This window comes from Rossellomorea sp. LjRoot5 (assembly GCF_964253455.1).
Taxonomy (GTDB): domain Bacteria; phylum Bacillota; class Bacilli; order Bacillales; family Bacillaceae_B; genus Rossellomorea.
Window position 1 is genome coordinate 2124527 of record NZ_CAXUQN020000001.1, and the last position, 57671, is coordinate 2182197.

The following is a 57671-nucleotide window of genomic DNA, read 5'->3' on the forward strand; positions in this document are numbered from 1 at the left end:
TTGAGCCGTTTTATGAAAGAGCATGGAATCCGGAAGAGTGTGATCAATGGGAATGCCTTAAACGTCTTGTGGATGAGCACAATCCTGATACGATTGCACTGAATTATTCTTCGACATTTGCCGCAGCGGATGGTTTGAGTCATTCCTGTTATCAGCAGCTAAGCATGCTGTTAGACGAGCACTCTCATAAATTTGTATCTGCTCAACATGTCATTGTGGATTGGCTATCGATTAGAACCACCAAGGAATTAGTGGCATACCCTGCGATAGCCGAGCTTGGCAGGATGATTGCGGAAGAAGCGTTATCCCGGAGAGTGATTCATCCTGGAATCACCACTACAGAAGATGTTGTTGACTGGATACGCCAACGGGTGTTGGACGCAGGTATGGAAACCTCCTTTTATCCTACGGTGGATTTGCAAAGAAAGGGTTCTGTGATGGATCGATTAGAGGGAGAGATTATTCGTTTTGGAGATATCGTGCATTTGGATTTTGGTATTCGATATCTGGGCCTCGCAACGGATACCCAGCAGCTTGCATATGTCCTTCATCCAGGTGAGGAGGAAGCTCCTGAGGGACTTCAATCTGCATTACAAACCGCTTTAAGGTTCGAGGATATCATAACCGGGGAAATGAAAGTCGGAAGAACGGGGAATGAAGTGTTTCACAGAGCGATGAAAAAGGCAAGAGAGGAAGAAATCGAGGCGATGCTGTATTCTCATCCATTAGGGAATCATTGTCATGAGGCCGGTGCCATAATCGGCCTATACGATCAACAAAATGATATCCCCATCAAAGGCGATCTGCCCCTCACAGCCAATACATGTTATGCACTGGAATTTAACATACAACAATATATTCCTGAGTGGGATCAAGTCATCCCCATATATCTGGAGGAGCCGGTTGCTTTCATCCAGCATCGACTGGAGTATATGGCAAAAAGGCAAATCGCGTATTATCTGATCTAATCATTTTCCCTTACTGGATATAAGACTGATTACACGCAATGATTATGATCAGTCTTATATGCCCCTGCCTAATAATGATTATAATAAAAGGCTCTTTTCGTAAACTTTGTTGTTAGTAAGGTAGCGAGTAGTGGTTGATTTCCGCTTGAATAGAAAAATGCTGTCTCATTCGTTTTTTACTGGTAAGCTCTGTCACGCTATCTCATTTAGATGGGGAGGGGAACGGCGCAGACTCCCTCGGGAAAACGGACGAGCCAAGACCCCGCAGCGAATGCGAGGAGGCTTGGCCGTTCGTCCGCCGGAAAGCGAAGCTGTTCCCCTCACAATCTATCCATACACTCATAGACAGAGCCTCAGTAGTTCTTATGTTAGAATACAACATTCTTTACGAAAAAAGCTTTTAAAAAAAATGTGATTCACCTCTTGACTTAATACCTAGTAGGGTATATTATAGTGGATGTAGCAAGAAAACAACAAGCCAACAGGAGGTGTCTTGATGGAATACAATGCACAAATTATGAATCGAATAAAACGTGTGGAAGGGCAGCTCCGTGGGGTTGTAAGAATGATGGAGCAAGGGGAAGATTGTAAAGACGTCATCACGCAGCTTTCCGCAGCTAAAACAGCTCTTGATCGATCCGTAGGTTTAATTGTTAGTATGAATCTTGTTGAGTGCGTCAGGGACTCACATGAAACAGGAGAAAGTACAGAAGAACTTGTGAAAGAGGCAGTGAATTTATTAGTGAAAAGTCGATAACTAAAAGGTTGACATCTTTTTTTATATCATATAATATACCCATATGGGTATTAGAACAAAAGGAGGAAACACACATGAACGCAGATAAAGTATTAGATGCAAAGGGACTTGCTTGTCCAATGCCAATCGTGAAAACCCGAAAGGCTATTAAAGAAATTGAATCCGGTCAAATCCTGGAGGTTCAAACAACGGATAAAGGTGCAAAAAGTGACCTTACAGCATGGGCTAAATCGACAGGACATGAATTACTCGATTCGAAAGAAGAAAATGATGTATTTACATTTTGGATAAAAAAAGGCTAAATTTTTTTAAAGGGGAAATATTCCCCTTGTAATAAATAGGAGGGAACACAATGTCAGAGAGAAAAACAACCAATATCATTCTATTTAGCGGAGATTACGATAAAGCGATGGCAGCCTATATCATTGCCAACGGTGCTGCTGCATATGATCATGAAGTAACGATCTTCCATACGTTTTGGGGATTGAATGCTTTGAGAAAAGAAGAAATGGTACCCGTTAAAAAAGGGTTCATGGAAAAAATGTTTGGGAAAATGATGCCTCGTGGAGCTGATAAAATGGGGTTATCAAACATGAACTTTATGGGCATGGGTCCAAAAATGATCAAAGGTGTCATGAAAAAGCATAATGCCATGCCGCTGCCTGATTTAATCGACATGGCTAGAGAGCAGGAAATCAAATTGGTTGCGTGTACCATGACCATGGATCTGTTGGGGTTACACAAAGATGAATTATTAGAAGAAATCGAATACGCTGGAGTAGCAGCTTATTTAGCAGATGCCGAGAATGGAAATGTAAATCTATTCATCTAAATTTTTTTGAAAATAAATATACCCTATGAGGTAATTGGAGGTTTTTATATGAACAGTATTGAATCAAACTTCGTATTAGATGCAAAGGGACTTGCTTGTCCTATGCCAATCGTAAAAACAAAGAAAGCAATGAATGGTCTGGAAGCAGGGCAGGTGATTGAAATTCAAGCGACAGACAAGGGATCCAAGGCAGATCTTCAAGCATGGGCAAAGAGTTCTGGACATGATTATCTAGGCACCATCGAAGAAGGGGACGTCCTTAAGCATTTCGTCCGAAAATCAAGTGGTGAAGAGACAGTTGAGCGTAAACATGAGGCTGTTATCGACAACACCACATTAGCAGGCAAATTAAGCGATGAAAATGTGATCGTTCTGGATGTCCGTGAAAAAGCGGAATATGCCTTCAATCATATTCCGGGTGCTGTTTCGATTCCTCTTGGGGAACTTGAAACCCGTATGAATGAATTGAATAAAGACAAAGAAGTTTATGTTGTATGCCGTACAGGAAACAGAAGTGACATGGCGGCTCAATTATTAAATGAAAAAGGGTTTACGAATGTAATCAATGTGGTTCCAGGTATGAGCGATTGGTCTGGAGACTCAGAGTCGGATATTAAATAAATCATTTTCAGGAGGGATAAATAATGGCGGTGAAACCAATGAATTCAAAAGAAGTAGCACAAAAAGTAATGAAAAAGGAAGAATTATTCATCTTAGACGTTCGTAATGTGGATGCATTTGAAGATTGGAAAATCGAAGGTGAAAACGTCGATTACTTGAATATTCCTTATTTCGACCTTTTAGACGGGGTGGAAGAAATCTTGGATAAGCTACCTGAAGATAAAGATATTCTTGTCGTCTGTGCTAAAGAAGGCTCTTCCATCATGGTTGCAGAAATGCTTTCAGATGAGGGGAAGGACGTTTCTTATCTGGAGGGTGGTATGAAGGCTTGGAGTGAACATTTAGAGCCGGTTAAGGTAGGGGACTTATCGAATGGTGGAGAGCTTTATCAATTTGTGCGTCTGGGTAAAGGCTGTCTGTCCTATATGGTCGTATCAAATGGTGAAGCCGCGATCGTGGACGCCACCCGTATGGCCGATGTGTTCATCGACTTCGCTGAAGAAAAGAATGTAAAGGTCACAAATGTATTCGATACTCACTTACATGCGGATCATATTTCAGGTGGCCGGACCATTGCAGAAAGAACGGGAGCAACGTATTGGTTACCATCTAAAGATGCTGAAGAGGTTACATTTGAATATGCGGCACTGGAAGATGGAAATAAAGTCCAGGTTGGGAACACAACCATCGATATCAATGCTTTATACTCACCAGGGCATACAATCGGTTCTACATCATTCGTAATTGATGAGAAATATCTATTATCAGGTGACATTTTATTTATTGATAGTATCGGACGCCCTGATCTTGCCGGAAAAGCAGAAGATTGGGTAGGGGACTTGAGAGAGAGTCTGTACAAACGCTACAAAGATCTTTCCATGGATCTGACCGTTTTACCCGCTCACTTTATGATTATTGATGAATTAAATGAAGACGGTTCTGTAGGTGAGAAACTTGGCACATTATATGCCAAGAATCATGGACTGAACATTGAGAGCGAAGATGAATTCAGAAGTCTTGTTTCTGAAAATCTGCCTCCACAACCGAATGCTTATCAGGAAATACGTGAAACCAATATGGGAAAAGTGACGCCAGATGAAGAAAAGCAGCGTGAGATGGAAATCGGACCAAATCGCTGTGCTGTTCGATAATATACGGTAATTATATAAATCATTTCAATGGGAACTTGCATTGGCGGTTCCCATTTTACTAGAAGAGGAGGGCTCGCAATGGACTTAGCATTTATCATAACGATTTTTCTGATTGGCTTTGTCGGTTCTTATATTTCAGGAATGGTTGGAATCGGAGGAAGTATCATTAAATATCCAATGCTCTTATATATACCGCCTTTGTTGGGAGTAGCTACATTTTCCGCTCATGAGGTTTCGGGCATCAGTGCTGTTCAAGTGTTCTTTGCAACGCTTGGCGGAGTATGGGCCTACCGGAAAGGGGGCTACCTGAATAAATCACTCATTACCTATATGGGTGTAAGCATCTTAATTGGTAGTTTCATTGGTGGATATGGCTCGAAATTCATGAGTGAAGCGGGAATCAACATAGTGTATGGTATTCTTGCTCTCATTGCAGCCATCATGATGTTCATTCCTAAAAAAGGGATAGATGATGTGAAGCTGGAAGATGTATCTTTTAATAAATGGCTCGCTGCCATACTTGCCCTCATCGTGGGTGTAGGTGCAGGTATTGTTGGTGCAGCAGGTGCCTTTCTATTAGTTCCGATCATGCTTGTCGTGCTGAAAATACCGACCAGAATGACGATTGCTTCCTCTCTTGCCATTACGTTGATTTCTTCCATCGGCTCAACTGTTGGAAAAATCACGACCGGGCAAGTGGATTACCTGCCAGCCTTGATCATGGTAGTAGCAAGTCTGATTGCCTCTCCACTCGGAGCGATGGCAGGAAAGAAAATGAATACCAAGATTCTTCAAATGATTTTAGCGATATTAATTCTGGGAACAGCGATTAAAATATGGATTGATATCTTATAATAAGCTGCTTAGCACTATGAATCATGACCCTTCTCCCATTAAGAAGGATTGTGGTACATAGAGCTAAGCATTTTTTTGTGGTAGTGTATCAAGTAGGCCTTGTAACTTTCTAAGGTCTCTTTCGTCTAATGAATAGATAGAAATAAGACTCTAGATGGATGAACATATCCATGGGGACCAGTACAATATATAAATGGATGTGTTAAGATTTATCCATCATGAAAATAAGGGAGAATACACATGAAAAAGCTTATAGGAATCATCTTACTATGTTCATTAATGGTTAGCGGACTTCAACCGGCATCGGCCGCAGATAATGATAAAGCAAGCATTAATGAAAAATTCGGACTGCCCATCGTTGTATATGGAGAAACACTCTCCAGCCAGCAAAAAAAAGAGGTTCAAAAACAATTGGGTATGGATGAGGGAACTGAAGTGGAGGAGTTTACGGCCACGGGTGAAGACCTAGTGAAATATATTGACGGAGAAAACAGGAACGCCCGCATGTTTTCTTCAGCCATGATCACTCGTAAGGAAAAGGGTGAAGGATTGAAGGTGAATATTGTGACACCTGAGAACATTACGGAAGTTACCAGTTCCATGTATTCCAATGCGCTTTTAACAGCAGGTGTTGAAAATGCAGTAGTGGATGTTGCCTCTCCGGTAAAGGTTAGCGGTCATTCTGCATTAGTGGGTATTTATAAAGCGTATGATGTGAGTGGAGAGAAGCTTGATACCGTTCGAATGGAAGTGGCCAATGAGGAGTTATCCGTTGCAACCGAACTGGCGAAAGAATCGGGCATTGATAAGGAAGAAGTCAGTAAACTGTTAACCGAGATCAAGAAGGAAATTGCCGAACAAGATCCTGCGACAAAAGAGGAAGTCGAGAAGATCGTTGAAGAAAAGCTTCAATCTTTGAACATTGAATTAAGTCCAGAGGATCGTCAGTTATTGATTGATCTATTTGAAAAAATGAGATCCCTTGATATTAATTTTGACAATGTCCAACAACAGCTGGATGATTTAACGAAGGATATTCAAACGACGATTAAGGATATTGTGAACGATGAAGGGTTCGGACAGAAAGTGTCGGATTTCTTCACCGGGTTAATAGAGGCTATTAAAAATTTCTTTAAATCCATCAAAAATTTATTAGGATAAGCCAATAATAAAAGACTGAGTCACTCTGACTCAGTCTTTTATAATTCAAGTAATGGAAACATTAGATAAACAGTCGTTCCATTGCCTTCTTCACTCTCAATGGAAAAGGAACCTTTATGCTTGTGCATGATTTCCTTGGCGATGGATATACCGAGCCCATATCCGCCGGTGTTTCTTGTCCTCGACAGATCAGATCTGAAGAATCGTTCTCCTATTTGTGATAGTGAGTCTCCCGGGATTCCAATCCCATCATCCTTTATCTTCACTACGGCCATACCATCTTTCTCATAGGAGTGGATGGAGATAGAGGTTCTTTCCGGGGAATATTTCAGGGCATTGTCCAGAATATTGTAAAATACCTGCATCACCCGGTTTGGATCCCCGTTAATGATGGATTCCTCATTTAAAGTATGTTTAATTTCTATATGCTTCAATTCTGCTTGAGGGCGGATCAAGGTTAAAGAGTCCATAATGAATTGGGAGAGCACCATCGGTTCAATATCCAATGAGAAAGCAGCATCTTCCAACTTATTCAATTCAAGTAGCTCTGTAATTAATTTCTGCATCCGGACAGACTCTTTTTGAATCAGGTGTAAGCTTTTTTCTATTTCCTCCGGGTTTGTTTGAACCCGGTCAGTCAACGCTTTTGCATAACCACCGATGTACGTGAGGGGGGTCCTTAGTTCATGGGCGACATTGGAAAGGAATTGCCTTTTTCGATCCTCCTGGTGTTGTAGACTATCAACCATACTGTTGAATGTCAGTGCCAGTTCAGCCATTTCATCTTTAGTGGTGACCTCCAGACGCTCCGTAAAGTTTCCGTTGGCCACTTGATTAGAGAACCTTTGCATTTCCCTGACAGGCTTGAACAAGGAGTCCAATGAAGACTGAATGATCAAGAATAGCACGAAATAAAACATCACCCCTGCCAGTATTAAGATGGGGATGCCTTTGCTGAAGACTTCTGTCATTTCAGCAAGAGGGATATAAATGAACAAATATCCCTTTAACTTATCTTCATTCATAAGAGGAAAGACGGCTCCTATCACTTTCCGTTTGAACTCGTCGACATATCCTTCTTTCATCACATGATTGCCGCTTGCGAGTTCTTTAATGTCTTTACTATTGATGAGGGGCTGTTGATCAATTAGAAAAGGGAAGCTCTTTCCTAGTTGATCAAGGTTTTCAACCACCGATACTTCATAGGGTGAGATGACGTTATACCAAAGAATCTTGTCTTTGATATTTCCGCTAACATCCCCATAATGATAGTGGGCTGCGGTCCTCTGCCCCTGGTAAAGAAGAGAATCCTTCACGGTACCTATATAAAGGTCTTTGTAGAGGTAATGAATGAAAAGAAAGGAAAAGACAATCGTTAAAAATAAGCTGCTTAACAACAGGATTGAAACTTTTTTACTGAGAGTAAGGTTTATGTTTTTCAAAGAGATCCCTCGAATTTATAACCAAGTCCCCAGACCGTTTCAATCATCTGCCCGTAATGTTTTAATTTCAGCCGTAATGTTTTTATATGGGTATCAACCGTCCGGTCACTTCCCTCGTAGTCTCTTCCCCATACTTGATCGAGAAGCTGATCCCTTTTATACACTCGTCCTTGATTCCGTGCGAGAAATAAGAAAAGTTCATATTCCTTTAAAGTCAACCGGGGAGTAAGATCACCTACAGACACGGTCCTGGATGCTAAATTAAATGAAACCGGCCCAAACCTTTCGACCATGGAACGTGTCTGTACGCCATATGATCTTCTTAGAATGGTTTCAATGCGTGCCACAAGTTCATCAGCGTTGAAGGGTTTAACCATATAATCATCGCTACCAAGTTTAAGACCCTTTACCTTGTCCAGGTCATCCCCCTTGGCAGATAGGAAAATGAAGGGGATTTGACTGTTCTCCCTTACTTCTTCAAGTAATCGGAAACCATCCATGAACGGCATCATAATATCCACGATCATCAGATCGACATGTGTTTTATTCAATTGATCAAGAGCAGCCAAACCGTTTTCGGCTTCTATACAGAAATAATTCTCCTTGTTTAAATACAATGTGATCAGCTGTCTCATTTCCGGTTCATCATCTACTATCAGTACATTCCATTTTTTCATCATCTTCACACCCTGCCTTATGACGTAGAAATTGCATCAAATTTCATTATAGATAAAAATAGTGAATTATTTGTGAGATTTTAGGTTTTTTCGATTTGTATGTTTTCCATCATTTTAACATGGAAAACAGAGAGGTTGAACTTTTGCCGCTTTGTCCTATACTTTTACGAAAACAGGGACATTCGCCCTTCCCCTTTTTCCTTTTCATAATAGGCTAATAAAGAGGAGTGACGAACATGTATGAGAGGAGTACCATATACAGAAAGAATTTAATACCCTTTTTTAATTCAGGCTCTTTCCCTAACCTTGGGAACGGAGGGGATTATCTTAATGGAGCACAGGGATATGGTCCTGTGGGAGCTCAAAACACACCCTATATTCAAGGACCTTATGCCACACCGCAAGTTTACGGTCCACAGGGCTATCCGCCACCAGGATACCCGCAGGCAGGCTTTGGTCCTGGCGCCTATGGTCCGGCAGGTGGTTATGGGTATGGTATAAACCCCATCGGAGCAGGATTGATTGGACTGGGCTTAGGCTTTCTCGGGGGTCAGCTCGTGAACACCCCGTTTAAAGGTCCACATAAACGCTACTATTATTATTTGTAAAGTGATCAAACCGACTCATCTTATTGAGCCGGTTTTTTAATGTTGTCGTTTCAAGTTTACAACGTAAAATAACATGTGATATCTTTCTTGACAATATACCTACAGGGGTATAACATAGACATAGAAAGTAATTGGACAATCTTATCAAGAAATGAGGTGCTTATGTTGGGATTTTTCGGATTAATCATGTTAGTTATACTTATTTATGTGTATGTATTGATCAAGAAACCAGGTAAAAATATCAAGCAAATGTCTGCAAGTGAATTGAAAACGACTTTAGGAGATAAGAAGAGGCAATTCATTGATGTCCGTTCGCCAGGGGAATTCAATCACGGTCATATTAAACAATTTAAAAATATGCCGTTACAATCGTTACATCAAACTGCTGACACTCTAAACAAAGACAAAGAAATCATTGTCATTTGTCAAAGTGGTATGAGAAGTGCAAATGCATGCAAAATTCTTAAAAAGAAAGGATTCACCTCTGTAACGAACGTTAAGGGGGGAATGAATTCCTGGTCCCGTTAGTTTGATGAAAACCATTTATGAAAGTGAGGAATTTTATATGAAAACGATCCTGAGCAATGAAGTAAACCGGAGATTATCGGCTGGGGAACACGTTAATATCATCGATGTACGTGAGCCGGCTGAAGTGATGAATGGGAAAATCCCTACGAGTACCAATATTCCTTTAGGACTGCTGGAATTTCGTATGAATGAATTGGATAAGAAAAAAGATTACATCATAGTCTGTCAATCAGGAGGCAGAAGCAGCCGTGCCGTTAAGTTTCTTGCTTATCATGGCTATGAGGTCACCAACATGGAAGGCGGCATGCTTGCCTGGGAAGGTAAAGTTGAGTAAGCCTCTTTCTCGATTCCTTATATTACGATTTTCTCGAAATTGAATACCCCTACAGGTTTAAAGGTTGGATTTTAGGATAATGTAAATACGAAGAGAAAATAATAAATATAAGGGAGGAAATATGGTATGACAACTTCAGTAAAAAATTTGACAGCAGGGGATCTTACCCAAAAAATCATGAATGGAGACAGAATGTTCATTCTGGATGTTCGTCCCAAAGACGCATTTGACGATTGGAAAGTGGAAGGGAAAAACGTTACGATCATCAATAAACCCTTTTCAGAGTTGAAGGATAATCTAGAATCGGTTCAATCCATTTTACCAGACAATGAATCCATTTATGTCATTTGCGCAAAAGGGAATTCTTCGACTAAAATAGCTGAGATGCTTGCTGGTGCAGGAATGAATAATATCTATTCTGTTGAAGGCGGTATGCAGGCATGGAGCGAATACCTTGAGCCTGTTAAAATCGGTGATGTGGCTGGGGGTGTCCTTTATCAATTCATACGGATAGGGAAAGGATGCTTATCTTATGCGATTGTATCCAAAGGCGAAGTTGCGTTCATTGATTCCAGTCGCCTGATAGAGCCTTATAAGAAGTTCATTCAAAATCACAATTTAACAGTAAAAGCAGTACTGGATACTCATCTCCATGCAGATCACATTTCCGGTGGACGATCCTTAAGTAACGAATTTGAAGCACCATATTATTTGCCACCGAAAGATGCCGGAGAAGTCCAGTACACCTATGAAGAAGTCAAGGATGAAACAGGCATCAAGGTGGGGGATACAGTGATCGAAGCAGTCTACTCACCAGGTCATACGATCGGAAGTACCTCTTTTATTGTCGACCGGCATTACTTACTCACGGGGGACATCCTATTTATTGATTCCATTGGGAGACCTGATTTAGCCGGTAAAGCAGAGGACTGGGTAGGGGACTTACGGGAAACATTGTATTCAAGGTATAAAAACCTTAACGATGACTTAATTGTCTTGCCAGCTCACTATATGACGATAGATGAAATGAATGATGACGGGTCAATCTCACATCGTCTGAGTGACTTGTATGAAGAGAATCATGGTTTGAACATTGAGGATGAAGAGGAGTTCAGAAAAACAGTAACAGAAAATCTCCCTCCACAACCAAACAGCTATGAAAAAATCCGTGAAACGAATATGGGTAAAATCAATCCTGATGAAGATGAAAAGCGTGAAATGGAAACAGGCCCAAATAGATGTGCCGTGCGCTGATGAGATTCATACGTAGTAAGTAAAAAAGGCAACATCCCAGATTAATGGGATGTTTGCCTGCAATGGTAGAATTGAGGACGTGAACATCGTGAATGAAATAAATGAATCAAAGTATATACAGCAGCACCTGGCCAATGAACGGACGTTCCTGGCATGGATCCGTACAGCCATTGCCATAATCGGAATTGGTTTTTTAACGACAAGTTTACATTTCAATTCCCTTCAGGGGAACCCTGTTCAAGACCGGATTGCCGCCGGAATAAGTGTAGTTTCGATTTTCATCGGGTTTGCCATCATCATTGGTTCTACCATAAATTATTACAGAACAAGAAGACATATCAATACACAAACATTCGTGTCTGCAGATGTCTTCATCAAAATGATGACAGTAGTGGCTACCATCGTTCTTTTACTTGTGACTGTTTACTTCTTTTCATTAAATTAAAAAAAGCTGAACGCAAAAGGATTAAATCCCTGCGTTCAGCTTTTTTAATCTTGTTTTTGTTCATTATAGTATTGAACGGATGTCATGGCTCCTTCACTTACCATGGAGTTGTCTTCTATATTTGAAGGATCCGGGTTTCCGCCTTTTTCAACGGGTAGATCTTCTTTTCTTCTCTTTTTAAACTTCGTAACCAATCCTTCTTTCACGTTGTGCAGCTGATTACGTTTTTCTTTCGATGATAGAATCCATCCAAGTGAACCAGCCGTCACAGTTGCACCAACAAGTAATGTTTTATTTACTTTCATAATCATTCTCCTCCATTCAAGTGATTCGTTTATTTAATATGTTCTTTGTATTCCCGACGCACATGAATTTAAACATGGAGGAGGGATGCCAAAATAATGAAGGAGTGGACAATCCACTCAATATGGATGAAAATAAACATGGATGGTAGACAAAGAGAGGGTGGATGGAATGAAAAGATTGACGAAAGAGACCGTCATCGGATTTATTGGAACAGGAGTAATGGGGAAAAGTATGGCTGGTCATATTCTGGAGGCAGGTTTTCCACTGGTTGTCTATAACCGTACGAAACATAAAGCCTCGGATCTCATAGATCGTGGCGCGAAATGGGCTGACACACCAAAGGAGCTTGCTGAAGCTTCAGATCTCGTTATCACTATCGTAGGGTACCCTTCAGATGTTGAAGAAATATATCTTGGGGAGAACGGCATACTTCCCTATTTAAAACAGGGTTCGATTGCCATTGATATGACCACTTCTTCTCCGGCTCTGGCAGATGCAATCTTTAAATCGGGTAAGGAGAAAGGGATTTCGACATTGGATGCTCCCGTTTCGGGAGGGGATATCGGAGCTAAAGAGGCCAGGCTTTCGATTATGGTCGGAGGAGAAGAAAATACGTTCAATCTGGCAAAACCACTTTTAGAACTCCTGGGATCGAATGTAGTCTATCAAGGAAAACCAGGAGCGGGTCAGCATACAAAGATGTGTAACCAAATCACCATTGCTTCGAACATGATGGGAGTTAGTGAAGCATTACTTTACGCGAAGAAATCCGGTTTGAATCCAGAAAATGTACTGAAAAGCATTACATCAGGGGCAGCGGGCAGCTGGTCCCTCAGTAACCTGGTTCCACGCATGATCGAGCAAGATTATGCTCCAGGATTCTACGTTAAACATTTTATCAAGGACCTTAAGATTGCCCTGCATTCTGCTAAAGAGATGGAACTCCGGACACCCGGTCTGGAACTGGCCCTGTCATTATACGAGCAACTCGCAGCAGAAGGCGAAGAAAACAGTGGCACTCAAGCATTAATTAAATTATTGGAAGATTAACATCTAAGACTCCCTTTGAATGGGAGTTTTTTAATAAGAGCGTGAAGTTCTGGTTCCCAATTCTCACATAATTCTCTTGAGACAGGGGAAGGATAAAGGGGGAATGTTAAAAATTCGAAAGAATGGTGAATCTCTTGAAAAAAAATTCAATCAGGCAATTTTCCAGGTTGATATATACAATGGGTACCATGATGACCGTGGTTGCCTTTTTTGTCTCATATGTCCAAACGAAAACAATCATTAAAGCGATAAAGAAATATAGTCCATACAATTAAGGTTATCGGTTGCAATATGTTCTGATTCCTTAGACAATAATCCTGTACTTATATAAGGAGGGATTCTATTGAAGTTAGTAGGAAAAAAAATCATTCAATTGGTCAGTGCCGACTTCGAAGACTTGGAGCTGTGGTATCCGGTACTGCGTTTGCGGGAAGAGGGGGCGACGGTCCACATTGTCGGTGAAAAGGCCAATGAGGAGTACATCGGGAAATATGGAGTGCCGATTGTTTCTGAATACGCATTTAAAGACATAAACCCCGAAGACTATGATGCCATTCTTGTTCCGGGAGGCTGGTCCCCCGATAAACTTCGTCGGTATGAAGAGGTCATTGCCATGGTGAAATCCATGGACGAACGTAAGAAACCGATAGGCCAAATCTGCCATGCCGGGTGGGTGTTGATTTCAGCCAAGATCCTTCAGGGGGTAAAAGTCACAAGCACACCCGGAATAAAGGACGACATGGAAAATGCAGGGGCTATTTGGATAAATGAGCCGGTGGTGACAGACGGACATATCGTTTCCAGCCGAAGACCACCTGATCTGCCTGATTATATGAGAGAATTCATTGACGTGCTGGCTAAATGATGAAAAACGGACTGGCCCGTTACCTGAGGACCAGTCCGTTTTTTCTTTATATCTTCTTGTCTCTCTTATTTCGATCATTCACCCTTTCGAAAAAGGTCTGTTTCACAGATTGATGAGTGGTGATGGCAGCCCCCGTTGCGATAAATCCGTTTGCGATCCCGTTAAAGTCAAACCCGAGCGTCCATCCGCTCGCCCCGACACCAACCAATAAAAGTATCCAGATGATGAGCCAGTCCGGGATATGGGGGGTCCTCTTTAGAGCATACCCGAGCACCCATAACACGGGAACGAGCACGGTGACTTGAGGATCAATGGAAATGCCGCTTAATAAGTTTTCAATCATATGGTCCACTCCCTATAATGATAAATGACTTCTATATAGCTTATTCACAACACCGGGAGCTTAATGACAACCAGTTTGGCTGTACGGTAAAATAAAAACGATAGGGTGCAGGCTAACCTTTAAAGTGACATGGGAAATGTTCAATGATATTATATTGATTGACCTATAATAATAAAGGAGCTGTTAAATATGGCGAAAAAAGGATACATACAATTTCAGACAGGTGAAAAAATTGAATTTGATTTATTTCCAACTGAAGCACCTGGAACAGTGGCAAACTTTGAAAAATTAGCAAACGAAGGTTTTTACAACGGTTTAAGCTTTCACCGTGTCATCCCTGGTTTTGTAAGCCAAGGTGGATGCCCTAACGGTAACGGGATGGGTGGCCCTGGTTACACAATCAAATGTGAAACAGAAGGAAATCCACATAAGCATGAAGAAGGTTCATTATCTATGGCCCATGCGGGTAAAGATACAGGAGGCAGCCAATTCTTCATCGTACATGCGCCACAGCCTCACCTAAACGGCGTTCATACTGTATTCGGAAAAGTAACTTCAGGGATCGACATCGCCAAATCAATGAAAAACGGCGACGTAATGGAGAAAGTCGAAGTATTTGACGCTTAATTGAGGGACGGTCCTTCGTTCGTTCGCATCTTTTTGAATTAATCATCTCACCTTGAAGAAAAACAACAGTTGAATTAATTTAATTGATGTTGTATCATACTAATACAGGCTGCGTTGTACGTAATCATAACGAAGTTTTAACCTTTAAACTGTAATAGGGAGTTTTATATCGAAGTTGGAATGTCAAGCCTCCACGATTTGAGGACGACAGGAAACCTTCTGCAAACACCCACTTTGAGGAGTGGTGGTTTAAAACTTTCTTATATCAAATTACGGCAACTGTGGCTCATAACATTAGTATCTCAAGTCAGTTCCCAATCGGGGGCTGGCTTTTTATTTTTAAGACTACTTCATTAAGTGCCGGTTTTACCATTTTAAGAAGCTCAAACCAAAAAAGACTGAATCCAAAATATGAATTCAGTCCCTGTATTAATCTATCGAGGCCCCTCCCGTCCGTACATGGTTAAGTGTCCCGCAACAAGCGAATGTTCGGGAGAGGCAAATTAAGTGTATCATGCATGAAATGAATGTGCAAAGTGGTTTACTTTAATACACCTGCATCTGTTAAATAACGGTCTATGTCATGAAAGTCATTTACTTTAATAAATGGGGTGCAGCGTTCCTCAAGGATACCCTGTAATGCCTCCATGGCAAAGGTGACATCCGCCACGTCAGCAGGGTGGCTGTCCGGCTCGCTATCACCAGCGAAGTAAATCGTATCATACTCTTCTTTCAGCTCAGCAATCACTTTGGATTTGTCAATCCCATAACGCTCTGAGTAATGGGGATGAGCAGGGTCGATATTCATATGTACATTCTTTTCCTGATAATAGCCTTCATTTGAGAATACTTTCACATCGGTGATACCGTGTTTTTGAAGGATATGGTCGATATAATAATCCGTCCCCGCACTGAGGATATAGAAATCTCCCCCTTGAGCCTGGACTTTCCGGATGAAGGCAGTGACGTGTTCATCGATTTCCAATGAATGGATATCCTCTATGATTTGAGTCTCGTCCTGATGAATCGATGAAAAGACGGTAGTCAAAAAATCGATGTCCTTCATTTCGCCTGCCTTCCATTTGGTAAATAATGCAGCTCCTTCATGAAAATATTTCTCCATGACGAGATGGTAAAAATCCTTTTTAGAAATGGTCCCATCAAAGTCTGAAACAAATGCCCATTTTTTCACAGCTTTTCCTCCTAACTAATGTAGTAGATTGTATCATGAATAAGAAGGGGAAAAAAGGAATAAGATTTATCATAATGAAATTATGTAAACTAAAATCAAAGATTAAAAATCACCCTGCATCAAGCAAGGTGACAGGACACTACTTTTTCATACTTTTTACAAATTCTTTTAATATTTCAGGCGTACGTTTTACCTCTTGAATGGTGCCTGTAAAAGTGGACTTTTTATATTCGATATCACTTTGGATCTCTCCCTGGGTTTCCTGAAGCTGAGTTGTCTCTGAAGTGATTTTGTCCATCCTCGATTGAATATTGGCTACCGTTTGATTCATTTCATTCACAATGGGACGTGTGGTCTTGACGGTCCTCATCAATGCTACCCCAAGCATAATCAGGGCAATGACAAATAAGGCAATGCTTGCATATACGATCCACATATTGATTTCACCTCGTTTTACTCTGTTTTTAGTTATATTCCCTAATAGTGTTGAAAATAACGCAATAAATTATTTTATCCTTCTGGTTTACTATTTCACATATAGCTAGTAATCTAAACTATAAGTTGAATACCTAGAGGGAGAGATGAGAGTGATCAAAGCCATCCTGTTTGATTTAGATGACACATTATTATGGGACTCGAAAAGCATCGAAGAAGCCTTCAAAGCAACATGCCACTATGCATACCAGAAAGCGGGGGCAAATCCACAAGCACTAGATTCAAGCGTCAGGGAAGTTGCCAGGGAACTGTATGCAACATATGATACATATGAGTTCACACAGAATATCGGAATCAATCCTTTTGAAGGCCTTTGGGGAGATTTCCTGGATGAACATGATGAGAACTTCCTGAAAATGAAAGAAACCGTCCCTTCATACCGCAAAGAATCATGGACCAGAGGCTTGAATTCTTTGGGCATAACGGATTCCATACTTGGTAAAGAATTAGCCGAGAAATTTCGTCAGGAAAGAAAACAAAGACCATATGTATATGAAGATACATTCCATGTATTAAATGAAATGAAGGAAAACTATCAACTGTTGCTATTAACGAATGGTTCTCCTCACTTACAAAATACGAAGCTGGATAAAACTCCTGAACTTCTCCCTTATTTTCAAGAAATCATCATTTCCGGGGATATCGGTAAAGGAAAACCCGATCCTGCGATGTTCCTTCATGCATTAGAGAGGCTGAAGCTTCATAAAGATGAAGTGATCATGGTTGGTGACAATTTAAATACAGATATCCTGGGGGCTTCAAGGATGGGGATCAAAACGATATGGATTAATCGGCGGGGGCAAACACCTCAAAAGGTTGTCCCGGATTATGAAGTGAAGGAATTGAGAGAAGTGCCCCGGATTGTCAAGAACATCATCAAATAACAGAGAGAGAGGCTTCGATTTGTCGGTGCCTTTATATTTATTTGGTTCATCAATCATAATAGTCCATTCCCATTCATACTATTCACCTAAGCCCCGCTCGCATAACAGGCAGAGGAGGGAACGATCTCATTCTAAGGGGAGGTATTGCTTATGGGAAATGGATTTCATCAGGTGAATGTCCATGCATCGCGATCAGATGTATGGACCTTTATTCGTGATATGAATGCATGGGCTCCTCTTGTGCCGGGATACAAGGAGCATACCATTTATTCCGATAATCAATCGACGTGGAAATTCACCGTTCATTATGGGATGGTGATAAAAAAGATCCATGTGAATGTGAGAATTACAGATTGGAAGGAACCATCTGAAGTGAAGTTCACGTTACAAGGTATTAATCATAGGTTTACAGGTGCAGGATTTTTCAAAGCGGATGAAGTAAACACAATGGTTACGAGAATGACAGGAAGGTTATCCATTGAATCCACAAGCAAGTTGGCAAAGGTCCTGCAACATGCGTTCGATAAAATGGTTGCTGAACTTACCAGGGAACTAACGATTGCGGTAGGAAAGGCCATTGAAGGAAGTGAAATTTGATGTATGCTTCCAAATAGAGGATTTGCTTGTGTGATATAATGACTTATTTGAGCAAGTGAATTGTTAGTTGGAGAAGAAATACATACACTATATAGTACATAGTAGAGGAATCTGTATCACGATAAAAAGGGGTCTAACCATGCAAAAGCTTCACATACTTCGAGAAGAAGCAATAGAGGAAACGAAACGCAAAATCGAGGAAGATATCACACTTTTCCTCGAGATACACGAGAAGTATCCTTCATTTCAAGATTATTTGAATGAAAGGAGTGCTTTTTTTCATCAAATATGGCTGAATGTTTGGCTTAATAAAGTAACCAATGATGTTTTGCGGAGTCATAAAAAAGCATTTCTGCGAGAGAAAGGCTACGATATTGAAGGTACGGATAAGAAATTGATCAACAAATTGTTCAGAAATGAAATCAGAGAGTATCAACCTTTCCATATCTTAAACTGGATAAAGGAAAATCCCATATCCGAAGAAGATTGGAAAGAACGCCATCGTGAAGTTCGAAAGGCATTTGTTAAGAATAAAGAAGAAAAAAAACAGGCCGTTCTTCAAAAAGAGTGTCAAAAAATGATTCTTTCTTTCATCAGCCAACAAGTGGATAAGTTAGAGACTAGCTGGTATGTGGAATTGCGATTCTTATTCGCTAATAAATGCATGAACGATATCCGAACCAAAACCAAATACCGATCGGTTGAACCGTATATGCTGGAAGAGAAATTAGAAGAAGAAGGACACTATACAAAGGACTCCTTTATCACCGTATCTGACTTTCTTACGGAATTCACCGGTTCGATTCACAAAAAAAGTGAACATTGGGATGGTCATGTGTGGGAATATGAAACGTATTTCTATCCATATGAACGCTTTGTCTTTTACCACACCGAGCAGGTGGTTTATCGGTCTCTATCAGAGCATATGCCCGAAGATTTGAAGAAAGGTTACGAGACAGTGTACGGTCAGGAACTTACAGAAGAAAGGCTGAGCAGACTCAGTCATCACTTTCTTCTGACCCTGAAATCGACCTTTTTCACCCTGATTCAAGAGGAGTATATTGAAGATTTACACAGACTTACAGAAATTCCTTTTCATGCAGGTGTTCACCTTTCCTTATATGAAAAGGATCTCAGGAAGCGGGAGAAAAGGAAAGCAGCTGAACTGGCTGAATTAAAACGGAAACAAGAGGAAGAGGAACGGGTATTGGAAGATATATTTGGTCGGGAATATAGTCCTTCCTATAGAGGTGACATCCACTATATCCTTCATATCGGTGAAACCAATACAGGGAAAACTCATCATGCAATCAACCGGATGAAAGCAGCCCGCAGCGGTATGTATTTGGCACCACTCCGTTTACTCGCTCTAGAAGTATTCGATACATTGAATGCAGACGGTGTCCCGTGTAATTTGAAAACCGGGGAAGAAGAGAAAGAAACGCCTAATTCACACCATATTTCATCCACAGTTGAAATGTTCCGTGAAAAAGATGAATATGAAGTGATCGTGATCGATGAGGCCCAAATGCTCGCCGATCAGGATAGAGGCTTCTCCTGGTACCGTGCCATTACAAAGGCGAGAGCCAAGGAGGTCCATATCATTGGGAGTGAAAATGTCCGGGATCTATTAATGGGCTTGGTCGGGGAAGGCAACGTCGAGATTCACCAATACAAAAGAGACATCCCACTTGAAGTTGAATCGAAAGAATTTCAATTGAAACATGCGAAAAAAGGGGACGCAATCGTTTGTTTTTCAAGGAAGAAAGTGTTGGACACCGCTTCAAGATTACAAAATAACGGACATAAAGTCAGTATGATATACGGAAGCATGCCTCCTGAAACGAGGAAGAGACAGATGATGCAGTTCATTAAAGGGAAAACGAATATGATTGTTGCGACCGATGCAATCGGGATGGGATTGAACCTGCCGATACGCAGAATCGTTTTCCTGGAAACCGATAAATTTGATGGAACGAGGAGGAGGAGGCTGACTTCACAGGAAGTTAAGCAGATTGCCGGCCGCGCAGGGAGAAAAGGAATTTACAATGAGGGAAAAGTGGCTTTCTCGAAGGATATAAAAGTGATGAAGCAGCTCCTTGAAAAGCCTGACCAATCTCTTGAAACGTTTGCCATCGCACCGACAAGCGGTGTGTTCGAACGTTTTCAGCGGCATTATCATGACATGGACTCGTTCTTCTTTTTGTGGGACAAGTTCAAAAGTCCATTCGGTACGGAAAAATCGACGCTTTTTGAAGAAAGGGAACTATATGAACTAATCCGGGGAACCGAGATCGAAGCAAAACTTTCATTAAATGACCTGTACGGCTTTCTCCATCTTCCCTTCTCCAAGAAAGAAACACAGTTAACAGAGCAATGGCTCCAGTGTATGAATGCGCTGGTAGAGGGTGAAGAACTGCCTGAGCCACAGCTGAAGAGTACGAATCTAGAGCAAAAAGAAGTTTCGTATAAAGCTGTCGGTCTTCATCTTTTGTTTTTATACCGATTGGGCAGGCAGACGGAGGCTTACTATTGGGAACGGATCAGGAGTGAAATTGCCGATGGTGTGCACGAAAGCCTGCGGACAGAAGTCACAAGTTTAACACAGTCGTGCAGGCAATGCGGAAAGAAACTTCCCCCGAACTTCGATTTTCCTATTTGTGATCGCTGTCATGCTGCGAGGGTTAAAAGGAGAACGAAGGGGAAACCTCGATATTAGTGAATCGTGAGCAAATCTTATGTAAGATTTAAAGGTTCTATGATACGATCTAATACGAATTGAAAACGATGATTGAGGTGGTAAGATTGAAAATTGAAGTATGGTCAGATTATGTATGTCCATTCTGCTATATAGGAAAACGTCATTTGGAGAAGGCACTGGAGAATTTCCCTCAGAGGGATACTGTTGAAATTGAATTTAAAAGTTTCGAACTCGATCCCGGCGCTCCGGTCAATACGGAATATAGTATTCAAGAACTCCTTTCAAAGAAGTACGGAACATCCCTTGAGGAAGCTAAAAACATGACCGATGGCATGAGCCGCCAAGCAGCCACTGTAGGACTTGATTTCCAGTTTGATTCAAGCATACCGACTAATACGTTTGATGCCCACCGCCTGACTAAATATGCGAAAACAAAAGGGAAAGAAGCAGAGATGACTGAAATCCTTTTGTATGCACACTTTACCATGTCTAAACATATTGGTGACAGGGAAACTCTCGTAGAATTAGCGCAACAAGCCGGACTGGGTGAAGAAGAAACGGTTTCCATCCTTGAAGGCAGTGATTTCTCGGAAGAGGTTCGCCGGGACGAGGAAGAAGCAAGGCAAATAGGTGTTCAAGGCGTGCCATTCTTTGTAATAAATCGTAAGTATGCCATTTCGGGGGCTCAACCAAGTGATGTATTGTTGAACTCATTACAAAAAGTGTGGAAAGAGGTAAATAAACCATCTACTCTTCAGCCTCTAGGAAGTGAAGGATTGGCATGTGACGAAAACGGATGTGAGATTCCTCCATCCAAGTCATGATCTTTACAGTACATTTATAGAAAACCAAAAAAACAAGCGGGAGAAGTGCACCCGCTTGTTTTTTTGGTTTCTCATCCAGCTCCAGCGACAAGCCGCTGGAGCATTTGTCAGTTACTATAAAAATTCTCTGTATAATACGGCTGGGATTTTTCATTAAAGGCGACCCCTATACCTAAATGTTCGTAGTGTGGCTGGAGGATATTTTCTCTATGACCTTTGGAATTCATCAGTCCTTCGTGGGCGAAAATCGAACTTAACTGACCGTATGCCAGGTTTTCCCCTGCAGTGCGAAAGGCTACTTGATCTTCTTCCATGCGATCAAATGGTGACTGACCATCAAGGTTTGTATGACTGAAATAATCCTGTTCCGCCATATCAAGGCTATGTTTCCGTGCAGTATCCCTCACTAGACTGTCCCATGAGAGAACGTTCAGTCCTTTCTCTACACGGGTGGCATTCGTAAGGTCGAACAGTTGGAATTCAAACCCTTCTTTCAATTCAGAACTTCCCTTGGTATAGAAGTTTTTCTTATTTGCTTCCAAGTTCCCGTCGATGATCTGGATGGCGGTGACTGTATCATTTTCATGCTTATCATAAAAGATGGTCACATAGCTTCCATCGACCTGGTATACATCCTGTTCACCGTTATTTTGCAACTGATATAATGTCAGCCCCTTACGGATGTTGGTCAATGGCTCACCAAGCTCATTCTGTACCACCTTTTTGGAAACGCCCATCTTTATCCCTGAATCAGAGGATAGAAGATCTTGATTGGTGAACAGTCCATTCACCTGTTGGTTTTGATCATACGAGACCATGAGGAAGTTCCGGTAGTTTTCGTGATAGGCATACCATGAAACCCCGTATTCATTGCTTGATTTTCTCTTAGCTTCACCGACTACTTCCTCGACACTTTCTTTGGGATCCCCGATTTCTATATTATAGATAGAAAACATTTGCTCACTTGGGACTGTTAAAGCAGGCTTCTCCACAGGGTCTTCTTTCTTCGCGTCAGATGTGTTCTCCAGGTCCCGGAATGACTCGTCCAGCTTTATCAGGAGCAGGTTCATCTCCTGGTAGATTTGATCAAAGGCATCCTGTACTTTAGGGTTGTTTTTCATTTCTTCGATTTTAGAGAGGACAGTGTCAAAACCTGCCGCTTCCACTTTCTCTTCCCAGGCGGGTTTTGATATATAGGCAACCACAAGAATCATGATAAGAATAAATAATCGTCTCAAATGCTAACACTCCATTCTACCTTCCATTGTAGCCAAAATAATATAGAAGTAAAAAGAGAAAGGCTGCTCTCTTTGCTCAGTACCCATTCTACACCATTTTCAATCCGGTCTGCCTGTTTTAGTTTGGAGGGCTTCGGGTAAGATAACTAAATAGGGCAGCTTCAACATTTACATAAAGGGGGAAAACGCAATGAAATTATCTCATGAGGAACGGATTCAATTGCATGAATTCAATAACTTAACGAAGTCGTTGAGTTTCAATATGTACGATATCTGTTATACAAAGACCCGTGAAGAACGGGAAGCCTATATTGAATACATTGATGAGCAATACAACGCCGATAGACTGACGAAGATCCTCACCCACGTTTCGGATATTATCGGGGCGCATGTACTGAACGTATCGAAACAGGACTATGTTCCCCAGGGTGCCAGTGTGACCATCCTGGTCTCGGAAGGTCCGATCGTCGAAGTGCCGACGGAGCATTTTGATGAATCACCAGGTCCTCTGCCTTCAACTGTGACGATGCATCTTGATAAGAGCCATATTACGGTCCATACCTACCCGGAGTACCATCCACATGAAGGGATCTCGACATTCAGGGCAGATATCGATGTTTCTACATGCGGGGAAATTTCCCCACTTAAGGCATTGAATTATTTAATTCATTCCTTCGACACGGATATCATGACGATGGATTATCGGGTGAGGGGATTTACCAGGGACATTAACGGAAGAAAGTTATTCATCGACCATGACATCAATTCCATTCAGAATTACATTCCGGAAGAAATTAAGGATGAGTATGACATGATCGATGTGAATGTCTATCCTCAAAACATCTTCCACACAAAATGCAAATTGAAAGAATTTGATTTGAACAATTACTTATTTGGTTACACAAAGGACAGACTGGAAGAAGATGAGGTCGATGAGATTACAGACAAACTAAAAATGGAAATGGATGAAATCTTTTACGGTAAGAATATGCCCCGACCGTAAAAATGATCATTGAAACCCCTTCGCGAACATTTGCGCGAAGGGGTTTTTAGTATGATTTCTAATTATTATGAAAATGGGATTTGAGAAGGGAAATCCCTTCCTCTTGAAGAATAGGTAAATATGCATGTAAATAGAGGAGGAAAAGGGAATGAATTCACATGAAATTGAATACAAATTGCACGGGGATGATATGCAGTTTGTCGAGATAGAATTAGATCCGGGAGAAAGTGCAGTAGCCGAAGCTGGTGGCATGATGATGATGGAAGATGGTATCGGTATGGAAACGATCTTTGGCGATGGCTCTCAAGGAAGCGGGACTGGAGGGTTCCTCGGGAAGCTCGTGGGGGCAGGAAAACGTATATTGACAGGGGAAAGCTTATTCATGACCGTCTTTACCAATGAGGGAATGGGAAAAAAGCATGTATCTTTCGCCGCTCCTTATCCGGGAAAAATCATTCCGGTTGATTTAAGTGAATTAGGCGGTAAAGTGATTTGTCAAAAGGATGCCTTTCTTTGTGCGGCAAAGGGAGTCTCTGTCGGAATCGATTTTCAAAAGAAATTGGGAACCGGCTTCTTTGGTGGAGAAGTTATACTACGTTATTAATGTGTCCAAAATATGTATATGAACCTAACCCTTTTGAAAATTTAAAGGCTTTTTTTATAACATAAAAATAAGTTATACTACCTTGAAAAGTGTCCTATATTATTATATAATAGGAATATAAGTTCGGGGGGGGTCTAAATGGATACTGTTATTGAGTCAAAAGGTTACTTTGGTAAAAATTTCAAAAGAATAAGAGGAGAAAATGAATACCATATTAATGTAGCTGCTATTGCAAAAGAATATAACGGTTTTAAGTATATGATGCTTTTTGGTTCTAGTGGAAAAGTATATTATGAAGCATACAAATATCTTAATGAAGAATTAGGAAATGAGGGGTATAGCAAGAGAGAACAAGCATTTCGCGCACTGAAATTACTTTTTTCTTATATAGAACTCTTTCACACTGACATAAAGCACTTAGATAGCGATGATAAAAACAGAATTATACATTTCTTAATTGGTGGTAAAGGTTTAGGAAAGTTTGTTACATATGAATTTAGTACCATCAGAAAAAATGATACTGTAAATAAATATTTGGGAGTGTATAGAAGCTTCTATAGATATTTAAAGATAGAAAATAATATCTTTGAAGAATCGAATGGAACAAAAAGAGTTATAACTAGTGCTTTTAATTCTAAAAGTACTTCTATAGAAAAACCAACATACAACATTAATTTAAGAGAAACTAAGAGAAGAATAGTTCCAAAATACATTAGTTATCCCGAGTATGAAAATATTATAAAGCTAATTGAAAATAAATATACTCTTCGGGAAAAAATTATTATCAAGTTAATGTATGAATATGGGTTGAGAATTGGGGAAGTATTAGGGTTAACCTTAGAAGACATACAGGGTGAAGATATAACAAAGCGGAAAGATATATACCGAATAATATTGAGAAACCGATTTACTGACCGTCCCTGGCAATTTTGTAAAGGTTGCATGAAGATTACTTCTCGTGAAAGTTATAATAACGAAGGATATTATGAGGAAGGAGATGGCTTCCAAGTTATCCTTATCACAAAGACAACATTTGAATTGATTCAAGAATATATTGATGAAGCAACTTCTCCTTTTTCCATGAGTGATAAAACCTTTGAAAACTATTCAAATAAGAATGTAGCAGACAAAGTTGGTGATTCAGATATTGATTTCAATGCATATGTTTTTCTCAGCAAAAATTATACCTGTATAACAGGTGGTGCTTGGAATAAGATACTTAAAACTATTCTTAAAGATGTTGGGATTAAACTTGACAAAGATAAAAAGAAAGACAGTTTGAACCATCGGTTTCGTCATGGTTTTGCAATGTATAAGGTTTTACACGAAGGGTATGACGAGCTTAAATTAGCTTACGTTTTGCGGCATTCCAATACACATACCGTAAGAAAGTATTTTAACCCTACTGAAGATGATTTAGCGAACTTTGCTATTAAGCAGGATGAACTTACTAAGAAAGGCTTGAATCTATGAAGAACGTGAACAACTTAGGTCAGACTACATTGACAACTAAAGCAGCAGACACTTTAAAACTAAATATTCAGAAATACCTAACTAACAAGGATTTTAAGTCCGTTTTTCTAAACTTTTTTGAGTACTGTTATGAACAACGCGACTTTCCGCCTGGAGAGATTAGTAATTTTCGTAAATATTTCAAAGATATATTATCTAATATTTTATTGAATTACTCTTTGGAAAGCAGTTCTTGGGATAAGTATTGTTTTAGTATTAAGAAAATCCGAAATCAGGGTTGGAATCCCACAAAACAACGAATAGCAAGAAAGATATTGTCGGATTTATATAACTATCTTATACAACATTGTCACATAGATACTTCTGGGTTCACTGAACTAAAACAAAATAAAGAATTTTTGATATGGGAAGAAAGAAGTGCCGGAAAAATGGCCGTGCATCTTTATGAAAAATTCGGAACCAATTTTCCTCCTGGAAGTTCTATTGATCAGTTGCACTTTTTTCCAGAAGGGCACATAAAAATTAGGAATAATGGAATTAGTTCTCCTACTATACTTAATTTAAAAATTTCAAATGTAGAGATAAAATCCTTACTTGTAGGGTTCTTCCTTAGTGAAAGACGACAAGAGCCAGCGTTAAGACATTTCCTATATTTATTCCATCAGAGTGTAAAGGAACAAGATATAGAAACTCTGTCCATTACCGACTTTACATTTGAAGTCTTCAAGGAACAGTATAAGTTTTATGAGGATGCTAATAGAGAAAACGTTGCTAATACAAAAAGTCGTAGTGAAAAATACAGATTTACTATCTATCTTACACGTTTTTATGTCTATCTTTGTAAATTTATAAAGGAGAAAAATATCAAACATAATATCTTTGAGGGAACAGGATACACTGAAAACAACATCACATTTTATGGAGGGAAAAGCAAAGGGTTAACTTTAAGAACTCGTAAACTCTCATATGAAGAAACAGAACGATTTAAGCAACAAATTGAAAATACACTAATTAACGAAAAATTTAAAAGGGTATTCTTAATTTTTTTTGAGCAAGTATATACACAACATTCATTTACCGAGAATGATTTAGGATCAGTTAATAAATACTTTAATGAAATAATAATTAGTATATTTAAAACCTATTCTATAGAACAAGTTTCTTGGAAACAATATTGTATAAGTATGAAAACTATCCGTGCTCAAAATTGGTGCGATAAAGGTAAGCGAGTAGCAAGAAAGCTTTTATCAGAATTATATCTATTCATCGTAGAGAATATCCATTTGGATTCTTATGATATTAACGAACTAAAAGAAAATAAAGAACTTCTGATTTGGGAAGAACGAAAATCAAGTCAATTAAATGCTGTCTTAAGCGAATATCTATTGGATAGAATAGGAACTAATTTTCCTCTAGAGAGTTCACCCCAACAACTCCACTTAAGTACTGACAAAAATTCGCCCATTATTCTAAATTTAAACACATCAAGTGAGAAAATAAAGAGTTTGCTTTTGAATTTTTTCCAAAATGAGATTAAAAGTAAACAACAAAATCCTATAAGATTATTCATCTATTTATTCAGATACAGTTTAATGGCAGTGGAGAAAGAACCCCAAACCATCTCAGATTTTACATTTGGAGTATATAAAAAACAGTATCGTTTTTTTCAGAAGATGAATTTTTTAAACTCTTCTGAACAAAGGGGATTTTCTGTTTGGTTGACTCGATTTTATGTTTTACTTTCTAAGATTATAAAAGAGCAAAACATTAATCACAATATTTTCAAAGGAACTTTATATTCAGAAGAAATTCTAGGTAGTAATACTTTTTCTCAATATTATGAGAAAGGTTATAGTGTAATAGCTTATAACTCTTTTGAGGATGTACCGACTGAAAATAGATGGTTACTAATTTCTCCCGATGGGTATGCAAATATTAGGAAAAATTACCATTATAGTATTGATTTTACTCAAGTAAGAGACAAGGCTCTGAGGGAGGATTTAAAACATTACGTTTGGAAGCAGTCTAGCATGTCATTCAGTACGGTTGCAACGGGTATTTACAGAGTAATAGAATTTCTAAATTTCATCTCTAGCTATAAAAATTTAAATCGAATTGATAGTTTTGTTGCTTCCGAAATGTTGGAACAATGGAGTTACTACATTGGCAGTAAGGAACCCAGTCATGTGAATGCTTTTGTTAAGAGCTGTAGAGCTTACTTAAAATTTTATAAAGATAAATATAATATTCCAATTTTGCTAATTGATATTCTAAAGCAAAAGCCAATTGATACTAATGGAGGAACGCCAATGACAAAGAATGATATCGAGTTATTTTCCAATAAATTTCAAGAACAAAGAAAAAATGGAACTATTGGAGAGTTAAACTATATCATTTTTAACTTGGCTGCAACAACCAAACTTCGATCCGGTGAAATTTTAGCATTAGAAAGAAACTGTGTCTTGGAAAAATCAGAGAGAACTGGCGTAATACAATATTATTCAAAAACTACAGGAAACCAAATGATTTGCACTACGTTAACTATTGAGAAGATAAATCTTATTGAAAAGGCAATTCACCTTACAACCGACGCTTTTAGTAAAGCAAGTGGTGAAACTTCTAAGTATATATTTATTAAAGAAGACGCATGGAGAAAGGATCGGATAATAGAAATTGTATATCAGTTTGCTGCTACCTTTTCAAAGATTCAAAACGAATTGGAAGGTCAACTGAATAACAAATATCGACCTAATAATCTTAGAACTACTTTCATAGATAATGTATACACCGAAGGTATTAAGGATGGTTTACCAAGCCAGGTAATTGCTGAGATGGCGGGAAATGGCGAAAAAACAGCAATAAAGTATTATCGAAAAACATCTTCAGCTCAAGAATATGCCGAAATGTTTGCTGGTGTTATCGTATCAGGAGTTGATGTTTATGGCAATATTTTAGAAGAAGAAGAAGTTGTACAACTCAATCCAGTAGAGGATGGACTTGGTGGATGTAATCAAAATGGGTGTGTCAATGAAGAAGGAGAATACCAATGTCTTATTTGTCCTCATTTTGCTACTACTACGGTTAGAATTCCGCTATTTAAAAAGCGAATACAAAATGTAAAAAATGATAAAGAAATTACATTAAATATAAATGAAAGAAATGCACTAAACGCTAAACTCAAATTGTATACGGCTTATTACACAAGGTTATTAAAGAAAGTGGGAGGTGAGCTTGATGATCCAAACATTTGAAACCGTAAAGGAACTAAAAACTTATGGAGCAGTACGGTCTGAACTTATCGATATTCCTCGAATGTTTGTAGATTTCCCTGTAACTTCAAATGTTAATTTCGCAGATGATTTGTGGGAATTCTATGAATTCAAAAGATTTTCAGGAGAAGATTGGGCATACAAATACGATTTTACCCAGGTGAATTCAACATATAAAAACTTCGCAAAATATATGATTCTAAGGATTCTGTTCATTAAACACAATCGCTTTACCACTGCAAAAGAGAAATTCAATGTCACAAAGAAATTCATCAATTATTTGTCTGAAAATCATATGTTCTATCCAAATCTTATTGATGCCCAATTTCTTAAAGGTTTCTTTTCAAACACTCTTTCTGAACGCAGTCTATCGGACAAAAAATATACTATTAAGATGTTTTTGGCGGAGTTAGAACTTAGAGTAAAAAATGTTGACTTTTCAGAATGTTATTCATACCTTAATGAAATTAATAGCAGAAAAATCAAAATTGAGAGAGAAAAAGGAAAGCATAAATTTATCCCAATCGATATTCACAACCAAATTATCTCTGCTGCAATCCTTGATATAAGGAATGAAAACTTAAACAATCCTCAACGTGCAGCAGCATGTATGATTGTGTTATGTGCTGAAACTGGCATGCGAATTGGTGAGTTTAGACTTTTAGAAGTAAATAGGGTGCTTCCCATAAGTGTTAGGGGAGAAACTGAATCTTTTTTCACACTTAATTTCAAAACTTTCAAAACAGTTAAAGAAACTGATTTCAAATGGACATGGAGTTTTATTACAGAAAACGCCCTTTTGGCTTATCAGACACTTACAAATATATTTAGAGACACGAGGAAGTCAAACTTCTTATTTGTTAATCAAAAGGGAACAGAAGTATCCAAGACGTTATTGCGCTTTCGCTTGGTTGAATTTTTTTATCGTCACAAGGATAAACTGCAGCTAGATAAAATTTTTGACCATGAAGTAAGTCAATTTGCTGTAACTACAAAGAGAAATCTCCAGTCTGCAAGCTTTATTCCTGATGAAGAAATGGATAGAAAGATATATTATGTCACTTTTCATCAATATAGAGTTGTACTCGCTTCCATACTATACAATAAGGGCTATAAGCTGGATTTTATCAGAAAACATATGAATCACTTAACAGAAGAAATGACGAAGCATTATATCCGTATAAAAGAATTGGAAAAATTAGAAGTGAATGCTGTTGAGACTCTTCAGAAGAGATCTTCTAAAGATGGATTTACACTTATCCAAGATGAAGAAGAGTCTTCTGACAGGTATATCCGCGAAGAAATTAAATCAAAAGAGTACCAAGAAATATACAGCCAAATAAATAAATTTTTACAAAAAAATAAACTTAATATTTTTACAGATATACAAGAAATAATTTCGTTACTATCAAGAACCAATAATCCAATTGCAGATATGGAATTGGGTATTTGTGCTAAATCATTCAACAAACTTTGCCAAAGAAACGAATATATATCAAGTATTAATGACGCATATTATCTTGGTGTACAAGTTCCTTCTTTAGATGACTTATCTTTTTCAATTAAACGATTCCAGGAAAAAGCAAGGATTATTGAATACAATGAAGACTTATACAAGAAAAACCCGAAGTACCGGAATGAATTTGAAAGAGAGTTAAAAGGTTTAAAGAAATATATAAAACGTAAGTTAAACCCAGAGTTATTATTATTAAAAGATGAAATAAAAAAAACAGGAAACCCTGGTATAGTTAAGAACTACCCCGGTTTGGGAGAATTTTTAGAAAATATAAGTGAGATTGAAAAGGAAGTGGCAGAGTGGATCGAGAAAAAGTTATAGCAGCAACCGAGAAACTTTTAAAGCAGTTGGAATTAGGTGATCTACACCATTATAAGGAAACGACTCAAGAGCAGTTCATTAGAATTGAAAAGTACTTTCTCGAAATAGAAGAACGGCTCAATAAAGCACTTGAAGAGATTCAGTCAATTAACTTCAATATTAGAGGAATTTGTAGTTCGATAAATATTTCTAAAAGTACTATTTACAACAACCCGAACACTTTGCGCTTATATATTGAGAAACGTATTAATATGATAGAAGCTCAAAATCCGTTTACAAACAAAAAGAATGAAAAGGCACAAGAACAATTGATAGAGCTTGATGAATTTCTTAATAAAGCAATTATTGACCAAATAGAGTTCAACAATTTAAAAGTACAAAATGAAAATTTAAACTTAGAGGTTAAAAGAATTTCTCAAAAAAATAAATTATTGAACTTGGAACGCGTGGAACATTTTAAAAAAATAAATGAAATGGAATTAGAGCTTAGGAAACTGAGAAATAAATTAGGAAATGTATTTCCTATTAATCTAGAAGATGGAAAGGCATAAAACTCTACTATAGGTTAAAAAGGTTATTGCCTGTAAAAGGGGGTCACAAAAGGAAATGAGTAGTGAAGAGTATGTAAAACTTTATAATAAATTGGAAATAATAAGTGTTGGCCAATTTATTGAAATAACAGGCTTTAATAATGACATTTTTATTGGGACTGTAGAAGAAATTGACTTAGAAGCTAAAGGGTTTTGGTTAACATTAGAGTCAAAATTGGATGGAATGAATGAATGGGTATTTCCTAATATGACCTTCTTTTATGAGATTGATATCAAAAAAATTAGATTCCTTTAAGAAATAATCCTATAATTAGAATGTGCCATTAGTGCTTACTATTGAGTACCTAATGCGGATGAGAAAGCCACCATAGTACGGAGTATTGAGTCACTTGTGCTATTAATAAATACCTGTGTTACCGCATGCTTTTATAAAGAGGGTTTTTGTAATTAATTTTCGGAAGATTCTCGATTTGCATTCGGAAGGGATGAATCAGCGTCAGTCAGCGCGAGCCCGGATCACTAAGTTATACGGTAGCTAGTTGTGTACGTTTAACTGAAGTAACACTTTCTAGGGATAAAACCCTAACAACACAATTACGAATGCCTGGCTAAATGATATTCTGTTTCCTGAGTAACAAGCTGTCGAAAAAGAGTATTATTCCGGGGACCGAGAAAGAGTTAACAAAGGATTTTAGAAAATTAAAACTGATACCAGCCAAAAGATTATACCACCCATGCCATCTTTTTTACCACTCTTCATCAAGGGATTTATCAGGCTACTGTAACAAACATCTAAATATTTGTTCCTAAAATATCCTCGTTGCTAATTTATCATTAAAATCGTAAAGTGATAGCATTTAAAAAGCTGAGTATTTTTCCAAACCTAGATGGGAAGAATCCTTATGGGATTATTTTTAGTGGTTTTCAGAAAGGAATGTTTGTTATAAAGTGGGAAAATAGGCCAACAGTTAGTGAATTTCATCCCTTTAAAGAGGAATATGACCGTCTATTAGATTTAAGTAGGGATGAATTATTAATGGAAATAAAAAGTCATATCGAAGATTACTTTGAAATGAAATCAAAGAGAGAGCAAACTGGGAAACTTCATGTAAATGATTACCTTACCGAAAAGTGGCATAAATACTCCATCGAGACGTTTTACTGGAAGTTTATAAACAAAGAAACCAAGGTGAAAGGTTCATAAGGCTTACACCTTGGAAGTTTTACACCCCTCAACAAGGTTTTTAATATTGCTCGAGAGTGTTTAATTTGGGTGATGACCAGGTTAGGTTTACTATGTTTCATCATGTCTATGAAGAACTTTGTAATATAGTTCATGCCCCTTCACTCTTGTCTTATATTAATCAATGCCGCTAAAGAAATACTCTGCTTAGGAGAGGTTATATGAATTTTTATGAAATCTTAGAACGGCAGGACTTTAAAAGTCTAAAAAAATATATTGAAAAACACGGTGTAAATCATGTCTTAAATGATCAAAGTATATTAATGCTAGCGGTAAGAGAAGGTAACCTTGAGGTTACTAAGATGCTTTTAGAACAGGGAGCAAAAGTTAACTGGGTAGATAAATTAAATCGGAACGCTTTGATTGTTGCTTCTTTTTTTGATTATTCAAATGTTGTTAAATTACTATTGGATCACGGAGCTACTGAAATTCAAAAGGCGTATGAATCTGCTGAAAAAGGGTGGAATGGCGATAGACAGATAGAAGTAATACAAGTTTTGTCTGAAGGAAAAGAATAGCTACCAGATATCAACATGTTGGTCCTTATTAAATTTAAAATTATAAGAAGACCTATAGAGTGAATAGTTAAGCCTTAATTAATATTGGAAATTAGGGAGTAGCTGAAAGGATATGAATTTGTGAAGAATAGTAAAGAAAATTGCCCGCATTGTAGCGCTGACTTGCAAGGAGAACCAATCCCAAAGAATCAACAAGGTTCTTATAATTCAACACACTTCACTCGAAAAATAGGAATTTCAGATATTGAAAAAGACCGAATTGTGAAATGGAAATGCCCTGATTGTGAAGGGGAGCGGGATATTACCTAATTAATACGAAGTACAAACCATCGTCAGTTTTTCCTAACTTTTGATCAGGTTATTGAGCTAACATGTTTATAAGCAATGATATTAAATCTAACAAAGAGTCCTTACTCAAAAGTAGAGGCTTTCCGAGTCAGAGTTTCCTCAAATTCATCAACCAGTTGCAGTACTTGCTCAAGTTCAACAGAAATTTCTTCTTTTATCGTCGGTTTATGAAAATTGACAACCCTGCGTGACAAAGCTTTAATTTCAATTCAGTAAGTTGCGCCTTCAAAGCAAAGTAATCTCCACTCATCTCTTCTTACTTCCTAAACTAAAATGGTAAAAATCATCCTGATCACTTTTATAGTTCATTATCTCTTCTGCAATATCCTCACTACCGTTTAAAATGATCTTTTCTACAACTGTTTTGCGATATCCAGTTTCCATTCTAATATTTTTTAACCAGCCACTAATTTTACCTGGTAACTCATTACGCCTGCACCTAAACCGGTTGGAACTCATGTTTCTATGCCCATCAATTAAGTAATGCATCTCAACTTCAAACCATTCCCACATCATTTGGTATCCCTCTAGTCCTAAAAATCGACTTTTACTATTTCTTCTAAGAAATTAGTTATCACTTTCTTTATGATTTGTCTTTTGAACGAAGATATTCTCGATGAGGCATTTCTCTTCACTTGTTTTTGGTACCAATAGCGTTGCTTGCTATAGCTAAGACTTTAAAATTTCTGATGAACATTCTTCTGGAAATTTTCGTCTCTCATATTTAAAAATATTATTCGTTTTTAAATATTCCACCATCTTGTCTAATCTCTGGAACAATAGATAAAGGGATTTCTTTATTTAAAAGCATTTTTTTAATTCGGTTCTGATAATGCTTGTTTTATCCCTCATAATCTTGAGATCCCCCTTTATAAATCACTAAGAACCTTTTATTGCAGGTATAACACCAATTACATCCAGCTCGTATTTGTTTTATTATAATAAGTAAAGCACTTCTAATAAAGCACCAATCAAAATAAGTACTTGTCGAAGTTCTAATTTTACAAGATATAGAGCGTGTAGTCGATTTAGGTGTATTGTTACTTCTATTCAAATAAACTAAAGGATGTGAAAAATTCCACATGGCCCATCTTTATTTTATTGACAGAATTATTAATGTTGTTGACACCATAGAGACATATACTAAAGGTTTGTCATTTAAAGAGTTTAAAAAGTCTAGGTTAATTATTGATGCAGTAATTTGGAATCTAGAACTTATTGGAGAAGCAGCAAAAAACATCCCACCTGAAGTTAGGGAAGATAATCCCCATATTCCTTGGGAGAAGATAATTGACTTTCGAGATACTCTAATAAATGACTATGACAATCTAAATAAATACGAAATTTGGAAAATAGCAACAGTAGATAGTATTACACTAAGAACTAATTGTGCTGCAATAAAAAGCAAATAGGTTGATCTATAAAAAGTGGGTAATCAGGGACGACATTATCCACTTTTTTACATGTTAAGTAGGTAATTTATAACAAAATGTCGAAGTATGTATTATAAGGTTTTATTTACGAAGGAGTGTTACTGTGTTGGAAGTAACCAAAGAAGATGTGCTTTATTTTTTCCATATGAGAAATTCTGAAAAAATGGGCTTAATAAAAAGATATTACAGCATCCTACATACTAAAGAATCAGAAGAGTATAAGAGATTTATAAATGTTTATCTTAAACATAAATATGTGTTATCTGAAAGAGAACAGTTAGTATTAGATTCTGTCTATGGTGTGAAAGGGATACCCTTAAAACTAAGGGAAGTCGCTGAGATCATTGAGGTCACTCCTGAAAGGGTAAGACAATTAGTTTACAAGAGTGAAAGGAGATTGGTGAATTTCTTATGTCAAACATATGGGGTTAATTTCTTTAATGAATTGAGAAAGTAGTACTTATAACATCGATTATAAGAAGCAACTTTTGTCACAGGTATACCGCTGCTTCTGCTTCATAGTAATAAGTTGGATTAAAGCCATCTTGTTTTTTTTACTAATTTTGGAACATTCACTTCAAAAAATGTAATATACTGAAAATAATGTAGATAAATGTTATTTAAGGGGTTAGGAGGCAAGAATGACATGAAGAGATTACCCTTTGATGATACTCTAACAAAGCTCGGTGATATTTATCACTATTTGACAGTTGTTAAGTTATGTTTTGAGTTAAAAGACGGAGAAAAAATTTTTGTAGAAGAGTATGGAGATATTTCAAAAAAGTATTCTGAAGAATCATATCAAGCAGAAGTAAAGCACCATACTAGTAAAACATATTTATCAGATAGAAGTCCAGAAATCTGGAATACTCTAAAAAACTGGGTAAAATCTAAAAATTCAATAGATGAGTTTAAACACTTATTATTACTAACTACTTCAAGTATAGGTGAAGATTCAGTTTTTAATAATTGGGATGAAAAATCAGTTGATGAGAGATATACAATTATTAAAAACATTGGTGAGACAAAAGAGGAAAGAGAAAAAACTTTTAGGCCACTTTATAACGAGGTCATGAAGATTGAAAAAGATGAATTGAAAAATTTACTTGGCAAGTTTTGTATAGTTCATAGTCAACCCAATGTAAGCGAGATTAAAAGATCAATCATTACTCACTTGTTAGTTGTACCTGAAGATAAATATGAACTTTTTATTGACTCATTAGTGGGATATGTAATAAGAAGACCTGAGCAACCTCCATATTCATGGGAAATATCCAAAGAAGAATTTAAAGAATTAGTAGTTAATATACGCGATAAATATACTGGTGAGGGTTTAAATCTTCCCGATACATATCAAGACTATATGGTTGACGATTATGATAGTTATCAAAACAAGAGATTTGTGAAGGAAATAAAGAGAATTAACTTTGATAAAGAAACTAATAACGCTATTAATGATGTTTGGAGAAAGAACAATACAATAATTGAGTACTTTACTGATAATTATATTTTTTCTAAAGATTTAAAGGCTTATAAATCTGAATTGAATACAAATTTACAATATTTAAAGAAAGAACATCAGTTAAATTGTATAGGTGAAGTTGATAAAAGAAGAATTCTTGAATCTAAAAAATATTATCTAAAATCAATGCAATTGCCAGCACTGGGGTTTGGAATAGTTAGAAATAATTGGAGGTTTTTTCAAAATGGAATTATCCATGAAATAGTCGATGATGGTAACTTGTATTGGTATTTAGAGGAGGAAAAGGATGAGTAGCGAAAACATAAGTAACCTATCATTAAATCCGTTTTTTTGTAGCAAATTAATTCACTACTTTATTCAAGGTCATAATGGGAAAATTGATTTTCCAAGAAACTATTTAGTATTACCATACGTCATGTATGAACCTTCTAGAAAGGTATTATATAAAGCTAATAGGAATAGTAACTTTTATTCACTTTTTATTGAAAATGACAAGAGTATGAATTTAGGGGGAATTGAAAAAAGGTACACAATGTATAAAGATTTATCTAAGGAATCGGTTATAACGGCTGTAAATGAAGGATTAATTGAGATAACAGAAAATGGTGAAGTGGAATCAAATAAGAAAGTTGATTACAGAAAAGAGAAAGATCCTAACTTAAAAATATTTTATAGATCTTCTTACTATCTGGGTTTGGTTTTTTCCAATTATAGGACAATTGATATTCTTATTAAGTCTGGAGTGAAAGAGTTGTGAAATCGTGGATAAGCGGAATCATACTTTTTAATAAGAAAGGGGAAAAAAGAGAAGTACAACTAACTCAAGGTTTAAATATTATAACAGGAGAATCTAAAAGTGGTAAAAGTGCACTTTTAGAGATTATAGATTATTGTTTCGGTAGTTATTATTCTACTATACCTAAAGGAATAATTACTAACTTTACTCATCTATATGTGCTTACGATAAAGATTGAAAATTCAACATTAGTTATTGGAAGAAAAGCATATAATGATGGTGGACGAACAAGAATGTTCATAAAAGTGGAACCAAGAGAAATTGATTTTCAACAATTGAATATTGATTATTTTTCTGATGAATACTTCGTCAAGAGGACTTTAGCAGTAATAGAGATTGAAAAGAACTTAGGAATGAATTTAACAGACCTATCAGACGATTCTAGTGCAAATAAAAGGGTAGGAAAACCAAGCTTAAGGAATATGATGTCTTATTTGTTACAACATCAGAACTTAGTTGCCAGCAAATTTGCATTATTTTATCGATTTGATGATCACAGAAAAAAGGAACAAGTCATTGGTCAATTCCCAATTTTTTCAGGATGGGTAGACCAAGAATATTATACTCTTAAATATCAACTTGATTTACTTGAGAAAGAGTTAAAGGTTAAAGAAAGTGAAACCGCTAAAAGAAAAGACTACATAAAAATAAAAGAAGAATTTCTAAAGGATTTGTATAAAGATTATTTTAAGCTAATAGGTGAAGAAATTAATGTTGAAAAATATAGACTCCATGATTTATACGATTTAAAAGAGAAACTACCAGCTTTCTCGATTGAAAGCTATATTAATAGTGAAATAAGAGAGAGGTATAAGGAATTACAAGATACATTAGAGAGTAAAAGAAAAATTATACATAAACATGAGCTAACTCTTTCAAATTTAGAAGATAGTGAAAAGTATGGACATGATTATCTAAATAATTTAGATAAATTAAAGAGTAGATCTAAAGCTGCTAAACCATTATTAGACGAATATAATTGCCCTCTATGTGGAAATAGCAATATCGAAACCAATGAAACGATTAAAAGTATTAAAAAATCTATGAACTGGTTACAAGAGGAGATAAGTGAAGTTAATTACCGGAAAGGTTCTTTATCTGAAAAGATAACTAATATTAAAGATAAAATTAATAAAGTGAAAAATGAAGTAAAAGGAATATTGGATCAAATAAATGAAATAGAAAAGTACTATAGAGGAATAGATGAAGGCAAGAATATGCAAGAACAGATCTTATATGCCAAAGCGAGAATTCAGACTGAAACTGAGTATGTAGAAAATACATTAACTAGGTTCAAGGATGAGGATACCACTTTTATACAAGATGAAGTTGATGAACTAAGGTTTCAAATCAACCGTTATAATTTAGAACAGTATTATTTAGAAGCAATGTCTGAGATTAATACTAATATGAACAAAGTTATTGATAAACTTGACTTTGAAGATGAGTTTAAACCGGCAAACATGTATTTTGACTTAAAAGAAACCTTTGAACTTTATTTTTTCGATAAGAAAAATAATAGCAAAATCTACTTGAGTGAAATGGGAAGTGGTGCAAACTGGTTGGCATGTCATATTGGTTTGTTTCTATCTTTACAAAGGTACTTTTGTAGCATTAAAAATTCTCCTATTCCAAAATTTTTATTTTTTGATCAGCCAAGCCAGGTTTATTTTCCAGACACATCTGTTGATGAAAATGACAAAAAAAATAATACGGATATAATGGCTGTAAAAAAAGTTTATAAAGCATTTCTTGATGAAATTACTAGTATTAAAGACCAAATAGGTTATGAGCCGCAAATTATAGTGACAGATCATGTTAAATCTCTAGATATTGAAGGTTATGATTTTAACTCTTATATTCAAAAATATTGGTTTGATGGTGAAAAATTGATATAAATACCAGTCAGGAAATTATGCTATTTCAATGAGAAGTCCAAAAGTTTTGGGGTTCTCATTTTTTGTTTTTCAGAGCCAATTTTAAATGTGAAAACAGTTTTAGTGAATATAACATTGATTACAAGTACTGGATAGTACCAGGTTAGGAGTTAAGGATGATTTAAAGTAATGGGGAAGCTTAGTACGAGAAGAAGGTGAGTATTGCATTAGGAAAGAGCCACTTGAGCGGACTTTTGAGCCACCAAGTGCGGATAAAAGAGCCACTGAATGCATCACAAAGAGCCACTATCTCGAATACGTATTAAAACAGCCATCGAAATTATGTGCTTCGATGGCTGTGTGAGTTATTTAAAGTTCTTTCCTTCTAGCTGGTCTTCAATAATTGTAACAGCTTGTCTGACAAGATCCTCTTGGTCTAAATCTTCCTCTTCATCTACTTCCAAACAGAGGGGCAGAAGGAGTTCTACAATCTGCTCCATTACCTCATTAGGAAGAAAACGATGAAAGAAATACGTGGCTATACGGCTTTCTACCTCGATAGGAATCATGATGATCCCACCAATCCATGGCGTTCACGCATTGAAATCTCTCCATCGACCATAATGTGATAAGAATCATGAATAATACGATCAAGAATGGCATCAGCTACTTGAGCTTGCCCTAATTTCGCGTGCCATCCTTCTGGGGAAAATTGCGAACAGAATATGGTAGAGGCTCTTTTGAGCCTTGACTCGATGATCTCTAATATAAGCATTACGTGTTCTTCTGGGAGTTCTGTCAATAACCACTCATCCAGTATTAATACATCTACTTTCCGGTATTTTTGAATCAACTTCCGAAAGCTTCCGTCTGCTTCAAACTTGGCCACTGTCAGCTCATCTAATAGTTCAGGTAGACGAATATACTTAACGTTATAAAACTGACGACATGCTTGGACACCAAAGGCATTTGCGATCCATGTTTTTCCGTTTCCTGAAGCGCCCATAAGGATAATGTTATGGTGTCGTTGAATATAATTTCCTGCTGCTAGTTCTAAGATGAGTTGCTTATTCAGTTTTCGATCTGGATTATATTCGATATCTTCAATGGCAGCTGCTGGTTCATTCAATGTTGCCTGTTTAATCAGACGTTCTAACTTATTTGAACGTCTGCGATCATACTCATGATCCACTAAAAGCTGAAAACGATCATCAAAGTCCATTTTTTGATATTCACGGTTTTGGCTCTGTTGCTGATAAATATCTGCCATACCGCCCATTTTCATTTCGGTTAATTTTCTTAAGGTTTCCTGATTCATTTAGAACGCTCCTTTCCAAAATAAGCTGCACCACGCACAAATCCATAATCATTTGCCATATTCTTTGACTTTTCGGCAGGTGATTCCGGTGGAATCCTTTTAGCCTCGCGGTCTAGAATACTCTTAAGGACTGAAAGAGTTGGGTTACTTGATATGGCTAGTAAAGTTTCAACTGACTTTTCCAACGTGATTGGCTCATATTTTTCTGCTATATTTCTCAGAGCGCTCAAAATAGACAATGCTTTTTTCTCTGCGTTTTGTTCGAGCGTTTTATCAACAAACTTTTCCATGGAAAGCCCAATGTTTTTAGCCCAAACGCGGTTATTTTCAGGATTGTGATCTAAATATAAACGGTGATGATCAGGCATATGTTCTACAGATGTCGAATATTGTCCAATATCGCCTGTTATTCGTTTATGGGATGCAATCCGTACATCTTTGAAGTAAAATTCAAGTAGATCTGGTGTCAGGCGAATTTCGACCTGCTCCCGGACGTACTCATAGGGGACGGAGTAATACATGCGATCAACCTGGATGTGGTAGTTCGGTTGAACTTTCGCTGTTTTCCATTCCGTCAATTTGTAACGTGTGCGAGGAAGAGAGCGAAGGTAGGGCTTCTCCTCTTCCTCAAATACCTCTCTACGAGATCCTGGACGTTTTTGGAAAGCGGTAGTATTAATCTCTTCAAGTTTTTCGAAAATGTGATGGTTCAAATCTTCCAAATGGAAAAAAGGATAATTGCGTAAAGCAGCTATAACCTGTCTGGATATATAGCCCACTGTTCCTTCAACACTTGCTTTGTCCTTAGGTTTTCGGACGCGACTTGGAACTATCACTGTATGATAATAATCGGCTAGCTCTCGATATGCTTCCTGCAAAATTGGTTCACCTCGTAGAGGTTTGGTCACACCTGTTTTCAGGTTGTCAGGTACCATCGTTTCAGGTACGCCACCAAAATACTCTAAAGCATGAATGTGGGCGGTAAGCCAGCTCGGAGACTTCATGTCTATAAACCCCTCAACATAACTGTACTGACTGTAAGGCAGTGTAGCGATAAACACATAGACTGGTATCTTTTCCCCTGTTGCCCGGTCTTTAAGGGTAAGCGTAGACCCTGCCCAGTCAACCTCCATAATTTCCCCTGGTTTACGACGTATCGGCATTGTCGTTTTATATTTCTTTGCGTAGTTCCCGTATTTTTCCGTAAACGTACGGTAAGCATAGGGGACCTTCTTTCCTAGGCGTGCTTCAGTGGCATATTCGTAATGTAATAGTTTCAATGTAACGTTTTTCTTTTGAAGTTCTTTGTGAACCTTTTCCCAGTCCACTGGGTAATATCCTTTCTCGACAGCTTGTTTCTCAGGAAACAGAAAATCATTTAGCCAGGCATTCGTCATAGTGTCGTTTAGTTCTTGTATCCCTCTTGATTTTGCTGTTTGAATGACACTAGCTACCGTATTTCTTGAATGACCCGTGCTCGCACTGATTGTACGCTGACTCATCCCCTCCAAGTGAAGATCTAGAATCTTCCGACAATTGATCACAAAAAAACCTCCCTATAAAAGATTTGTCATGCGGTAACGCATGCTTCTCAATTATACAGGGAGGTATTTATTTATATAGCACAAGTGGCTCAATACTCCGCACTTGGTGGCTTTCTCTTCCGCATTAGGTGGCTCAAAAGTATGCACTAATGGCTCATTCTGACTGCAATAATCAGAAGGAGCCCTAATAATGTGGAATCTGATTATTTTAACAAATTAAGGGGAGTTAGTTGTTACAACATTTATTTTCCTATTTTTTGAAACTTTCTATACATTAGAATTTGCTATATAGTAAAATAGGATAGAAGAACTATTATTATGATAAAAGGAGAATGTCGATATGATTAGTAGCGCAAACAGAATAGAGTTAATGATTAAAAAAGATAGTTTTCTTGGACGATTAAATAAGGTTGATTTAGTGTTTAAAGACCGTCAAACAAAAGAAGAACTAGCTGTTAACCTAGATAAAAGCACATTAATGATACTCGGACCAATGGTTGAAACAATGAATGCCTATCACAGCCACAATGAATTTTATATTACGGAAGATGGAGAACATAATGGAGAAGTTGTTTTGAAAGTGTCACACAAAAAATCAGCTTATGTATCACATGCCCATTATGTAGCATATGTAATGAAGTCGTCTTTCTTAGAGATGATTGATGGGTTGGCTTATAAACTAAACTAAAATAAAAAAAACTATTATATAGGTTTTTCTTTGGCCGTTAGATTCTAGACCCAACGGCCTTCTTAAGTTTTAAAAAATGTGATACCTTAACGAGATTATTTATCAGGACTTTGGATTCAAATTGAAAACCATATTCTCTACAAAAACATCAACCTTTCTAAAGCCCTTTTTGTTCTGCGCGCTGTACAGGATTTCATTTATTTTTTGTCCAGTTCTTTTATTAGTGGAACAATTATACTAGAATTTTTAGAATTTAATAATCATTTTTCATTACGAACCTATTCTTAGTTTCGCTCAAGTTTTAGGAATGGCACTAGGAAAAGTCTTCTCTCACAAGAGGTTTTTCCTAGTATGAGGAAGTCTTGAGAATACAAACACTTATACGAGGAAGATTTACTCCCTATACCATCGCTGCATTGTTATATGTAATTCTGGAGAATTTATCTTTGGATTTTGACAAGAATTATAATGCAGTTGATCGACTTCTAAAATATGCAAAGTAAATATGCGATTTGGAGAATTTCAAAGAAACGCAATCACCGAAGCGGTTATCTTGGATAGCGACCCAAAAATAATAAAAAGGTTAATGGAAAGCGGGGCTAATCCAAGTGCTAGAGATTTGCAAAACCATTCTGCTTTATCTGTAGCTGCGAGTCAAAATGAAAAATTACTTCCATACTTAAAGTAATCACTTGATATAGTCAGGAGAATATAATTATGTTTTTTAAAAAGCAACCCCAGCCAAATGCTCAGTTTATTAATCAACTAGGTAAAAAAGCAGAAGTTGATGCTAGAAGAGTTCCATATATTATTGACGAGTTTATCAAGGATGTTTTATATACAGATCATGAAATACATAAGTCAGAAGTTACAAAAATGCTTCAATACCAACAGAAAACAAACTTCTTCTATAATACAGCATTCACGATGTTTCATCATGGCTGGATGATTGGTTATGTAAAGAGACATTATCAGAACCAATTAACCTTTTTTCTGGAGGAGTTATATCATGAGTTAGAGAACATTCATGCCCCAAATATGAAAAGGGAAATTGAACGATCAACAAGTCATAGAAAAATAATTGTTTATATTGCTAACTTTATGGACCAAATGTATGAGCTCGGATATAATTTAGGCAGCCAAAGTGAATACATTGAGAGAAGTAATATGTAAAATGCAAGGTCGTACATATAACTTTTATCATCCGACAAGTCTAGGAAACCTAGAAATATATATTAATCAACAACTTAGAGGTTTTTCAACTAACCCGGGTATTTTAACAAAAATTGAAAATGTTTATCCAGGTGATACGATAACCATAAAGTCAAAGAGTCTCTTTTCAAGCAAAATAATCTCTAATTATAATATTAGAGATATTGACTTAGATTAATGTCACTTCAAAGATATTTTCGTAATGAAAAAGCGGTAAAGAACCATCATATTGGATTCATTACCGCTTTTCATATTTATTAATAATATTAAGATTGATTAGCTACCTCAATTGTTTTTGTTTTATAGTTTTGCAAAAATGCATTTTGTCTTATGCCTTTTGCATTGTCGTGTAAATAAATAAGAACGGCTAAACCTAATGGCCATCTCATATTGGGTTTAAATGTTATCGGTGAATCGTAGTCAATCATTGTTTCTTTTGTAGTTTCATGCATCATTATTGGATAAAAATTATCCATATCCACCCCTGGACCATCGTGAACAAATATTTCTGATGTAAAGTAAACTTCTTCTTGTGCTATTGTAACAATAACATCCTTCATCGTTAATTGAGTACCAAGTAAATCAGCTGAAATTTCGCCAACTTGAACAATAGATAAATTTTCCTCTGTAATCTTTCTTATTGTATTTAAATCATACTTCATTATCTCACCTCTAAATATTTCAAAAAATGTAAATTATACCATTTCTATTATACTATATAATTATATCGATTTGGAGGTATTACTTTGAGTTTATAAAATATATTTTTTAATCTATTACCTTATTACCGAAAAACAAGTTATCCTTTCAGCAGATTCATACGCCTTTTTAATTTCAGTAGCTCCTTGATCCAATCACTACATATCAAAGAAGGAGAATAGTACAAGAGGTTTATAAATGATCATCTAAAAAGTAAATAAATGTTACCTGTAAGAGAGCATATAGTATTAGATACTGTTTATGTTGTAAAGAGAACTTCACTAAAATAAAGGAAGTCGGTGAGATTATTAGCCGATAAGATACCCCTAAGTAATCAAAATAGTCGCCTAGCATGTCATTTTACACACTCAAGAAAATAATGGTAGACTTATACAGGAATAATTTTAACAGGGGTGTGTATCTTGAAAAAACTTGGGGAAAAGGTCTACTGTTCGAAATGTAAACAAAAAACTAATCACCATATTCTTCTTACCTATTCTCAAGAAAGCAACAGCACAGATGATTTCCATTGGCATGCTGAGTATCATATTGTTCAATGTATGGGCTGTGAGAACATTTGCTTTGTTTATCAATATGGTGATGAAGACATATGGGATTATGTAGATGGGCAGAGGGCTTGGGTAGATGACTTTACTGTTTATCCTGAAGAACCAAAGAAAGAAAGTGTTGAAAGTAAATTATTTGACAAAATGTTTAAAATAAAGAAAAAAGACTTCAGAAATGCACCTGAAAGCATTCAAAATCTATATAATCAAATTGTTGAATCTTTAAAAATGGGACATGATATTCTATGTGCTGCTGGATTACGTACTTTAATAGAAGGTATCTGTGTTCAATTAAAAATCAAAAAAGGTTACTTGTATCGTCCAGATGGATCGAAAATTCCAGATGAAGAGGATATTATTAGAAAACATGATAGTTTAGGTGGAAGGATATTTGAACTGTATGATAGAAATTTAATTATTTTTCCACAAGCATTAATTCTTCAAAAGGTAGTTAAGTTTGGAAATGATGCTGTCCATAGAATGGAAACCCCTAGTTACTATACTATGATTTCAATCCTTGATATTACTGAAAAGGTTTTATATGACATTTATGAATTGAAAAATCATAAACTCTTAAAAGATGAAAAGTCAGATGAATAAAAAGGAAACACCTTCCAATTGTCGAATTAGGTAATTAGGAGGTGTTTCTTTGTATATATTAAACTTTATTTGTTGGGATACTGGGGAACTGCTTGAGGATGAGCCAAGAAAATTTTCAAGAGAAGAAGGTCAAATGTTTTTAGATAATGTAATCGGTCAATCAGTGGCTCAGTTTGATCGTGAAGTGGAATGCTTTATAAACTACTACCATTACAAAACTGTCTTAGTAAGTCCGAAGTCCAATAAAGTTACTAAAAGATATAACTTGTTATTCAAAAAAGTGCCATTACATTAAATATTGAGAAGTATAAATAGTATAGGGTGAGAGGAAATTCTTGTTCTTTATTATTTTTATATTTAAAATGCGAACAAATGTTCTATAATAAAGTAAGGAGGGAATAAAAATGTCATTAATAGATAGAGGAAAGATTAAATGGCTGCCTGCTCACTTTATGCCTGAACATACGCAAATGCTGAAAAATTTAGAAGTAGAACAGAACTATCAGAAAAAGCCACTAATTGACAATTATCAAATTGAAGAATTTGAAAACAAAATTCATTATGCAATGGAATTTGCTTACTTTGTGAATGTGAAAGTTTGGAGAGAAGGATTTATTGATGACTTCGTTGGACGAATAAACAGATTAGATAAATATAAGAAATGTATCTATATACAAACTAAAGAAGTGTACATACAAAGGATTCCTTTTGATGAAATTATAGGTGTTGAGGTCAATGATTAAATCAGGAGGGATAATAATGTTGGTTTCATTTGTTAAAAGAGACTTTCCAGAAATATTGTTCAGTAAAGAATATCTTAACGTTCTCCCTTTACTGGAAATGGTTAGACAAAAGGGTATGATCAATGTTTTATTTGATGACAACGGTGATAAAGTTATCAGAGGTCGCCTGTACGACTACGAGTACATACTTAATTTAAAAGACGGTGAATTTGTTGATTCACTTCAAATTGAAATAGAACTAAAATAATTTTTAAAATTTTCCAAAAATATGATCTCTTTCATTCTTTCAGGTGGTAAAATATTACTATCTAAAAATTGGAGGGGTTTTGTATGGCTCTAGGTGTGGGGTGTCTTGGGGCAATATTTTTTGCAATTATTTTGTTTTCAGTTGCAAGTAGTGGAGAAATAAGCAGTGGTTTAATTTGGTTCTGTATTATAGGTGTCGCTGGGAGTTGTTTTGGCGGGTTATGGGCAGACAGTAAAAGAAAGATAAACGTAGCAAATGAACAGAAGCAGAAAATAAAAGAGATTTTATTAGGTTTAGAGAACTTCAATATCTCTCAAGAGTTTTATTCGCCAAATATGGAATCCTTGATTGCGATTGATGAACAAACTAAGCAATTCTGTATCATAGAAAATAAGCACGAGAACTATATGGAACTTTCAACTACATTTAGCAAATATGAATATGATCATAAAGTATTTAATTATAATGAAATACTCCAATCAGAGATATTAGAAGATGGAGCAACTATCACTACAACATCAAGGAGAAGTCAACTAGGTGGAGCATTACTTGGTGGTGTTCTTGCTGGTGGGGTAGGAGCAGTAATTGGTGGTTTAAGTGGGTCTCAAAGTTCTTCTCAAGAAGTTAAAAAGATTCAATTGCAAGTGGTGGTCAATGACACCAAGAAGTCCTTTTATAGAATTACGTTCATGTCTCTTGAAAATAGTGTAAAAAAAGATATGTCAGTTTACAAATTGGCAAACAAAAATGTAACTCATTGGCACAATCTCATAAGCTATTTAATAAATCATGCAGATAAAAAAGATGGAGTAATGAATCAATCCACTACGACAAACCTAGATGAAATTAGAAAACTTTCAGAACTATTTAAAGAAGGTATTCTAACTGAAGAAGAATTTAATCAGCAGAAACAAAAATTGTTGTCATGAAAAGGAAATATCTCCCTTCGTGTCGAAAGTAGTAGGATGAAGGGAGGTGATCAGTAAATGAAGGTTCAGGTTATTTGTGAAGATTGTAATACGATAGTTGAACTACAACCAACTACCCGAGGTCAGCACGCTAATCTAAGTGAAATCGAAGATCATTTTAGGGTGTCCGAGATTGAATTGGATTATGATACTAGTGTGGATGAAATAGATGAAGTAACTGCTGAAATCGAAGAAATAAGAATTGATTGTAAATCATGTGGAAACTACTTAGTATTAAATGATTTTCCAACACATATTTACAGATAAACGATCATCAAACACGCTCATTAACTTGAGGGTGTTTTTATTTTGCAAAGGAGATGAACAAATGAACAACTTACAACGACTTGAATTAGAAACTAAAGGTATTCAGTTATCACAAGATGAATTAACTGTTTACCTTCAAGAAAACAACTTGCAGCCATTTGACGAATACAACCCACAATCTGCCGTAAATAAGAAGAATATTTATTGCTCAGCGTTATCAATACTTGAATCCATTGCTAACAATCCATCCAATTTAAAATCCTACAAATTGGATGATATGACTGTCAGTGATTTTGCAGATTCCCTTATGGCTCGTATTGATCAATTGGATAGGAAGATACGGTTACTTAAAGATGATGACCAAATACAAAATGAATCAACTTATTTATGTTGTTTTGTGACTAGGAGGTGTAACTATGTTTCAACCTAATCGACTTGGGAAAGATAATTTGCTTTCGTTATACTCTAATAATTGACTATGACAATCTAGATTCATCAGAAATTTGGGAAGTAGCAACCTTAGACATAATTGAACTTAGAGCCAATTGTGTTGCAATAAAAAGTAAATAGATCAAATTTAAAAAGTGGTAATAGGAAACTTAGTAGCCACTTTTTTACATATTATGTAGGTTAATTTTAATTAAATGTCGAAGTATGTATTACAAGATTTTATTTTCTGAAGGAGTGCTACTAAGCTGGAAATTACAAAAGAAGATATTTTATATTTTATTTATATGAGAAATTCTGAAAAGATGTGTTCCTCGAAAAGATATTACACAATACTACATAACAACGAATCAGAAGAGTACAAGAGATTTATAAATGTTTATTTGCAAAATAAATATGTGTTACCTGTAAGAGAGCAAATAGTATTAGATTCGGTTTATGGTGTAAATGGAACTCCACTAAAATTAAGGGAAGTCGCTGAGATAATTGAGGTCACTCCTGAAAGGGTAAGACAATTAATTCATAAGAGTGAAAGAAAACTGGTGGAATTTCTAAGTGTAAATACTAAGTTTTAATTAGCCAAGTATTGAGGAAGAACCTATAACATCGATTATGTGTATACAACATAATAATAATTGGTGAAAAAAATGCAGATTCCATCAGGAAATTATTATAATCTTTTTATAAAGCTCCGATATGCAATTATTTTTCTTACAGGTACCGACTGGAGGGTAATATGAAAAATGCCTTTATAAAAGTAATTAATGAAAATAGGAAAATTAGAATTATTTATAATGACCTAGAAAGAATTATTGAACCCTATTATCTTTTCTCATTTTATAACTTTAAATATAAGAGTCTTTATGTTGCAGGGTTTTGCCATCAAAGAAAGGAGCAACGCATTTTTAAGCTTTCACGAATTTCTTCAAGAAAACAATTGAATGAGAAATGGGACTTATCACCATATCCTATAACTGATTTAGATCTTTCTAGTTTTGAGAATGGAAATATAGAATTCCTTAAATGGCCAAGTGACAAAGGGGAGGAACTGTTATCTTTAGGTTTCAAGTTAAAAGATATGGAGAGTAAGAGGGATTATCCTAAACAAATTAAGCTCTCTAAAATGAATAAACCAGGAACTTGTAGAAGCCCATTAGAAGAACGGGTACTAACAGAATTAAATTTACAGAAGGAAATTGTTGAACTTGAAATGGAACCTTACAAAATTTCATACTCCTTCAATAATGAAATAAGAACATATATCCCTGATATATTGGTTTATTATATCGATGGAACAAAAAAAATAATCGAAATTAAATTATCAGGAGAAATTGTGGACCCTCAAAACCAAGTTAAATTTGAGAGAGCAAAGGAATTTGCTCACCAGAATGGTATGACTTTTTTAATTCGAGGTGTGGATACAGAGGCAAGTAACTACCGGCAAACTGGAGAGTTTGGTTGGAATGATAATACAAGAAGTCTTCCTATTCGGGAATTTGAACCTATGGAATTTCTTATGTTAGGACAGTCAAATCTCAAAAATGAACCGCCTTCTTTTGCAAAGAAAAAAAGCAAAAATATCTTCGTAATATTGCTATTTGCATTAGCGATATTAATAATTTTGAAGTATCTCTTCTTTTAACTAGAGTGATTTAGGTCAAGGTATTTTAGGGACTATTGAAGTCGTACTACTTCTTAAAGGCAAACAGTTTCAAATAATACAGGTGTTAGATTGGAAGGATACTCGACTCTCTGTCAGGGGTAAAGAGTGCATGATTAACGGCAGTTTACTTGAGAAATTTTACCTCCAGGAACGCAAACTAACCCATGGTTTTGCTTTGTGATTTCAGTTATACATTGTTCCACTTACGTGTTAATTTTTTTTTTGAGATTTTAACCAAATATATAGGAGGTAATCAATGTCAATACATGCCAGAATATCAGGAGCAAAGTATTTAAGGATTCTATATTACATTTTTAAATTCCTCGAATCTATAAATAGGAAGGTATATTTATATTCGTTATTACTCAGTTTTATTTCTTTGGTTTTTGTCTTTTATACTTTACCTAATAATACTAATGAGATAGGTGATTATATTCAATTGAGTAGAAATCTAATTATCGCGATTGGCGCTGGTTTCTTTGGTTTATTAGGTTTTTTAATAGGAGGACTAGCAATAATTTTATCTTTACATCAACCAAAAACAAGTGAAGATTTTATTTTTTCTGCATTTTATATAAAGGAGTATAAGATCGCTGTCACAATAATACTGACTAATATCATAATATCTGTTTTTGTTTACCTTATAACTTGTATTCCAGAGCCTTTTAATCCAATTGTATTATTTATCTTTTCTTTTATTGTATTTTTTGGATTTTTTATTGGTTTAATTCAAACTGGATGGCTGTTTAATATAGGTTTAAAACCGTATCAGGAAGGTTTAGATTTACAAAAGAACATAAAATTTTTGGAAAATTTCAATAATAGTAGAGATTTAAAAGAGTAGAGATTGTTTCTGAGAAGTTGTTGTCAATCGTAGTCTACTTGCAAAATTTTGTGATTAAGCTGGAGTAAAATTATATTGTTTTCACTTAATATCGTTTAACTGTTTCACCATTATAATAATTAGGTGTTTGGCTAAGATTAGAAATTAATTCCCTGCTCGAACTCTTCGATAATTAATATAGCAACCCTTTGAAGTTCATTATTCTTGTAACATTGATTATAAGAATTAGATTAAATCCAGGAGTAGTGATGGATTAGGTGTAAATGTTCACCTGAATCAGATACATTTGAAGAAAATAAACTTGTGGAACATGCAATTAAGATCTTTTACAAGAAGAGGTGCTGGAAGACAGGCCTGTATATCGAAAAAATATTGCAGCGGCCAGGGACAATATCGAGTGAAAGGTGTACAAGGTTATATGGCACCGACATGTGGATGAAGCCGTTCTTGAGCAAGCATTTATGAAGGCATGAAACGCTTTGATTGCTAATTGGAATGATATTAAGGCACCTTGGGTGAATTTAGATGATTCGCTGGAGTAATAGAGAGCGGGGCAGTTGGCAGACATTACAGAAAACACAAAACACATCACACATCACGGAACTTGAAATAAATTTTAGTTAAAGACGTTAAATTCCATTTTTGAAAGTGGTAAACTTGTTGTTACCTTCGCGGATTGAACGGAAAAAGAATACAATGTGGAATAGATTAATTACCAACTGAGGCTGATTTGAAGTGATATTCAAGTCGGCCTATTTTTCTGTTTTTCACCACAAATTTTTACCAAATTCATTTATAATAGAAACATATTCCAATATATGAAAGTTAATCTATAGAGAAAAGCAATAAATTAAATAATGAACTGATGTATTAAAGTCGTAAAAAATTTGCAAAAAACCATTATAAGATTCGTGCAAATCATAGTATTAACTGTAAAATTGGTGGTAAGAACAGTGAGTTTTAGTATCAATTATAATGGAGATAAAGATTTAGGTTACTGAGTATATATGTGGGAATTTATTAAAGAGAACCTGTAGAGTATGCGGCTTATGGTCAAATATTTTAATTCAACAAGACTATTGAAGAGAAAGAGTTGGGAGACCGATTTGCGATAACGGCAAGTACTATGTGATAGAGGTTTAGGAGGAGAGGGCTAATGTTCCAATTAGATAAAGAAAAGAAAGATATACCACAAACGAACTATGTACAACATTTTTCAACCAGAATTCCGTGGAAGGATAATGATTATACTGGGCGAATTGACAATGATCCTAAGTATAATGTTGCTGCTCAAGTAATCCCCAATATTGCATCAAATCGGGACTTGGAGTTTGAGGTTACGAATAAAGGTAATAGTTACGAACAAGTAGGCTCAGTAAAAATGCAAAGCTGGATTACAGAGAATGCTGCGTTCATGAGTGATACCAAGCTCGAACTTAAAATGAATCACCCATATAAAAACGGAAAAAATCCGAAGTTTCAGCATTTCGTAGAAACAACTTTTGATATGGACCCATATTCATTCTTATTGCGCCCTTTTTCATGGACACTAATGGATAATGCCCATGAAAAACAAAAGTATTACAATTTTTATTTTGACTTAGAAAAAACAGAACAAATGTTGAGCTGGCCAAGCGCCTGGGTTTCTCATGGAGAATCTCAAAAAGGGATTTTCGATTACTTCTTTTCTGGTGTAAATCCGCACAACTCATTAATTTTTCCATATTATAAGCAAGTTCCATTTATCGAGGATAATCGACGTGTAATTGCAGGAATAGGAAATATAGTATCAAAGGTAGAACTTCATGAGTATGATTCTGATGAAAGCAGTGACGAAAAAAACTACATTTGGGAGACAAATGCAGCTCATTCAATAAGAAATGATGGGAAAAATGGCTTCTTAATGCCCTATCTTGAAATTTCCGAGTATGCAAAAAAGCATCCAGATTTTGATGTTTCAAGTGTCACATTGTTTGAAGCGGCAGGTTTTAGATCGGAATTTTCATATGCAGCTGAATGGGTCAGCTACGATGCGGCTATTGATGTGCTGAATCAAGCGAAAACGGCATTGAAAAATATAGCCAAACTCAAGCTGAAAGAAGCCAATCATGAATGGGTAAATGTTCAACTTGAATATATTGATATTCAATTAAAAAGCGTATGGAATCAACGTGGTTTTTTCCCAGGATTGGGTTCGATTTTATCGGCTTTCGGTGTAAGGCATGGTTTCGATGTTGCTCATCATGTTGATACTTCTGAAAACGACTTGATCTCTGAATTGAATTTATTTTTTTCTGGGGACAAAGAAACAGGCAACGAAAAACTGGATGACAGTTTGGCTGACAAAGAGGATGAGTTTTCTGGTTTACTAAGGGATGAAAACAAAACTCGATACTTCGAACTTTTGTCTCGATTGAATCTATCTGTTGAACAATCTATCTTTGCTTGGCGTAACCTGAAAAATTATGCAGCAGAAATTATTGAGAACCCCTACCTATTATACGAACTTACACGAAAAGAAAAGGACATTCATCAAGTTACTATTTCTCAAATCGACAATGCAATGTTTGTGAATCCTTTGGTGGAAAATAAGTATCCTCTTAAAAGACCAACCAAAATGAGAATTAAAAGTGATAAACGCCGATTTAGAGCTATGGTATTATTTGTTTTAGTTCAAGCCGCAAATCAAGGCCATACTTTACTCAGCTATGATCAAATTGTTGAAGAAATTAACAAATTACCATTAGATCAAAAAACGGATTTTCAAACAGAAAAGATTGAAGGTATTTTAGAGTTCTTGCAGGAAGGTGAATTGCACGTTGATGAGGAGAATACATACATCAAACTGAAAGAATTTCAAGATTATAAACAATTGGTAGTAGATATAATAAATAGCCGTTTAGGAACTAGTTTTTCGAGTGTACAAAACTGGAGAAAAATTATTGACGATCAATTTGGTGAACTGCAAGAAAATAATGAAGAAAACGATCAACTGGCTCGTGAGGAAAAGGCGACAGCGTTAAAGATTCTTGAATCATCTAAGATATCAATCCTATTGGGAAGAGCCGGTACAGGTAAAACTTCAGCATTGGGGATTTTAGCTTCTTCTGAAGAAATTAAAGAAGGTGGAGTATTAGCATTGACTCCCACGGGCAAAGCAAGAGTTCAACTTGAGAATTCATTTAAGAAGAATAGTGTTGAAGCAGAGTTTATGACTATAGCACAATTTTTAATTCGTTCGGAAGGTTTCAGTTGGAATACCATGACTTACAAGATTTCAAGCAAACCTAGTTCGAATTTTGCCAAGACAGTTATTATCGATGAAAGTTCAATGCTGACTGAAGATATGTTTGCTGGCATACTAAAGCTTGTTGATTCTCATGCAGAGAGAATCATCTTTATAGGAGATCCAAATCAATTACCTCCAATAGGAGCAGGGCGACCATTTGTCGATTTGATCAATTATTTAAAGGTTGTTCATCCTGAACAGGTGGCAACGTTGAAAACTGAGATGAGGCAGGGATCAGGTGGTGATGACTTATCATTTGCTCAAATATTCTCTAATTCGGATTCAATCGATAAAGATGTAATTTACCGTATGCAAAACAATCAAACAGATAATCGTCTAAAATATATTCAATACACTGATTTAGACGAGTTAGAAAAAGTATTCCTTGAAGAATTGGTAGAAACTACGGATATGACAAATATAGATGACATTGATGGCTTTAATAAAAGTTTGGGAGCTACTGTAGAAAAATATACAAAGTATCCGACTAGTGAACTTATAGAAAATTGGCAAATTCTATCTCCAACTAAATTCGTTGGTGCAGGGAGCTATTATTTGAATAATCAACTTCACCAAAAATATCGTCAAGACATTGTCGAGAAATGGAATACCTATCCATGGACTAAAAACAGTCCCCAATCTGTACAAAATATCGTTTACGGAGATAAAGTGATTTCTAATGTGAATGGTGAGAAGAATTACTGGGATGGCTCATCGGGAAAAGCATACATTGCAAATGGTGAAATTGGTATCATGGTGGGTTACCCAAGCCAATATGGCAAAAACGATAAGAATACTAGTTGGTATAAGTTCCGTTTTGGCTCGTTTGAAGGAAGAGTATTTTCATACACTAAATCTGAATTTGGTGGTGATAATAGCGACTCTAAGTTAGAACTAGCTTATGCCCTTACAGTTCACAAATCACAGGGTTCCAGTTTTGGTAAAACCATAGTAGTCATAAATGGGAAAAGTTCATTTGTTACAAAAGAACTTTTGTATACTGCTTTTTCACGTCAAAGAGAAAAACTAATTGTGTTAAGTGATTTGTCAACTCAAGAATTAGTCCAATATGCGAATGACTGGTACTCGGATACCAAACAACGATATACTGACTTGTTTGAAGTTCCAAACATCATTGAGATAGAGTCTGGGAAGCAAAAACGGTACTTTGAGGAAAAATTGATCCATAAAACGATTCGTGGTGAAATGGTAAGATCAAAGTCCGAAGTAATTGTGGCCAACATTCTCGATAAGATGAAAATTGAATATTCCTATGAAGAACCAATGGATGTCAATGGTAAAACCTATATTCCTGATTTCACTCTACGCTACCAAGGCAGTACTGCTTATTTAGAACACCTTGGAATGCTAAGGAATGAATCATATAAAAAGCACTGGGATGAGAAAAGGGCAAATTATGAAAGTATGGGAATTTCAGAAACTCTTGGAAATTTGATAATCACAGAGGATGGATTAGACGGAAGTTTGGATGCAACATTAATAGAGAGTAAAATTCAAACTTGGATAAAAAATAGTTGATTTATTCCCAACCCCCACTCTGCTATAAAGAAGAACAGCTTTGAGTAGGTAGCTGATATTTTAACAGAATTTTTGCTGCGTAGTACAACCATATTATTTACAGGAAAACAATAAGTACTATATTGTGAAAACTTGATAAACGTAAATACTTAATTAGAAAGAAGTCCAAAGGTTTTGGACTTCTTTCTAATTAAAGGGTTTCATTAAGCATTAAAACAGGTGTAGTACATATAACATCGGTTATAGGTATCGTTTCGCTTTATAACTCACGGAAGAAGGATAATACTGTAGCTAGGTATCTAGAAAGATTTAATTTACCATCATTCTACTAACCTACGGAACTCCGTATCGTGATAAAATTAGCACGAGGTGTTGTGAAGTGTTTATCTCGCCAATGTTATTACACAAAGCTGATGAGCCATTTGATTCAAAAGATTATATTACTGAACTGAAGCTTGATGGAATTCGCTTAATATATACGAAAGATTTATTTGGCAAGGTCCGTTTATATACCCGACATAATAACGAAGTTACTAACCGCTTTCCTGAGCTAGTTGCTGGGGCAAAAGACTTACAACCTGGCACAATATTAGATGGCGAGCTGATTGTCACTGACAGTGAAGGCAAGCCAGATTTCGAACGGACAATGGCTCGTTTTATGAGCGGTAAGGACCAAACGCCAGTCAGTTTTGTTGCATTTGACTTACTGCAATCAGCCGGCAGCGGAACTACTCATTTACCGTTGCTTAATCGTAAGGAATTGTTGGAAGGTATTATTACTAATAACACTGGGGCAGTATCAAAAGTGCAGTTTATTGAGGGTAACGGTCCAGCTTATTATGATGCGGTTTGTCAGCAAGCTCTTGAAGGAATTGTGCTGAAAAGAAAAGGGTCATTATATGAAGTCGGAAAGAGAAGTCATTCGTGGTTGAAGGTAATTAATTATCAGATTGTCGATGTACTAGTGACTGGTTTTCGTAAGTCAGAGTTTGGCTGGCTGCTCGCTGATGAAGCAGGCAAGCCCCAGGGAATTATGGAACTAGGGGTGCCGGTGAAAGAAAGAGCAAAAGTCTACGGGAATAAGATTAAGGAAGAACGAGAAGATCTCGTTTATATAGAGCCGATTAAGTGTCGGGTCAAATACCGTAATATAACTAGTGGTGGACTGCTTCGTTTGCCGAGTTTTGTGAGTTGGCTGTAATGGCTAGCTCTTTTAATTTTGAAATTAAAGACATATTTTATTCTTCACAAGAGTCTAGTTTGCCAATAGAAAGATTAATAAGGACTCATTCCTCAACTGAGATCTTTTTGTATTTTATTGTAAAATAATGTTGTAATTTTCTCTTGTTAATTTACAATTAATGTAAGGTTTAAACAAAAGGAGGAGCAGGAGTGAAATCCACTGGTATAGTTCGAAAAGTAGATGAATTAGGCAGAGTAGTTATTCCCAAAGAGTTACGTCGCACGTTAAATATTGAAGAAAAGGATTCTATGGAGATCTTTGTGGATGGTGAAAGAGTAATTTTGCAAAAGTTCAAGCCTGAAATGTCTTGTTTCATAACGGGCGTGGTATCTGAGGATAACATCAAACTATCTAGGAGTGATTTGTACATAAGTCGAGAAGGTGCGACAACTCTCATGAAAGAAATCCAAGGAACTTTTAAGTAAGTCCTGATACACACCAAAGAACCCCCCATTCCTCCAAGATTGAAGGCTTTCAGTTGCATAACGATCTTAACAAGGTGTATCACATCAGTTTATTAATGTTAACCTTCCAGGATTTTTAGAATGAACACCATGAAGCTATTATAGGAGAGTCGTAAAATGCAAAAGAAAATGAACTATTT

Annotated in this window: 62 protein-coding genes, 1 other RNA gene and 1 pseudogene (2 of these 64 running past the window's edge); 52 read left to right on the forward strand and 12 right to left on the reverse strand. The window is 36.4% G+C overall.

The features are described from left to right. The 8 genes from ACSQ2E_RS10915 to ACSQ2E_RS10950 all read left to right on the forward strand — a co-directional run. Positions 1 to 968, forward strand: partial view of a M24 family metallopeptidase gene (locus ACSQ2E_RS10915; protein ID WP_435990553.1) — the 3' portion only. Its footprint begins 283 nt before the window's first position; 968 of the gene's 1251 nt are visible here — the last part of the coding sequence; its start codon lies beyond the left edge, outside the window; its stop codon occupies positions 966 to 968. 496 nt (positions 969 to 1464) lie between these two features. Continuing rightward, on the forward strand, positions 1465 to 1725 hold the full coding sequence (locus ACSQ2E_RS10920) for a metal-sensitive transcriptional regulator (protein ID WP_435990554.1): 261 nt from the start codon (positions 1465 to 1467) through the stop codon (positions 1723 to 1725). Positions 1726 to 1799: 74 nt separating this feature from the next. Further along, positions 1800 to 2027, forward strand: coding sequence for a sulfurtransferase TusA family protein (locus tag ACSQ2E_RS10925; protein ID WP_435990555.1), 228 nt, complete (start codon positions 1800 to 1802; stop codon positions 2025 to 2027). A 50-nt stretch (positions 2028 to 2077) separates the two neighbouring features. Beyond that, positions 2078 to 2557: a DsrE/DsrF/DrsH-like family protein gene (locus ACSQ2E_RS10930; RefSeq protein WP_034759048.1), complete on the forward strand. Its 480-nt coding sequence runs from the start codon at positions 2078 to 2080 to the stop codon at positions 2555 to 2557. Positions 2558 to 2605: 48 nt separating this feature from the next. Then, on the forward strand, positions 2606 to 3178 hold the full coding sequence (locus tag ACSQ2E_RS10935; RefSeq protein WP_435990556.1) for a sulfurtransferase TusA family protein: 573 nt from the start codon (positions 2606 to 2608) through the stop codon (positions 3176 to 3178). A gap of 23 nt (positions 3179 to 3201) precedes the next feature. Further along, positions 3202 to 4329, forward strand: a complete 1128-nt coding sequence (locus ACSQ2E_RS10940) for an MBL fold metallo-hydrolase (RefSeq protein ID WP_435990557.1) — start codon at positions 3202 to 3204, stop codon at positions 4327 to 4329. A gap of 78 nt (positions 4330 to 4407) precedes the next feature. Beyond that, positions 4408 to 5184 carry a sulfite exporter TauE/SafE family protein gene (locus tag ACSQ2E_RS10945; RefSeq protein WP_435990558.1) on the forward strand — a complete coding sequence of 259 codons (777 nt, stop codon included), beginning with the start codon at positions 4408 to 4410 and terminating at the stop codon, positions 5182 to 5184. A gap of 240 nt (positions 5185 to 5424) precedes the next feature. Next, a complete protein-coding gene (locus ACSQ2E_RS10950) occupies positions 5425 to 6345 on the forward strand; it encodes a DUF1002 domain-containing protein (RefSeq protein WP_435990559.1) in 921 nt (306 codons plus the stop codon). A gap of 38 nt (positions 6346 to 6383) precedes the next feature. On the opposite strand, the gene ACSQ2E_RS10955 is transcribed toward ACSQ2E_RS10950, so the two are convergent. Then, positions 6384 to 7787, reverse strand: coding sequence for a sensor histidine kinase (locus ACSQ2E_RS10955; RefSeq protein ID WP_435990560.1), 1404 nt, complete (start codon positions 7785 to 7787; stop codon positions 6384 to 6386). Then, positions 7784 to 8467, reverse strand: a complete 684-nt coding sequence (locus ACSQ2E_RS10960; RefSeq protein WP_435990561.1) for a response regulator transcription factor — start codon at positions 8465 to 8467, stop codon at positions 7784 to 7786. The genes ACSQ2E_RS10955 and ACSQ2E_RS10960 overlap by 4 nt, the downstream gene beginning before the upstream one ends. A gap of 233 nt (positions 8468 to 8700) precedes the next feature. Between ACSQ2E_RS10960 and ACSQ2E_RS10965 the strand changes: the two genes are divergently transcribed. The 5 genes from ACSQ2E_RS10965 (at position 8701) to ACSQ2E_RS10985 (ending at position 11633) form a co-directional block, all read left to right on the forward strand. Beyond that, positions 8701 to 9072 (forward strand): hypothetical protein, encoded by a 372-nt coding sequence (locus tag ACSQ2E_RS10965; RefSeq protein WP_435990562.1) that lies wholly within the window; start codon positions 8701 to 8703, stop codon positions 9070 to 9072. Between the two features lie 162 nt (positions 9073 to 9234). Then, positions 9235 to 9600, forward strand: a complete 366-nt coding sequence (locus tag ACSQ2E_RS10970; protein WP_435990563.1) for a rhodanese-like domain-containing protein — start codon at positions 9235 to 9237, stop codon at positions 9598 to 9600. A 37-nt stretch (positions 9601 to 9637) separates the two neighbouring features. After that, complete coding sequence (locus tag ACSQ2E_RS10975; protein WP_435990564.1) at positions 9638 to 9934, forward strand: rhodanese-like domain-containing protein; 297 nt, start codon at positions 9638 to 9640, stop codon at positions 9932 to 9934. A gap of 126 nt (positions 9935 to 10060) precedes the next feature. Continuing rightward, the gene (locus tag ACSQ2E_RS10980; protein ID WP_435990565.1) at positions 10061 to 11188 is read left to right on the forward strand and encodes an MBL fold metallo-hydrolase; all 1128 of its coding nucleotides are present in this window, start codon (positions 10061 to 10063) and stop codon (positions 11186 to 11188) included. Between the two features lie 88 nt (positions 11189 to 11276). Then, positions 11277 to 11633 (forward strand): YidH family protein, encoded by a 357-nt coding sequence (locus ACSQ2E_RS10985; RefSeq protein WP_435990566.1) that lies wholly within the window; start codon positions 11277 to 11279, stop codon positions 11631 to 11633. Positions 11634 to 11677: 44 nt separating this feature from the next. Here the strand turns inward: ACSQ2E_RS10985 and ACSQ2E_RS10990 are convergent, their stop codons facing one another. After that, a complete protein-coding gene (locus ACSQ2E_RS10990; protein WP_261750763.1) occupies positions 11678 to 11938 on the reverse strand; it encodes a hypothetical protein in 261 nt (86 codons plus the stop codon). Positions 11939 to 12107: 169 nt separating this feature from the next. Between ACSQ2E_RS10990 and ACSQ2E_RS10995 the strand changes: the two genes are divergently transcribed. Next, positions 12108 to 12989 (forward strand): NAD(P)-dependent oxidoreductase, encoded by an 882-nt coding sequence (locus tag ACSQ2E_RS10995; RefSeq protein ID WP_435990567.1) that lies wholly within the window; start codon positions 12108 to 12110, stop codon positions 12987 to 12989. A gap of 343 nt (positions 12990 to 13332) precedes the next feature. Then, a complete protein-coding gene (locus tag ACSQ2E_RS11000) occupies positions 13333 to 13854 on the forward strand; it encodes a type 1 glutamine amidotransferase domain-containing protein (protein WP_435990568.1) in 522 nt (173 codons plus the stop codon). A 46-nt stretch (positions 13855 to 13900) separates the two neighbouring features. Here the strand turns inward: ACSQ2E_RS11000 and ACSQ2E_RS11005 are convergent, their stop codons facing one another. Continuing rightward, positions 13901 to 14197 (reverse strand): phage holin family protein, encoded by a 297-nt coding sequence (locus tag ACSQ2E_RS11005; RefSeq protein WP_435990569.1) that lies wholly within the window; start codon positions 14195 to 14197, stop codon positions 13901 to 13903. A 189-nt stretch (positions 14198 to 14386) separates the two neighbouring features. Here ACSQ2E_RS11005 and ACSQ2E_RS11010 point away from each other — a divergent pair, with 189 nt between their 5' ends. After that, entirely contained in the window at positions 14387 to 14824 is a 438-nt protein-coding gene (locus ACSQ2E_RS11010; protein WP_435990570.1) for a peptidylprolyl isomerase, read from the forward strand. Positions 14825 to 14927: 103 nt separating this feature from the next. Continuing rightward, a non-coding RNA gene (gene ssrS / locus ACSQ2E_RS11015) (6S RNA) lies at positions 14928 to 15116 on the forward strand. Positions 15117 to 15365: 249 nt separating this feature from the next. Here ssrS and ACSQ2E_RS11020 read toward each other — a convergent pair. Continuing rightward, a complete protein-coding gene (locus ACSQ2E_RS11020; protein WP_435990571.1) occupies positions 15366 to 16016 on the reverse strand; it encodes an MtnX-like HAD-IB family phosphatase in 651 nt (216 codons plus the stop codon). 139 nt (positions 16017 to 16155) lie between these two features. After that, positions 16156 to 16452 carry a DUF948 domain-containing protein gene (locus ACSQ2E_RS11025; protein WP_435990572.1) on the reverse strand — a complete coding sequence of 99 codons (297 nt, stop codon included), beginning with the start codon at positions 16450 to 16452 and terminating at the stop codon, positions 16156 to 16158. A 151-nt stretch (positions 16453 to 16603) separates the two neighbouring features. Here ACSQ2E_RS11025 and ACSQ2E_RS11030 point away from each other — a divergent pair, with 151 nt between their 5' ends. The 4 genes from ACSQ2E_RS11030 to ACSQ2E_RS11045 all read left to right on the forward strand — a co-directional run bounded on the left by ACSQ2E_RS11030 (position 16604) and on the right by ACSQ2E_RS11045 (position 21517). After that, the gene (locus ACSQ2E_RS11030) at positions 16604 to 17395 is read left to right on the forward strand and encodes an HAD family hydrolase (protein ID WP_435990573.1); all 792 of its coding nucleotides are present in this window, start codon (positions 16604 to 16606) and stop codon (positions 17393 to 17395) included. A gap of 150 nt (positions 17396 to 17545) precedes the next feature. Further along, positions 17546 to 17992, forward strand: coding sequence for a CoxG family protein (locus ACSQ2E_RS11035; RefSeq protein ID WP_435990574.1), 447 nt, complete (start codon positions 17546 to 17548; stop codon positions 17990 to 17992). A 139-nt stretch (positions 17993 to 18131) separates the two neighbouring features. After that, the gene (locus ACSQ2E_RS11040) at positions 18132 to 20711 is read left to right on the forward strand and encodes a helicase-related protein (protein ID WP_435990575.1); all 2580 of its coding nucleotides are present in this window, start codon (positions 18132 to 18134) and stop codon (positions 20709 to 20711) included. Positions 20712 to 20797: 86 nt separating this feature from the next. Continuing rightward, positions 20798 to 21517 (forward strand): DsbA family oxidoreductase, encoded by a 720-nt coding sequence (locus tag ACSQ2E_RS11045; RefSeq protein ID WP_435990576.1) that lies wholly within the window; start codon positions 20798 to 20800, stop codon positions 21515 to 21517. Positions 21518 to 21624: 107 nt separating this feature from the next. On the opposite strand, the gene ACSQ2E_RS11050 is transcribed toward ACSQ2E_RS11045, so the two are convergent. Then, positions 21625 to 22755, reverse strand: a complete 1131-nt coding sequence (locus ACSQ2E_RS11050) for a CAP domain-containing protein (RefSeq protein WP_435990577.1) — start codon at positions 22753 to 22755, stop codon at positions 21625 to 21627. A gap of 190 nt (positions 22756 to 22945) precedes the next feature. On the opposite strand from ACSQ2E_RS11050, the gene speD reads away from it, so the two are divergent. The 10 genes and pseudogenes from speD to ACSQ2E_RS11100 all read left to right on the forward strand — a co-directional run bounded on the left by speD (position 22946) and on the right by ACSQ2E_RS11100 (position 33562). Further along, positions 22946 to 23758: an adenosylmethionine decarboxylase gene (gene speD / locus ACSQ2E_RS11055; protein ID WP_435990578.1), complete on the forward strand. Its 813-nt coding sequence runs from the start codon at positions 22946 to 22948 to the stop codon at positions 23756 to 23758. 148 nt (positions 23759 to 23906) lie between these two features. After that, positions 23907 to 24344 (forward strand): annotated as a pseudogene (locus ACSQ2E_RS11060) (AIM24 family protein); the annotation flags it as partial. Positions 24345 to 24500: 156 nt separating this feature from the next. Further along, positions 24501 to 25835, forward strand: coding sequence for a tyrosine-type recombinase/integrase (locus ACSQ2E_RS11065; protein WP_435990579.1), 1335 nt, complete (start codon positions 24501 to 24503; stop codon positions 25833 to 25835). A 29-nt stretch (positions 25836 to 25864) separates the two neighbouring features. After that, positions 25865 to 29086 (forward strand): tyrosine-type recombinase/integrase, encoded by a 3222-nt coding sequence (locus ACSQ2E_RS11070; protein ID WP_435990580.1) that lies wholly within the window; start codon positions 25865 to 25867, stop codon positions 29084 to 29086. Then, complete coding sequence (locus ACSQ2E_RS11075) at positions 29070 to 30941, forward strand: tyrosine-type recombinase/integrase (RefSeq protein ID WP_435990581.1); 1872 nt, start codon at positions 29070 to 29072, stop codon at positions 30939 to 30941. The genes ACSQ2E_RS11070 and ACSQ2E_RS11075 overlap by 17 nt, the downstream gene beginning before the upstream one ends. After that, the gene (locus tag ACSQ2E_RS11080; protein ID WP_435990582.1) at positions 30920 to 31492 is read left to right on the forward strand and encodes a hypothetical protein; all 573 of its coding nucleotides are present in this window, start codon (positions 30920 to 30922) and stop codon (positions 31490 to 31492) included. The genes ACSQ2E_RS11075 and ACSQ2E_RS11080 overlap by 22 nt, the downstream gene beginning before the upstream one ends. A 55-nt stretch (positions 31493 to 31547) precedes the next feature. Further along, positions 31548 to 31787: a hypothetical protein gene (locus ACSQ2E_RS11085; protein ID WP_435990583.1), complete on the forward strand. Its 240-nt coding sequence runs from the start codon at positions 31548 to 31550 to the stop codon at positions 31785 to 31787. 741 nt (positions 31788 to 32528) lie between these two features. Continuing rightward, on the forward strand, positions 32529 to 32696 hold the full coding sequence (locus ACSQ2E_RS11090; RefSeq protein ID WP_435990584.1) for a hypothetical protein: 168 nt from the start codon (positions 32529 to 32531) through the stop codon (positions 32694 to 32696). 200 nt (positions 32697 to 32896) lie between these two features. Next, positions 32897 to 33253 (forward strand): ankyrin repeat domain-containing protein, encoded by a 357-nt coding sequence (locus ACSQ2E_RS11095; RefSeq protein WP_435990585.1) that lies wholly within the window; start codon positions 32897 to 32899, stop codon positions 33251 to 33253. A 120-nt stretch (positions 33254 to 33373) separates the two neighbouring features. After that, entirely contained in the window at positions 33374 to 33562 is a 189-nt protein-coding gene (locus ACSQ2E_RS11100; protein WP_435990586.1) for a hypothetical protein, read from the forward strand. Positions 33563 to 33847: 285 nt separating this feature from the next. Here ACSQ2E_RS11100 and ACSQ2E_RS11105 read toward each other — a convergent pair whose 3' ends face one another. Beyond that, positions 33848 to 34117: a hypothetical protein gene (locus ACSQ2E_RS11105; RefSeq protein WP_435990587.1), complete on the reverse strand. Its 270-nt coding sequence runs from the start codon at positions 34115 to 34117 to the stop codon at positions 33848 to 33850. Positions 34118 to 34683: 566 nt separating this feature from the next. Here ACSQ2E_RS11105 and ACSQ2E_RS11110 point away from each other — a divergent pair. The 5 genes from ACSQ2E_RS11110 (at position 34684) to ACSQ2E_RS11130 (ending at position 39211) form a co-directional block, all read left to right on the forward strand. After that, on the forward strand, positions 34684 to 35013 hold the full coding sequence (locus ACSQ2E_RS11110; RefSeq protein ID WP_435990588.1) for a HepT-like ribonuclease domain-containing protein: 330 nt from the start codon (positions 34684 to 34686) through the stop codon (positions 35011 to 35013). Between the two features lie 127 nt (positions 35014 to 35140). Next, entirely contained in the window at positions 35141 to 35491 is a 351-nt protein-coding gene (locus tag ACSQ2E_RS11115; RefSeq protein WP_435990589.1) for a sigma factor-like helix-turn-helix DNA-binding protein, read from the forward strand. A 189-nt stretch (positions 35492 to 35680) separates the two neighbouring features. Further along, complete coding sequence (locus tag ACSQ2E_RS11120; RefSeq protein WP_435990590.1) at positions 35681 to 36811, forward strand: hypothetical protein; 1131 nt, start codon at positions 35681 to 35683, stop codon at positions 36809 to 36811. Next, entirely contained in the window at positions 36804 to 37274 is a 471-nt protein-coding gene (locus tag ACSQ2E_RS11125; protein ID WP_435990591.1) for a three component ABC system middle component, read from the forward strand. The genes ACSQ2E_RS11120 and ACSQ2E_RS11125 overlap by 8 nt, the downstream gene beginning before the upstream one ends. Then, positions 37271 to 39211, forward strand: a complete 1941-nt coding sequence (locus ACSQ2E_RS11130) for a DUF3732 domain-containing protein (protein WP_435990592.1) — start codon at positions 37271 to 37273, stop codon at positions 39209 to 39211. The genes ACSQ2E_RS11125 and ACSQ2E_RS11130 overlap by 4 nt, the downstream gene beginning before the upstream one ends. A 344-nt stretch (positions 39212 to 39555) precedes the next feature. On the opposite strand, the gene ACSQ2E_RS11135 is transcribed toward ACSQ2E_RS11130, so the two are convergent. Genes ACSQ2E_RS11135 through istA form a run of 3 tightly spaced genes read right to left on the reverse strand, consistent with a single transcriptional unit; the run spans position 39556 to position 42052 of the window. Continuing rightward, positions 39556 to 39759 (reverse strand): hypothetical protein, encoded by a 204-nt coding sequence (locus tag ACSQ2E_RS11135; protein WP_435990593.1) that lies wholly within the window; start codon positions 39757 to 39759, stop codon positions 39556 to 39558. Further along, complete coding sequence (gene istB / locus ACSQ2E_RS11140; protein WP_113970945.1) at positions 39756 to 40508, reverse strand: IS21-like element helper ATPase IstB; 753 nt, start codon at positions 40506 to 40508, stop codon at positions 39756 to 39758. Before istB ends, ACSQ2E_RS11135 begins: the two co-directional genes overlap by 4 nt. Continuing rightward, a complete protein-coding gene (gene istA / locus ACSQ2E_RS11145) occupies positions 40505 to 42052 on the reverse strand; it encodes an IS21 family transposase (protein ID WP_435990594.1) in 1548 nt (515 codons plus the stop codon). Before istA ends, istB begins: the two co-directional genes overlap by 4 nt. 340 nt (positions 42053 to 42392) lie before the next feature. Between istA and ACSQ2E_RS11150 the strand changes: the two genes are divergently transcribed. Both ACSQ2E_RS11150 and ACSQ2E_RS11155 read left to right on the forward strand, forming a co-directional pair. Continuing rightward, on the forward strand, positions 42393 to 42740 hold the full coding sequence (locus ACSQ2E_RS11150) for a hypothetical protein (RefSeq protein WP_435990595.1): 348 nt from the start codon (positions 42393 to 42395) through the stop codon (positions 42738 to 42740). Positions 42741 to 43457: 717 nt separating this feature from the next. Continuing rightward, complete coding sequence (locus ACSQ2E_RS11155) at positions 43458 to 43913, forward strand: hypothetical protein (RefSeq protein ID WP_435990596.1); 456 nt, start codon at positions 43458 to 43460, stop codon at positions 43911 to 43913. A 305-nt stretch (positions 43914 to 44218) separates the two neighbouring features. Here ACSQ2E_RS11155 and ACSQ2E_RS11160 read toward each other — a convergent pair whose 3' ends face one another. Beyond that, positions 44219 to 44614 (reverse strand): hypothetical protein, encoded by a 396-nt coding sequence (locus ACSQ2E_RS11160; protein ID WP_435990597.1) that lies wholly within the window; start codon positions 44612 to 44614, stop codon positions 44219 to 44221. 459 nt (positions 44615 to 45073) lie between these two features. Between ACSQ2E_RS11160 and ACSQ2E_RS11165 the strand changes: the two genes are divergently transcribed. The 14 genes from ACSQ2E_RS11165 to ACSQ2E_RS11230 all read left to right on the forward strand — a co-directional run. Then, entirely contained in the window at positions 45074 to 45817 is a 744-nt protein-coding gene (locus tag ACSQ2E_RS11165) for a DUF4145 domain-containing protein (protein ID WP_435990598.1), read from the forward strand. 49 nt (positions 45818 to 45866) lie between these two features. Next, on the forward strand, positions 45867 to 46112 hold the full coding sequence (locus ACSQ2E_RS11170) for a hypothetical protein (RefSeq protein WP_435990599.1): 246 nt from the start codon (positions 45867 to 45869) through the stop codon (positions 46110 to 46112). A 109-nt stretch (positions 46113 to 46221) separates the two neighbouring features. Next, the gene (locus ACSQ2E_RS11175) at positions 46222 to 46560 is read left to right on the forward strand and encodes a YolD-like family protein (RefSeq protein ID WP_435990600.1); all 339 of its coding nucleotides are present in this window, start codon (positions 46222 to 46224) and stop codon (positions 46558 to 46560) included. After that, a complete protein-coding gene (locus tag ACSQ2E_RS11180) occupies positions 46553 to 46807 on the forward strand; it encodes a hypothetical protein (protein ID WP_435990601.1) in 255 nt (84 codons plus the stop codon). The genes ACSQ2E_RS11175 and ACSQ2E_RS11180 overlap by 8 nt, the downstream gene beginning before the upstream one ends. A gap of 83 nt (positions 46808 to 46890) precedes the next feature. Further along, complete coding sequence (locus ACSQ2E_RS11185; RefSeq protein WP_435990602.1) at positions 46891 to 47736, forward strand: SHOCT domain-containing protein; 846 nt, start codon at positions 46891 to 46893, stop codon at positions 47734 to 47736. A 57-nt stretch (positions 47737 to 47793) separates the two neighbouring features. Beyond that, positions 47794 to 48042, forward strand: coding sequence for a hypothetical protein (locus ACSQ2E_RS11190; protein WP_435990603.1), 249 nt, complete (start codon positions 47794 to 47796; stop codon positions 48040 to 48042). A gap of 61 nt (positions 48043 to 48103) precedes the next feature. After that, on the forward strand, positions 48104 to 48472 hold the full coding sequence (locus ACSQ2E_RS11195) for a hypothetical protein (protein WP_435990604.1): 369 nt from the start codon (positions 48104 to 48106) through the stop codon (positions 48470 to 48472). Positions 48473 to 48794: 322 nt separating this feature from the next. Further along, the gene (locus ACSQ2E_RS11200) at positions 48795 to 49064 is read left to right on the forward strand and encodes a sigma factor-like helix-turn-helix DNA-binding protein (RefSeq protein ID WP_435994499.1); all 270 of its coding nucleotides are present in this window, start codon (positions 48795 to 48797) and stop codon (positions 49062 to 49064) included. 161 nt (positions 49065 to 49225) lie between these two features. Continuing rightward, on the forward strand, positions 49226 to 50131 hold the full coding sequence (locus ACSQ2E_RS11205; RefSeq protein WP_435990605.1) for a WYL domain-containing protein: 906 nt from the start codon (positions 49226 to 49228) through the stop codon (positions 50129 to 50131). Positions 50132 to 50408: 277 nt separating this feature from the next. After that, entirely contained in the window at positions 50409 to 50996 is a 588-nt protein-coding gene (locus ACSQ2E_RS11210; RefSeq protein ID WP_435990606.1) for a hypothetical protein, read from the forward strand. Positions 50997 to 52152: 1156 nt separating this feature from the next. Continuing rightward, positions 52153 to 55824: an AAA family ATPase gene (locus ACSQ2E_RS11215; protein ID WP_435990607.1), complete on the forward strand. Its 3672-nt coding sequence runs from the start codon at positions 52153 to 52155 to the stop codon at positions 55822 to 55824. Between the two features lie 379 nt (positions 55825 to 56203). Continuing rightward, complete coding sequence (locus tag ACSQ2E_RS11220; protein ID WP_435990608.1) at positions 56204 to 57025, forward strand: ATP-dependent DNA ligase; 822 nt, start codon at positions 56204 to 56206, stop codon at positions 57023 to 57025. 191 nt (positions 57026 to 57216) lie between these two features. After that, positions 57217 to 57492, forward strand: coding sequence for an AbrB/MazE/SpoVT family DNA-binding domain-containing protein (locus ACSQ2E_RS11225; protein WP_435990609.1), 276 nt, complete (start codon positions 57217 to 57219; stop codon positions 57490 to 57492). Positions 57493 to 57648: 156 nt separating this feature from the next. Next, a protein-coding gene (locus ACSQ2E_RS11230) for a DNA/RNA non-specific endonuclease (RefSeq protein WP_435990610.1) crosses the window boundary here: on the forward strand, positions 57649 to 57671 show its beginning. The gene runs 916 nt beyond the window's last position; 23 of the gene's 939 nt are visible here — the first part of the coding sequence; it begins with the start codon at positions 57649 to 57651; its stop codon lies beyond the right edge, outside the window.

Excerpts from the sequence above, each read along its gene's own strand:
- ACSQ2E_RS11120 (WP_435990590.1), top strand. The coding sequence starts at position 35,681 with ATGAAGAGATTACCCTTTGATGATACTCTAACAAAGCTCGGTGATATT.
- ACSQ2E_RS11095 (WP_435990585.1), top strand. The coding sequence starts at position 32,897 with ATGAATTTTTATGAAATCTTAGAACGGCAGGACTTTAAAAGTCTAAAA.
- ACSQ2E_RS10975 (WP_435990564.1), top strand. The coding sequence starts at position 9,638 with ATGAAAACGATCCTGAGCAATGAAGTAAACCGGAGATTATCGGCTGGG.
- ACSQ2E_RS11190 (WP_435990603.1), top strand. The coding sequence starts at position 47,794 with ATGAAGGTTCAGGTTATTTGTGAAGATTGTAATACGATAGTTGAACTA.
- ACSQ2E_RS11110 (WP_435990588.1), top strand. The coding sequence starts at position 34,684 with ATGGCCCATCTTTATTTTATTGACAGAATTATTAATGTTGTTGACACC.
- ACSQ2E_RS11035 (WP_435990574.1), top strand. The coding sequence starts at position 17,546 with ATGGGAAATGGATTTCATCAGGTGAATGTCCATGCATCGCGATCAGAT.
- ACSQ2E_RS11065 (WP_435990579.1), top strand. The coding sequence starts at position 24,501 with ATGGATACTGTTATTGAGTCAAAAGGTTACTTTGGTAAAAATTTCAAA.
- ACSQ2E_RS11150 (WP_435990595.1), top strand. The coding sequence starts at position 42,393 with ATGATTAGTAGCGCAAACAGAATAGAGTTAATGATTAAAAAAGATAGT.
- ACSQ2E_RS10920 (WP_435990554.1), top strand. The coding sequence starts at position 1,465 with ATGGAATACAATGCACAAATTATGAATCGAATAAAACGTGTGGAAGGG.
- speD (WP_435990578.1), top strand. The coding sequence starts at position 22,946 with ATGAAATTATCTCATGAGGAACGGATTCAATTGCATGAATTCAATAAC.
- ACSQ2E_RS11005 (WP_435990569.1), bottom strand. The coding sequence starts at position 14,197 with ATGATTGAAAACTTATTAAGCGGCATTTCCATTGATCCTCAAGTCACC.
- ACSQ2E_RS10950 (WP_435990559.1), top strand. The coding sequence starts at position 5,425 with ATGAAAAAGCTTATAGGAATCATCTTACTATGTTCATTAATGGTTAGC.
- ACSQ2E_RS10990 (WP_261750763.1), bottom strand. The coding sequence starts at position 11,938 with ATGAAAGTAAATAAAACATTACTTGTTGGTGCAACTGTGACGGCTGGT.
- ACSQ2E_RS11075 (WP_435990581.1), top strand. The coding sequence starts at position 29,070 with ATGATCCAAACATTTGAAACCGTAAAGGAACTAAAAACTTATGGAGCA.
- ACSQ2E_RS10995 (WP_435990567.1), top strand. The coding sequence starts at position 12,108 with ATGAAAAGATTGACGAAAGAGACCGTCATCGGATTTATTGGAACAGGA.
- ACSQ2E_RS10940 (WP_435990557.1), top strand. The coding sequence starts at position 3,202 with ATGGCGGTGAAACCAATGAATTCAAAAGAAGTAGCACAAAAAGTAATG.
- ACSQ2E_RS11090 (WP_435990584.1), top strand. The coding sequence starts at position 32,529 with ATGGAAATAAAAAGTCATATCGAAGATTACTTTGAAATGAAATCAAAG.
- ACSQ2E_RS11215 (WP_435990607.1), top strand. The coding sequence starts at position 52,153 with ATGTTCCAATTAGATAAAGAAAAGAAAGATATACCACAAACGAACTAT.
- ACSQ2E_RS11040 (WP_435990575.1), top strand. The coding sequence starts at position 18,132 with ATGCAAAAGCTTCACATACTTCGAGAAGAAGCAATAGAGGAAACGAAA.
- ACSQ2E_RS11010 (WP_435990570.1), top strand. The coding sequence starts at position 14,387 with ATGGCGAAAAAAGGATACATACAATTTCAGACAGGTGAAAAAATTGAA.
- ACSQ2E_RS11205 (WP_435990605.1), top strand. The coding sequence starts at position 49,226 with ATGAAAAATGCCTTTATAAAAGTAATTAATGAAAATAGGAAAATTAGA.
- ACSQ2E_RS11200 (WP_435994499.1), top strand. The coding sequence starts at position 48,795 with ATGTGTTCCTCGAAAAGATATTACACAATACTACATAACAACGAATCA.
- ACSQ2E_RS10980 (WP_435990565.1), top strand. The coding sequence starts at position 10,061 with ATGACAACTTCAGTAAAAAATTTGACAGCAGGGGATCTTACCCAAAAA.
- ACSQ2E_RS10970 (WP_435990563.1), top strand. The coding sequence starts at position 9,235 with ATGTTGGGATTTTTCGGATTAATCATGTTAGTTATACTTATTTATGTG.
- ACSQ2E_RS11175 (WP_435990600.1), top strand. The coding sequence starts at position 46,222 with ATGTCATTAATAGATAGAGGAAAGATTAAATGGCTGCCTGCTCACTTT.
- ACSQ2E_RS11180 (WP_435990601.1), top strand. The coding sequence starts at position 46,553 with ATGATTAAATCAGGAGGGATAATAATGTTGGTTTCATTTGTTAAAAGA.
- ACSQ2E_RS11185 (WP_435990602.1), top strand. The coding sequence starts at position 46,891 with ATGGCTCTAGGTGTGGGGTGTCTTGGGGCAATATTTTTTGCAATTATT.
- ACSQ2E_RS10960 (WP_435990561.1), bottom strand. The coding sequence starts at position 8,467 with ATGATGAAAAAATGGAATGTACTGATAGTAGATGATGAACCGGAAATG.
- ACSQ2E_RS10945 (WP_435990558.1), top strand. The coding sequence starts at position 4,408 with ATGGACTTAGCATTTATCATAACGATTTTTCTGATTGGCTTTGTCGGT.
- ACSQ2E_RS11195 (WP_435990604.1), top strand. The coding sequence starts at position 48,104 with ATGAACAACTTACAACGACTTGAATTAGAAACTAAAGGTATTCAGTTA.
- ACSQ2E_RS11210 (WP_435990606.1), top strand. The coding sequence starts at position 50,409 with ATGTCAATACATGCCAGAATATCAGGAGCAAAGTATTTAAGGATTCTA.
- ACSQ2E_RS10925 (WP_435990555.1), top strand. The coding sequence starts at position 1,800 with ATGAACGCAGATAAAGTATTAGATGCAAAGGGACTTGCTTGTCCAATG.
- ACSQ2E_RS11025 (WP_435990572.1), bottom strand. The coding sequence starts at position 16,452 with ATGTGGATCGTATATGCAAGCATTGCCTTATTTGTCATTGCCCTGATT.
- istB (WP_113970945.1), bottom strand. The coding sequence starts at position 40,508 with ATGAATCAGGAAACCTTAAGAAAATTAACCGAAATGAAAATGGGCGGT.
- ACSQ2E_RS10965 (WP_435990562.1), top strand. The coding sequence starts at position 8,701 with ATGTATGAGAGGAGTACCATATACAGAAAGAATTTAATACCCTTTTTT.
- ACSQ2E_RS10935 (WP_435990556.1), top strand. The coding sequence starts at position 2,606 with ATGAACAGTATTGAATCAAACTTCGTATTAGATGCAAAGGGACTTGCT.
- ACSQ2E_RS11085 (WP_435990583.1), top strand. The coding sequence starts at position 31,548 with ATGAGTAGTGAAGAGTATGTAAAACTTTATAATAAATTGGAAATAATA.
- ACSQ2E_RS11160 (WP_435990597.1), bottom strand. The coding sequence starts at position 44,614 with ATGAAGTATGATTTAAATACAATAAGAAAGATTACAGAGGAAAATTTA.
- ACSQ2E_RS10930 (WP_034759048.1), top strand. The coding sequence starts at position 2,078 with ATGTCAGAGAGAAAAACAACCAATATCATTCTATTTAGCGGAGATTAC.
- ACSQ2E_RS11125 (WP_435990591.1), top strand. The coding sequence starts at position 36,804 with ATGAGTAGCGAAAACATAAGTAACCTATCATTAAATCCGTTTTTTTGT.
- ACSQ2E_RS11155 (WP_435990596.1), top strand. The coding sequence starts at position 43,458 with ATGTTTTTTAAAAAGCAACCCCAGCCAAATGCTCAGTTTATTAATCAA.
- ACSQ2E_RS11135 (WP_435990593.1), bottom strand. The coding sequence starts at position 39,759 with ATGATTCCTATCGAGGTAGAAAGCCGTATAGCCACGTATTTCTTTCAT.
- ACSQ2E_RS11105 (WP_435990587.1), bottom strand. The coding sequence starts at position 34,117 with ATGATGTGGGAATGGTTTGAAGTTGAGATGCATTACTTAATTGATGGG.